The sequence below is a fragment of the Streptomyces albicerus genome (genome assembly GCF_008905045.1).
GTDB classification, from domain to species: domain Bacteria; phylum Actinomycetota; class Actinomycetes; order Streptomycetales; family Streptomycetaceae; genus Streptomyces; species Streptomyces albicerus.
Window position 1 is genome coordinate 1 of sequence record NZ_VWMY01000058.1, and the last position, 55,689, is coordinate 55,689.

Sequence of the window (55,689 nt, forward strand, 5' to 3'; positions counted from 1 at the left end):
TGGTGCAGGCCGGCGTAGGAGAGCTCCATCTCGGACTGGACGCCGGCCACCCTGACGGTGCGGCAACCAACGGCACGCTCGAGGAGGTATCTCAACAACTCGGTCTTCCCGATCCCTGCCTCACCACGCAGGACCAGGACCCCACTACGCCCAGCCCTGGCCCCTGCCAACAGCTCGTCGAGAACCTGGCACTCGCCCTGCCTCCCGAGGAGTCCGGCCCCCGAACCGCTCCTCGCCATGGCAGCTCCCCTGTCCGGACACTTCGACCGGTATGGTAATACGTCTCCTGATCACGGCGCCCGCGGATCGACCGAGGCAAGAGGGATCCACCGCAGGGCCGTACGAGGACAGTGCGCACTCACAGCCACGATCTTGACTACGAATGTCGGCATCGCCGACTGGGCCGGCGCCTTCGGGGATGCCACCGTCGCCGCCATGCTCGACCGGCTCCTGCACCGGGCCGCGGTCGTCGGCTGGATGTTGCCTCGCGGATGACGACTTCGACGACGCTGGTTTCCCGGCCGCTGCCGTTGATGCCGACAGGGTCGCCGTAGCAGAAGCCGGTGCAGGTGGGTGTTCTGGCCGGCTCGTGCTCGTGGGCTTCGCTCAAGACGTGTATGCCTCAGCAAAGTTACTCGATCCCTGCTCGTAGGCTTCGGGCGTGAACGACAACGATGTGACGCCCGGCGACGGTGCTTCCGGCCCGCCCCTGTGGGAGCGATTCGGCCCGGCGGAGCTGAAGCAGCTGGCCGAGTCACGCCCGGCGGAGCTGTACGAAGCGGCGGAGCAGTTGTGCCGCCGGGCGTCGGCTGAAGGACCCGAGGGACATGAGGGACACGAGGGACCCGAGGGACCCTCTGAACCCTTCGCGGCGCGGGCCGTCGGACGGATCGCCGAGGCGCTCGCCGACACGCGCTCCCGAGAGTGCGCGAGGTTCGCCGTGGACATCGTGGGGCGGCTGCTGCCGTTCGGGTCCGAGCGGCGGGAGGGAGGTGACCAAGGCGACCGGCTGCGGCGCTCGGTGGCCGCGCAGCTGGTCAAGACCCAGCAACCGCGTGATCTGGAAGCTCTGTTCGGGGAGCTGCCGGACGTGCTTGAGAACCCCGCGGTGGAGGTACGGGCCTGCATCCTCGGGGAGTTCGCCCTGATCGGCGCGGGGCGCGGTCGGCCCGCCCTGGACGCCTACGCGGAGAGACTGCGCGAGTTGGGGCACCCGTTGGCCCGGCTGCCCAGGACACGCCTGGACATCGAGCACCGGTTCGGGGTCCGGGTCCGGGGCCTGGGGTCGGTGAAAACCCCGGACCAGCTACGGTCGCGGTTCCCGGAGATTCCTCCCAACGACGGTGGTGCGGCCGCCGGGCGTACGGCCGTTGAGAGGCCCGATGCCAGGCGCGCGGGGACGGCCGCCGAGCCCTTCACCGTCAGCGGCTGGTCCCGTGAGCCCGAGGCGCGTTTCTTCACGCTGCCGAGCCCGCTCGCTCCGGACGACTTCAACATCTCGTTCATCAAGGAACTGCCCCTGGAGTGCCTGGAGGGCGAGGGCACGCGCCGGGGCGGTTCCGTCACCTGCCACACCACGTCCGACGACGCGCTCAACGAACTGTTCGCAGCCGCACACAACGGCGGCGTGAACGGGCAGGGCCAGGGTGGCGCGTACGCCCGACTGCACGCCTGGAACAGTCTGTACGCGCTGATGGGGCTGCCCGACGGCACCCCATTCCAGGAGGCAGTGCGGTGGGCCGCCGACCACCGGTGGCTGCGCTTCATGGCGTTCACGGACTGGTTCCACCACGACACGGCGGACGTGGCTTTCGCCGTACTCGATCCCGGCCGTACGCGGGTCGCGGTGCTGGCGGCGACCGATACGGATGCCGACGCCGATTTCTAGAGCCGCAGCAGACACCTCAGCCGGTTAACGGTCAACGTTCGCCCTGTGACGTGCCGTTCGGTTGCTGCCGTAGCAGGGCTGGGCGGCCACAATGATCACGTCTGAACGTCCCTCGTGCCCTCCCGTCGCACTTGTCCCGGACCGTTGCGCAGGAGCTCAGGCGGCCAGGAACGGCTTGATAGTGCGAACGAGTTCCTCAGGGTGATCGAACTGCGGTGTGTGCGTGCCCGGGGTCCGCAGCAGCTCAGTCCCGAGGTGGGCGGCGAGCCAGGTGGCGACCTCGTGGAAGAAATCCGGGGAGTCCTGGCTGATCAGGGCTCGGGTGGGTGCGGTGATGCCGGCGAGCGCCGCGTCGTCTGGGCGGTACGGCTCGAACTTCCCCATCTCGACGCCGAAGAGCGTCTCGCCGTTCGCGAGCATCCGCTGGCGTAGCCCCGGCTCCAGCTGCTCCCAGTTGACGTCGCCGGCGGCCCACCGCATGAAGCGTTCGACGGCCGCCTCGGGACCTCCGGCGGCCATGCCTGCTTCGACGACCGCCCCCACGGCGGCCTGGACCTCGCCCGCGTTCTTCACCACGGACAGCAGTGGGGGTTCGTGCAGTACCGCGCTGCGGACGACGGCGGGGTGGCTGACGAGCAAGTCCAGGGCGAAGATGGCCCCGTAGCTGTTGCCGTACACGGCAGCGGGAGCGAGCCCGAGCGCGGTGAGCAGGGCGGCCGCGTCGTCCGCCTGCTCGGCCACCGAGGTCGTTTGCCACCCGGCGGGACGCGGACTGCGCGAGTTGCCCCGTCGGTCGTAGCTGAGCACGGTGAACTCGTCGGCGAGCAAGCCCGCGACCCGGTCGAAGTTGCCGGCATCGCCGCCCGCACCGGCGATGAACAGCACCGACGGGCCGGTGCCGCGCAGGTCGTAGTAGATGTCCGTCCCGTTGACGGCGACCGACGGCATGGCCTCCTCCTTCACTCGGCCTTCACTCGGCGTGGGTCTTCCCGCCTTGCGCTCGGATACTTCCGGTCCGGCCACCCGTGCGCATCGGACGCGGCGCGCGGTGTCGCCTGCGGGTGGGCGTGTCGAGCGGCTGAACGGGGGCCGCCGCGTTGCGGCTCCGAGCGGGCGCAAGACCTACTGCCGCATCAGCAAACCTGTGGTGCGGTGACGTGGCGCCAACTTTTGGATTCCACTCCGCGGCGCGCGTCGTCGCGGCGACCGCCGTCTTGCCGCCAATCTGTGCTGGTGGCAGGGCGAGTGCGGGTTCGTGAGACCGATGATGATGGGGGCAGGCGGCTGCTGCGGATCATCCGCAGGGGCACCGGGTCGGTGGTGACCTGGCGGCGGGCGCGGATGGTGTTGCTGTCCGCGCAGGGCATGCCCGTGGGGAAGATCTCCGAGGTGACGTTCACCAGCGCGGACCGGGTCCGGGATGTGATCCACAACTTCCGTACACGCTGTTGAGAGTGCGTCACCTGAGCTGTCGACACATGCTCACGCGGCGGAGCCCCACGCCTCCATCAGTTGCGTGGGCCCATACGTCCCCGCCAGCCCGTCCACCGTGAACCCGGAGCGGGACACCGCGATGAGCGGAGTGTCCTCGTCGGCACCGGGGACGGCGAGGGCGTCCCGGGCCAGCGTGGTCAGGGCGCGACGGTCGAAGGAGGCGTGTTCGTGCCACTTGATCGAGCCGACGAAGGCGATCTCGCGGGCGGGTGAGCGGTCCGCACCGACCAGGTCCACCTCGGGATTGTTCGTACGGGGCCACCAGCCGCCCACTTCTCTCACCTGTGGCCACGTCTCGTCGGGGAGTAGGCGGGCCAGGGACTCCCGTACGACGGGTTCGATCGCTCGTCCGCGCCACGAGGTCCAGCCGCGTTCGACCGTCTCGGCCACCAGGCGCCCGCGTCCGCGCTCGATGTCGGCGATCCCCTTCTCCAGGAAGGCCAGCCAGAAGCGGAGGTAGGGATCGGCGACGCGATAGCGGCGGTCGCGGTCGCCCGGGCGGGTCGAGAGCGGAGTGTCGACGGCGACGAGTCGCTTGTCCGCGAGGGTGCGCAGGGCCGGGTTGAGTGAGCCCGGCGGGAGGGGGCGGTCGGCGGCGCCGGCTTTCGCGGCGATCGTCCCGAAGGTGCGTTCACCGCTGCCGATCACGGACAGCACGTGCCTGGCCTGGAGGGCCGTGGGGAACTCGGCGGCCAGGATCCGCTCGCCGGAGACGAGGAGCGGAGAGGTGGGGTCGTCGAGGGCGCGGGCGAGGAAGTCGGTGCGGCTCTCGCCCTCCCGCCACTCCTGGCAGACGAGCGGCAGGCCGCCGGTGATCAGGTGGGCGTCGAAGGCCTCCGCGGCCGGGAGTCCGGTCATCGCCATGACCTCGGCGGGGGAGAGGGGCGCCAGGACCATCTCGACCCCTCGCTGGTGGAAGGGGCGGCCATAGGCGGAAAGCTGTTCCATCATCGCCAGGTCGCTGCCGATGAGGATGAGCAGCACGGGTTTCCGGCTCAGCACTCGGTCCCACACCGTCTGCAGAGTGCCCTCCAGGACCGGGTCGCCTTCGATCATCCAGGGCAGCTCGTCCAGGACGACGACGCTGGGGGCGTCGTCGGGGAGTACCGCGGCGAGTTGGCGAAGGGCGGTGTCCCAGTCGGTCACGGTGGTGACGCCTGTGAGGAGGGCGGTATCGGGGAGTGTCGAGTGCCGGACCTCGGCCAGGAAGCGGGCCCGCTCCCGTTGGGGGTCCTCGCCCCGGGTGCCTTGGTGGACTACGTACGGCACCTGGGCGCGCTCGCAGAACAGGTCCACCAGGCGCGACTTCCCGACCCGGCGCCGGCCGCGGAGCAGCAGAGCCCTGCCGCGCTGGTCGCCCCGGCCGTCGCGAACCCATGAGAGGTGGCGGTCCAGGGCGGCCAGCTCTGAACTGCGGCCTACGAAGCCTGGCATCGGCCCACCCCGCCGCGCGGGATTGTCTGGCTCGTGCCGGTCCCTGTCTGGCTTGTGCGGGTGCCCGTCTGACTCGTGCTGGTCATACTCAAGTGAACCATAGTATGGAGAATGCGAGTAGCGGACCGAACGCTACATGTGACGAGCATGCGCGACGCAAGGAGGGCCGGCACCTACTGGTGCCGGCCCTCCTCATACGTTCAACTACGGCAGGTCAGGCCCGCCGCGTCGTCACAGCGGGCGGACGCGCGAGGCCTGCGGGCCCTTGGGGCCCTGGACGACCTCGAACTCAACGTGCTGGTTCTCCTCGAGGCTACGGAAGCCCGAGCTGTCGATCTCCGAGTAGTGCACGAAGACGTCCGGTCCGCCGTCGGCCTGGGCGATGAAGCCGAAGCCCTTCTCGGCGTTGAACCACTTCACGGTTCCCTGAGTCATTGCTGCTCCCTTACAGGGGCTGGGTGAGGGACTCGCACCGTGCGAGACCCCGGCCGGTTAACGACGCGGCTGCTCCAGCACAATCTGGAAGGCAAGCTTCGCGCCCGCAACATCGTTCTCTGCGAGCATGCGACTGACACAAACACACAAGTAAAACTGCGACCGTCTCGTACAACCTGGCCGCTGCCGGAATCATTCCCGCCCGGCCGATCCCATTTCCGATCCCTTTCCGATCCGGATCGTACGTCCGTCCGCTCAGCCCTTCCCGGCGGCCGAGACCGACACGGGCTCATGCGGCCCGCCGCCGGCCTCGTCGGCGTCCGCGGTCTCCGCCAGCAGATGCCGCAGCTTCTCGCCCTCGACGTCCACGTTGGGCATGATCCGGTCCAGCCACGCGGGCAGCGCCCAGGCCCGGCGGCCGAGCAGGGCCATGACCGCCGGCACGAGGGTCATGCGGACGACGAACGCGTCGAACAGGACGGCGGAGGCGAGGCCCAGACCGATCGACTTGATCAGTGCCACGTCGTCGAGCAGGAACCCGGCGAACACCGAGATCATGATGACCGCGGCCGCCGTGACCACTCGGGCCCCGTGCCGGAAGCCGGAGACCACCGCCTCGGTCGGCTCGGCACCGTGTACGTACTCCTCCCGCATCCGGGTCACCAGGAAGACCTCGGAGTCCATGGCGAGCCCGAACACGACACCGATCATGAAGATCGGCAGGACGCTCATGATCGGTGCGGTCTGGGAGACGCCGAAGACGTCCGCGAGCCAGCCCCACTGGAAGACCGCGACGACGACACCGAGCGTGGCGACGACGCTGAGCAGGAAGCCGAGGGCGGCCTTGAGTGGGACCAGGATCGATCGGAAGACCAGCAGCAGGAGGACCAGGGCCAGGCCGACGACCACCGCCAGGTAGGGGATGAGGGCGTCGCCGAGCTTGGCGGAGACGTCGATGTTGACCGCGGTGGTGCCGGTGACCATTAACTCGGCGCCGGTGTCGTCGTGCAGGGCCGCGCCGCGGTCGCGGATGGCGGAGACCAGGTCGACGGTGTCCTGGCTGCTGGGGGAGCTCTTCGGGACGGCGCTGATCAGGGCCACGTCTCCGGACCCGTTGAACACCGCCGGACGCACCGTGGCGACGTCGGGCATCTTGCCGAGCTGCGTGACCGCGTCCTCGGCGGCGGCCTTCGGAGCCTCGCTGTCACGGGCGTCGACGACCACGGTCAGCGGGCCGTTGTAGCCGTCGCCGAAACCCTGGGTGATGGTGTCGTAGGCGATGCGCTCGCTGCTGCCGGGACTGGCCATGCCGTCGTCGGGCAGGGCGATCTCCCAGCAGAGAAAGCATCGGGACGAAAAATGGGCCCTGCGCGACCCATTGCCTCAGGCTAGGAAGCGATCTCCGGCGACCCCAGGCACCGCGGAAGCGAAAACAACCCGGCCGCGTAGTACCGGGGTACTAATCGCCCTCGTCCTGAAGCACATGCGGGGCGGCTGGAAGCACACGTGGGGTTGCTGGGTGACCGGCGTCCGCCCGTGACACCACCCGGCGGCCCTCGGCCGAAAGCCCCTGTCGGCCCGTTGCGGCACGTCCTGGAAGGGGCCGCGGCCGCGCTGTGCCGCTCGGTGTGACGCTGGTCGGGGCTCTCGTGCTCTGGCAGGTGTTCTCCCGGCCGCTGCGGCAACGGCGGTTCGACGTCGGTGACCTGGGCGTCCGTGCACTCGGCGCGGCGGCGCCCGCCCTGCTCGTCTTCCTGGCCGTGGCCGGTTCGGCGCTCAAGATCACCGATGACGAGGCCGAACTGCTGGCCTTTTACGATTTCCCGGCCGAGCACTGGATCCCTCTGCGGACCACCAATCCCATCGAGTCGACCTTCGGCACCGTCCGGCTGCGAATCAAGGTCACCAAGGGCGCCGGCTCCCGCGCGGCAGCCTTGGCCATGGTGTTCAAGCTGGTCGAGTCCGCCCAGACCCGCTGGCGGGCCGTGAACGCGCCGCACCTGGTCGCCCTCGTGCGGGCCGGAGCTTCGAACGCGGTCGGCTCGTCGAACGCCCCGAGGCTCACGCGGCCTGAATCACCGCAACTGATCGACTGCTCTTGATTTACGCCTCGTCAGGTCGATGAGTTTGCCTGCTGTCTGAAGTCTTCCACTGTGACATTCCCGCCCCTGTGGGGCGAGAAGCGGAGCATCCCCATGCCATGGAGGAGAGATGGAGGCCACGATGAGCAATCCGATTCGGCTGTACATGTCGATGTCGCTCGACGGCTATATCGCCGGCCCGGACGATCGGCCAGGGCAGGAGCTCGGACGCGACGGTGGACGGCTCTTCAACTGGCTCGACGACCGGGAGTCCGACGGTCCGAGCGGACAGGTTTATCGCGAGGCGCTGGCGACCGGCGCGGTGATCTCCGGCCGTCGGACCTTCGAACTCGCCGGACGCTGGCAGGGCGACCATCACGACGGTGTGCCGATCTTCGTCCTCACCCACCATGTGGATGACGGGGACGTGCCACCCGGCCACGCGCGATTCGTCACCGACGTCGAGGACTGCGCCCGTCAGGCTCGCGCGGCCGCCGGGGACCGGCCGGTCATGGTCCATGGGGCGGGCGCGGCCCAAGCGCTCCTCCGGGCCGGGCACATCGACGAGATGGAGATCCACCTGGTTCAGGTCCTCCTCGGGGGCGGCCGACGACTCTTCGACCACCTCGGTGGTGATCACATCGAACTCGACCTCGTCCGACGGCTCGAGGACCGAGACGTCACGCACCTCCGCTACCGGGTACGCCGACCCGAGGAAACCGCATGAAGACGCTCTTCGTCGCCTACCGCGTCACCGACCTGGGCCGCTCACTCGATTTCTACACCGCCTTGGGCTACGTCGAGCTGGGCAGGGTCGACGGCGGCGAGGGGAGTCACCTCGTGATCCTCCAGTTCCCCGGCGAACCGGCGGCCTCGCTCGAACTGGTCCACCGTCCCGTCGACGGACGCGTCGACGTGGGCAGCGGTTTCGACCACCTCGCGATCCAAGTGGACGGACTGGCCGCCACCCTGGAGCGGCTGACCGACGCCGGCCTGGAGCCGGGAGCTGTCCAGTACCCGGGCGGCCCTCGCGGCCCGAAGACGTCGTGGCTCACCGACCCGGATGGCTACCGGATCGAGTTGGTGGAGTGGCCGTCTGGACACCCCGACGGCATCACCGCCGCGGACTTCTCCTGAGCGGTCCGGTGAGCGGAGTGAAGAAGCTTCGCTTCGGGGCGGGCGCGGCGCAGCGCGGCATCCCCACCCCATCCACCAGCTCCCGCACCCGCGCCACCGGCGGCGCCGGACTCGGCCTGGCCATCGTGGACTCCCTGGTCACCGCCCACGCCGGACGCGTCGAGATCCACTCCACGACGGGCCACGGCGCCACCTTCCAGGTACTGCTCCCGCACCCCACCGACCCGGGGACGCCGTGCGAGCCACCGGCCGACCCGGCACCTCGGGCACACCGAACAGGGAAACCAATTTACTTGAGTTAGGCAAGTAGATGCTAGGGTGTGCACATGCCCACACCACCGCCAGCCACAGCAGCTCCCGTCTCCGCGGACATGACCGAGATCGAGCGCGCTCTCACGCATTTCGCCTATCTGGCCAGCCGAGTCCGACAGCACGAGCGCCTCATGACTCTGGTCGGACTGCCGCTGGACCGTGCCGCCGTCGCGCTGCTGCGGCAGATCGCCGACTCCGAACCCATGCGCCCCGGCGAGCTGGGGCGGCTGCTGGGAGTCGAGGCGTCGCACATCACCCGGCAGGTACAGCACCTGGAGAAGGGCGGCTTCGTGACCCGCGTCCCGGACCCGGCCGACCGCCGCGCCCAGCGCATCCAGCTCACCCCGGCGGGCGAGGACGCGATCGAGCGGATACGCGTGGCGAGTTGCCGCGGCATGCAGGTGGCGCTGGCGGACTGGTCGCCGGAGGAACTGCGGCAACTCGCCGCGCTGTGCCACCGGATGGTCGACGACTTCGTCGTACATGCCGAGAAGGACTACGCCGAGCTCGACCGTTCCGAGGGGAACTGAGCCGAGGACAACCGCTCCTCGTCGACGGGCCGACGCGGTTCTGTGCGGCTCAGCCGAGGGGGATGTCCTTGTCCCGCAAGGCGTCCAGGGCGGGCGCGTACATACGGGCCTTGATGGTGCCGAGGGTGGGGCCGGCCTTGCTCGCCAGGGGCCGGGCGAGCTCCATCGCGGTCGGGCGCACGGAGTCCTCGTCCACGGCGCGGTCGACGAGGGCGGCGGCGAGGGCGTCGTTGCCTCCGAAGCGGCGGGCCGTGGTCATGGCCTCGTGCGCGGTCTGCGGGGTCAGCCGGGACTGGATCAGCGCGGACATGCCCGGCGTGAAGGGGATGTTGATGTCGGCCTCGGGAAGGCACCAGTAACCGCGGTCGGCGCGCATCACACGGAAGTCGTGGGCCAGCGAGAACATCGCCCCGGCCGCGAACGTGTGCCCCTGCAGCGCGGCCACGGTGACCACGGGCAGGGACAGCATCCGCGCGAGCAACTCGTGTACGGATATGACGTAGTCCTGGTACCGGTCGGCGTGGGCGAACAGCCAGTCCAGGTCGAGGCCGTTGGAGTAGAACTTGCCGGTCGCGGCGGTCACCAGGGCGCGTGGCCCCTCCGCCTTCTCCACCTCGTCAAGCGCGGCGTTGACGGCGGCGATCCAGTCGGGGTGGAAGCGGTTCTCGGAGTCCCCGAGATCGAGAACGAAGACATCGTCCTGGCGGTCGAGTGTCGGCATGGTGACTCCCTGGGGCTGGGCGGAAGTGGACTGGGTGAAAGTGGGCTGGGGGGAGGTGGGTTGGGGGGGGAGGTGGGCTGGTCGGTCGGCTGATCCGGGGTGGGCTTGCGCGGGATTGGGCCGGTCCGGGGTCGAGTTGGGCGATCAGGTCGGTCCAGGCTCGGGGTCGGGGCCGAGGTCTGCAGCCCTGTCGAGGCCGTGACCCGCACCCCCGTCGAGGCCGTGACCCGCACCCCCGTCGAGGTCCTGACCGGCAGCCGGACCAGAACCGCGACCGTGCCCGGGACGAGAACCGCGACCGTGCCCGGGACCAGAATCGCGACCGTGCCCGGCACCGAAGCCGTCAGCACGCCCGGGCCTGTCCCGCAGGGCGCGCACCAGTACGTCATGGACTTCGTCGGCCGTCGCGTCCAGGGGAGCGATGCTCCGCTCGGCCCGGCACATGATCACCGCGCCCTCGACCGCCGCGATGATGAAGGAAGCCAGCCGCTTTCCGCGTTCGTCGGGCAGGCCGTGTCTGACGAACAGGGCGGCGAGGGCCTCCCGCCAGCGGGCGAAGACCGCGGCCGCGGAGCGGGCCAGCTGCGGGGCGTCGTCGTTGGTCTCCACGGCAACCGCCACGATCGGGCAGCCAGACCGGAAGTCACTCTCGACGAGCCGGCCACGCCACAGCGCGAAGAAGGCGTCGACCGCCGCCAAGGGGTCGTCGGCCTCGGTGGCGGTCTCGATCAGCCCGGCGATGAAGTCACCGGCCAGCTCCACCGCCTCGTCGATCAACTGCGCCCGCCCGCCGGGGAAGTGGTGGTAGACCGAGCCGCGCGGAGCGCCGCTGTGCGCGAGTACGCGGTCGATGCTCGTGGCGCCGGCGCCGTACTCACGCAGCAGTGCGACGGCGCTGAGAATCATGCGGTCGCGGCTGTCGCTCTTGCGGGGGCTCACTCGTCCCTCACCAACATGCCGGGTGCCTCTTCCTGGTGTGGACGGGCAGGGCGCGCGGCGCCTTGACCATGAGGCCATGAGGCTACCTGTCGGTAACTTATGTCATCTGGCATAGAACATGCAACGGATTCGCGCGACCGCGACCGCGACCGCGGCCGAGGCCGAGACGATCCGCGCGCAGTGGCCGGTTTCGGTCTCCACCCTGTGGGAGCGCTTCCACGACAGTCATGACCATGCCATGCGACCGGCCCCGTCGCATGGTGTCGCTCCATCGCGCCATCCCCACGAGTCGTGATCGGAAGGGACAGACATGTCCGCCACTGGCAGCAACTCCGCGAGGAGACCGTCGCGTTCGGTGCTCGCGGTGCTCTTCGGAGCCCTGGTGTCGCTACTCGCGACGACGCTCCTGACCGCGCCCGGGGCCTCAGCCGGCACGGAGGCAATCACGCCCGGGGCATCGGCTCGCGCGGAGACACCCGCGCCCGGAGCCCCACCCCGCACGGCGGCGGAAGCCGCGCCCGGAGCCTCACCCGCCGCGGTCGCTCCCGCCGCGGCGCTCACCGAGGTCACCAACTTCGGCAGCAACCCCAGCAACCTGCAGATGTACCTCTACGTACCGGACAGCGTCACCGCGCACCCCGCGGTCGTGGTGGCCGTCCACTACTGCACGGGATCCGGGCCCGCGATGCACTCAGGGACCGAGTACGCGTTGCTGGCCGACCGTTACGGGTTCATCGTCGTCTACCCGTCGGTCACCCGCGCCAGCAAGTGCTTCGACGTCTCCTCGCCCCAGGCGCTGCGCCGCGGCGGCGGCAGCGACCCGGTCGGCATCAAGTCGATGGTCGACTGGGTCACCCGCACCTACTCCGCCGACACCGACAGGATCTTCGCCACCGGCATCTCCTCCGGCGCGATGATGACGAACGTCCTGCTGGGCGACTATCCCGACGTGTTCGCGGCGGGCGCCGCGTTCTCCGGCGTGCCGTTCGGCTGCTTCGCCACCACCGACGGTTCCGAGTGGAACAGCGCATGCTCCGGCGGCACCGTGACCCACACCCCGCAGGAATGGGGCGACCTGGTCCGCGCCGCCTACCCGGGTTACACCGGCCCCAGGCCGCGTATGCAGGTGTGGCACGGCACCGAGGACGACGTCCTGCGCTACCCCAACTTCGGGGAGCAGATCAAGCAGTGGACCAACGTGCTTGGTGTCAGCCAGACTCCGGCCGCCACCGACTCGCCCCAGTCCGGCTGGACCCGCACCCGTTACGGAGCCACCGGTGACCGGGCTCCCGTCGAGGCGATCAGCCTCCAGGGCGTCGGCCACAACCTCTACAGCTACGGCATGGCGGCCCGTGTGCTCACCTTCTTCGGCCTGGACAGCTCGGGTCCCGCGCCCCAACCCCAGCCGGGTGCCTGCAAGGTGACCGTCACCACCAACGCCTGGAGTACGGGCATGACCGGCTCCGTGACGATCACCAACACCGGCACCACCCGCATCGAGGGCTGGAAGCTGGGTTTCACCCTGCCGTCCGGGCAGACCATCACCAACGGCTGGGGCGCCACGTACGCCCCGGCGAGCGGCGCGGTGACCGCCACCAACGCCCCGTACAACGGCACGCTCGCGGCGAACGCGAGCGTCAGCATCGGGTATCAGGCGAATCACACGGGCGACAGTGCGGCTCCGGCTGCCTTCTCCCTCAACGGAACGCCCTGCGGCACTAGTTGATGGATCGTCACGTCCCTTCCTGGTGGCCGGAGGTGCGTCTCCGGCCACCAGGGTGCCCTGAACCGAACCCGCTCCGGAGGAGGCGCCGTGCCCGTGTCTGTGCCTGTGAAGTCATCGAGAAGAATCCCGCTCACCCACCTGATCACCACCATCGTCCTCACCCTGGCCCTCGTCGTCACCTCGTCCGCGGTGGTGGCCTTGGTCAAGGGCCCCGGATCCACGGACGGCGGCACCACCGGCCCCGCCGTCTCGTCCGCCCGGCACTGGGTCAACACCTGGACCGCGATGCCGCAGCTCACCGAGCCCGCCAACATGCCGCCCCCGCCGTTCACCGAAGAGAGTGCCGTCCTGGTCGACACGACCCTGCGGCAGACCGTGCGGGTCTCGACCGGCGGGAAGCGCATGCGGCTGCGTTTCTCCAACGCCTTCGGCGACACCGCGCTGCCGATCACCGCCGTGTCCGTGGCCCTCCCGCTCGACGGGCGGGCCGGCGTCAGCGCGATCGAGCCCGGCACACTGCGGCGGGTCACCTTCGGCGGACGCACGTTCGCGACGGTCCCCGCGGGGGCCCAACTTGTCTCGGATCCGCTGGACTTCGACGTCCGGCCGGGCTCCAACCTGACCGTGACCGCCTACCTCGCCGAGGGCCAGCCGTCCCTCGCGCTCACCTCGCACCCGGGATCACGCACGACCTCGTACCTCCAGAAGGCCGACCACACACAGGACCAGGACCTTCCGCAGGCGACCCCCGTCAACCACTGGTATCTGCTCAGCGACGTCGAGGTCTTCTCCGGTCCCGGCACGGCGGCGGTCGCCGTCCTGGGCGACTCGCTGACCGACGGCCGCGGCTCGACCACCAACGAGAACAACCGCTGGCCCGACCAGTTCCTGGACCGGCTGCGCGCCCGGCCCGCGACTGACGACGTGGCGGTCCTGAACCAGGCCGCCGGCGGCAACCGCGTCCTCAACGACGGCCTCGGCCCCAACGTCCTCGCCCGCCTCGACCGCGACATCCTGTCCCGCAGCGGGGTCTCGTGGCTGGTCGTCTTCGAGGGGGTCAACGACATCGGCACCGCCGAGGCCGCCCCGGCCGCCCAGCGGAGCATCACCGCCGAACTGATCGCCGCGTACGAGCAGATCGTCGTCCGTGCGCACGCGCAGGGCATCCGCGTGTACGGGGCCACGCTGACGCCGTTCGGCGGCAACACCATGTACGACGACCCCGCCGGGCACCGGGAGGCGTCCCGGCAGGCCGTCAACTCCTGGATCCGTACGAGCGGACGGTTCGACGCCGTCATCGACTTCGACCGTGCCGTCCGCGACCCGGCGGACCCGCGACGGCTGCGGCCCGCCCTGCACGACGGGGACTGGCTGCACCTCAACCCCGAGGGCTACCGGTCACTGGCCGCGGCCGTCCCGCTTCGGCTCTTCCGCGGTCCGGCAGGAGGGTGATCAGTTCGGCTCGGCGGTCTGGGCCTGGTCTGGGTCTGCGTCAACAGGCCCAGCCGCCACGGAAGTTGGCCGCAGTCGGCGCCGAGGCCGTGCCCATGGGCCGGACAAGTGACACGCTCCATGAGGAGACGTGTGCGGGCGCTTCCTTCGCGTTCAGTAGTCCTTACGTCGGGCCGAGTATGCGGTGCAGGCCCGGCTCGATGTCCGGGGCGTTGATCGAGCCGTAGCCGAAGACGAAGCCCGGGCGGGCGGAGCGGTTTGCGGCGACCTCCGCCAGGGTGTAGACGGCCACGCCGGATGACCGGGCGCGGCCCGCCAGCTCTGCGAGGACGTCGGGGTCGGCGAGATGGGCTCGGGTGAATGTGGTCACGTGCAGGCCCGCGGCGGACGGCACCAGCTCGGACAGGTCCGCGAAGTGGTCGGTGAGCGCGCGGGTGATGGCTTGGTGCCGGGTCGCGTACGTGTGCTGCATCCGGCGGATGTGCCGGGCGAGCAGCCCGTCGTCGACGAAGCGGGCGAGCGCCGCCTGTGTGGGGACCGCGGTGTGCCAGTCGGCGGTGTACTTGGCGGTGCGCAGCGCGGTGCGCAGCGGGGCGGGCGCCACCAGGAAGCCGACGCGCAGGGAGGGCAGCATCACCTTGGAGAACGACCCCACGTAGATGACGTGTCCGTCCCGGTCCAGACTCTGCAGCGTCTCGACCGGCCGCCCGCCGAACCGGAATTCGCTGTCGTAGTCGTCCTCGATCACCGCCGCGCCGTGCCGTCTCGCCCATCGCAGCAGCGCCGTTCTGCGCCGCAGGGACATCGGCATGCCGAGCGGGAACTGGTGGGCGGGGGTGACGTACACGGCGCGGGTGTCCGGCGGGATGGCGTCTACCATCAGGCCTTCCGCGTCCACCGGTATGGCCGTGACCTCGGCGCCCTGCGCCAGGAACGCCAGCCGGGCCGGTGGGTAGCCGGGCTCTTCGACGGCCACCCGGTCGCCCGGTTCGAGCAGCACCCGCCCGATGAGATCCAGGGCCTGCTGCGTGCCGGTGGTCACCAGCACATCGTCCGGGCCGGTCCGCACACCGCGGGAGAGTCCGATGTGCCGGGCGAGTGCGGCCCGCAGCCCGGCGTGGCCGGCCGGATCGCCGTACCCGACCGCCCCGGCCGCCGAAAGGCGCAGTTCCCGGGCGATCAGGGGACGCCAGGCGTCGTACGGGAAGAGCCGGGCGTCCGGCAGGCCGACCCGGAAGTCGTGGGCCGCCGTGGTCGGCCCCGTGGTCTCCGGACCTGCCCAGGGGGACAAGCCCGCCCACAGGGCGCGCGGGCGCAGTCCCGAGCCGGTGCTGTCGGTGGCAATCACGGCCCCGCGCGTGGGCAGGCCCGTCGTACGCACATAGGTCCCGGAACCGACCCTGCTGTCCGCGTAGCCCTCGGCGACGAGCCGTTCGTAGGCGACACCGACGGTGTTGCGGGCCACCGCCAGGCGGCGGGCCAACTCCCGGGTCGGGGGCAGCGGATCGCCGGGCCGTAGCAGCCGGTTGTGGATCGCGGTGCGCAGTTGGCGGTAGATCTGGCCGGACAGGTCGCGCTGCCCGTCAAGCCTGACGTGCACGTCCATCGCGGCTTTCCGTTTCCGGCTCGGCTGTTGTCGGCTTTCGGCCCGGCAATTGGCTCAATCATTTGGCAGTTTATTGGCTCTGGAGCTGAACCACTGTGTGACTTTACGCTCCGGCCATGGACATTCGACGACTGGACCGCCAGGCGCTGTTGCTGACCGGGGAGGTGGTCTCCCGGGTGAAGACCGACCACTTGAGGTTGGCGACGCCGTGCGCGGACTGGACCCTGTACGGCCTGCTTCGCCATCTGGTCAGCCAGAACGAGGGGTTCGCCGCCTCGGCTCGCGGCGCGGGTGAGCCGTGGTCCGTCTGGCGCGACGGCGACCTCGGCGATGACCCGGCCGGAGCGTATGAGGCGTCGGCCGGAGAGGTCACCGCGGCGTTCGCGGAAGACGAAGTGCTGGAGCGGCGGTTCGCGCTGCCGGAGGTGGGCGAGGGCTTCGCGGTCCCCGGACGGATAGCGGTCGGCTTCCACCTGCTCGACTACGTGGCGCACGCCTGGGACGTCGCGGTGACGATCGGCGCCCCGTGGGAGCCCGCCGCCGAACTCACCACCGCCGCGCTGCGCGTCGCCGCCCTGGTCCCGGACGAGGGCCGCGGGGCCGGTGCCGCGTTCCGCCGACGGATCGCCGTTTCCGACGACGCCCCGCCGGGCGACCGGTTGCTCGCCCTGCTCGGCCGCGACCCCTCCTGGATGCCGGGGCCATGCTGAGGAGCCGCTGGTGCCAGGGCCCGGCCGGGGACTTCCTTGGCGACCGCGCCGCGGCGAATGGCGTCGGCAGCGGCATGCGCGGTCGCCGGGGCGGCCCGCTGATCGTCAGCGTCACCGACTTCACCAGCGACGCATACCGAGACTTGCCCGGCATCGCGTGTCGCGGCTTCGCGCTGCGGCGCCGCTGGCCGCATCTCGACGGAGCGGTCGGCATGTGGCTATGGGTCCTGCCCTCGGCCCGGCGCTGCGGATCGGTCTCGGTGTGGACCGGACGGCGGGCCCTGGCGGAGTTCGTACGCCTGCCGGAGCATGTCGCGATCATGGACGAGTACCGCGAGCGAGGCACGATCAGGTCGGTGATCCGGGAGTACGAGAGCTTCGACGCGGCGCGGATCCGGCGGGACGCGGAGGCATGGCTGACGTCGGACGATCGCAGCCGTGCCGCGCGGGAGGCGCCGCGACAGGGCGGCTGAACAACGGCTGTTCGCCCGTAGTAGTGCTGATCCCGGCCGACCGCCGGCGCGGCGGTCAGGCAGGAGCGGGTGCTGGGCGGCTCAGCGGTGGTGCTTGTCGTCCTCCGACGGCGGTTCCACACGTTCAACCCGGTGGGCGACAGGCTGGAGTTCGCCGCGGACTCAAGCCGCCATCGGACGTCCCCCCGCAGGCAGCCTGCCCTACGATATGGGCACGTCTCGCTCCGGAGGGAAGTCATGGGCTACCAGGAACGGCGGGTCAAGCTGATCGCCGAGCGGGCCGCACCTCACCTGGAGCCCGGCGAGCAGATCCAGACGGGATTCATCGCGCAGACCGGTTCGTGGTTCACCGCGCGGGTGTGGACGTTCGTGGCCACTGATCGCGCAATCCTGATCGTGGGCCGCGACGGCGTACAGCGCCTCCCCCGCGACTTCCGTTTCGGCGAGCCGACCGGGATGTACCACAAGATCGTGCTCGACCGCACATACAAGGTGCACCGGCAGTACTACCAGGAGATCACCGCCGCCGACGAGGCACTGCGTGAACTCCAGGACCCGGGCAACTCGCCGGAGAGCGAGCAGCACTGAGAGGTTGTCTCACGTGGCAAGTTTCGCGAGCTTCTTGTAGCAGGTCAGGGCGGCGGCCATGGCCAGGCCTCGGCTCTGCCAGTCGTTGCGGACCACGTACGGGATCTTGAGACCACGAGCAGCCCATGGCAGGCTCACGCCGCATGATCGATGAATTCGCGAAGGACAACCTGCACGGGAGACTGCGGCGGGACCGCAAGGCGTTGCTCTGGAAACTCGACGGCCTGTCCGAATACGACGCCCGCCGACCTTTGACAGCGACCGGGACCAACCTCCTCGGCCTGGTCAAACACGTGGCCACCGTCGAGGCCAGGTACTTCGGCGAGGTCTTCGACCGCCCTTCCGCGGAACCGCTGCCCCGGTGGCAGGACTCCGACGGCAGCGATCTGTGGGCGACCGAGGACGAGACCCGCGATCAGATCATCGGGTTCTACCGGCGCACGTGGGAACACTCGGACGCGACGATCAACGAGCTTCCCCTCGACGCCCCCGGACACGTGCCGTGGTGGCCGGAGCCTTATCCCAACACGAACCTGTTCGCCGTCATGGTCCATGTCCTCAGCGAGTCCATCCGGCATGCCGGGCACGCCGATATCCTGCGCGAGGGCCTCGACGGCCGGACCGGGGTGCGCGCCGAACACGAGAAGCAGATCGACGAGGAAGCCCGTGCAGCCTACTGCGCGAAGATCGAGCAGGCCGCCAGGTCGGCCGCGCCGATCAAGGCTTAGAGGTTGTCTCACGTGACTTGATGTTCGTGCGGCAATCCGTCGCCGACGTTTCGGACGCTGCTCGGCAAGTCGGACGGAAACCTGGGCTGGGGCTGATGGGGCGTCAATGCCCCGCGCGACGGGAGCGACCAGTTGGCCGGAACCGCCCACCGAAGCACCGGAACCGGTCACCCGGCACCGGAACCAGTCACCCGACACCCTTACGGCAGCAGCGGTCGCAGGAACTGCCCGGTGTACGAGCCCGGTTGGGCCGCGACGTCCTCCGGGGTGCCCTGGGCCACGATCGTGCCGCCGCGCAGGCCGCCCTCGGGGCCCATGTCGACGATCCAGTCGGCGGTCTTGACGACGTCGAGGTTGTGCTCGATCACGACGACGGTGTTGCCCTGGTCGACGAGCCGATGGAGGACGGTCAGCAACTGCCGGACGTCGTCGGTGTGCAGACCGGTGGTGGGCTCGTCGAGGACGTACAACGTGCGCCCCTTCGAACGCCGTTGCAGTTCGGTGGCGAGTTTGACGCGCTGTGCCTCGCCGCCCGACAGCGTGGTGGCGGGCTGGCCGAGTTTCACGTACCCCAGCCCGACGTCGTGGAGGGTCCTGAGGTGGCGCGAGATGATCGCGTGCCCGTCCAGGAAGTCCAGACTTTCCTCGATCGTCATGGCGAGGACGTCGGCTATGGACCTGCCCTTGTAACTCACTTCGAGCGTCTCGCGGTTGTACTGCGCCCCGCCGCAGACCTCGCACGGCACATACACGTCCGGCAGGAAGTTCATCTCGACCTTGATCGTGCCGTCGCCGTAACAGTGCTCGCAGCGGCCGCCCTTGAGGTTGAAGGAGAACCGGCCCGGCTGGTAGCCGCGCACCTTGGCCTCCGGCGTCTGCGCGAACAGCTTGCGCAGATGATCGAAGACGCCCGTGTACGTGGCCGGGTTGGACCGCGGGCTGCGGCCGATGGGGGACTGGTCGACCTGGACGACCTTGTCGATCTCCTCGACGCCCGTGAGGGTGCGATGGCGGCCGGGCACCTTGTGGGCGCGGTAGATCCGTTTGGCCAGGGCGGTGTAGAGGATGTCGTTGACCAGCGTCGACTTGCCTGAGCCCGACACGCCGGTCACCGCGACGAACTGACCGAGCGGGAACGACACCGACACCTCCCGCAGGTTGTGCTCGGTGGCGTCGTGCACGGTGATCGCGCGGCCGACGGTTCGGGGGCGGCGCCGCTCGGGCACCGGGATGCGCCGACGGCCGGACAGATACGCGCCGGTCAGGGAGGTCGGGTGGTCCAGGAGCTCCCGCGTCGTGCCGGAGTGCACCACCTGTCCGCCGTGTTCGCCCGCTCCCGGGCCGATGTCCACCACCCAGTCGGCGACCTTGACGGTGTCCTCGTCGTGCTCGACGACGATCACGGTGTTGCCCCGGTCGCGCAGCCGCCGCAGGGTCTCGATCAGCCGCTGGTTGTCCCGCTGGTGCAGCCCGACGCTCGGCTCGTCCAGTACGTAGAGCACCCCGGCCAGACCGGCACCGATCTGCGTGGCCAGCCGGATCCGCTGCGCCTCCCCGCCCGACAGGCTCGCGGCGGGCCGGTTCAGCGACAGATAGTCCAGGCCCACGTCGAGCAGGAACCGCAGCCGCTCGCCGATCTCCACGAGGACCACCTCGGCGACCCGCTGCTCCCAGCCCGTCAGCTCCAACTCGCCCATGAACCGCGCGAGTTCGTCGATCGGCAGCGCGGTCAGTTCGGCGATACCGCGTCCGTCGACGGTGACGGCCAGCACGGCGGGCTTCAGCCGCGCCCCGTCGCAGCCCGGGCAGGGCACCTCGCGCATATAGCCGGCGAACCGCTCCCGGGAGGCGTCCTCCTGGGCGTACCGCCGCGTGACATGCGGGAGGACACCCTCGTACCGCGTGAGATGGGAGCGCTCGCGGCCGAACCGGTTCCGGTACGTGATGTGGAGCTGCTGAGGCGTCCCGTGCAGCACCACTTTCCGTACGGCGGCGGGCAGTTGGCGCCACGGGGTCGCCATGCTGAAGCCGACCTCGGCGGCCAGCGCTTCGAGCAGCCGGGTGAAGTACTCGGCGCCACTGGTGGAGGTCCACGGTGCGATGGCGCCCTGGGCCAGGGACTTCTCCCCGTCGGGGACGACGAGTTCGGGGTCGACCTCTGTCCGCGAGCCGAGGCCGGTGCACTCGGTGCAGGCGCCCCAGGGGGTGTTGAAGGAGAACAGGCGCGGCTCCAGATCCACAGGCCCTAGGTCGTGGGCGCGCGGACAGGCCATCTTCTCCGAGAACCGCAGCTCGCGCTCGGGATCGGCGGCGTCGAGGTCCACGAAGTCGACGCAGACGACACCGCCCGTGAGCCCGAGCGCCGTCTCCACGGACTCGGTCAGCCGCTGCCGGACACCGTCCTTCACCGCCAGCCGGTCCACGACGACGTCGACCGAGTGCTTCGTGCGCTTGTCCAGCACCGGCGGTTTCGTCAGCGCGTGCACCACGCCGTCGACCGGACCCGGCTGAAGCCGTCGGCCGTCAACTGCCGGAAGACCTCGGCGTGTTCGCCCTTCCGGTCACGGACGACCGGCGCCAGCACCTGGATCCGTACGCCCTCGCCCTTCGCCAGCAGCCGGTCCACGATCCGCTGCGGAGTCTGACGGCTGACCGGCTCACCGCACTCCGGGCAGTGAGGACGGCCCACCCGCGCGTACAGCAGACGCAGATGGTCGTAGACCTCCGTGATGGTGCCGACCGTGGAGCGTGGATTGCGGCCGGTGGTCTTCTGGTCGATGGCGATGGCCGGTGACAGGCCTTCGATGACGTCGACATCGGGCTTGTCGAGCTGCCCGAGAAACTGCCGCGCGTACGACGAGAGCGACTCGACATAACGCCGCTGGCCCTCGGCGAAAATCGTGTCGAATGCCAGGCTCGACTTTCCCGAACCGGATACGCCGGTGAAAACGATGAGGGAATCCCTGGGCAGCTCCACAGAGATGTCACGGAGATTGTGCTGACGGGCGCCTTTGACGACGAGTCGGTCTTTCACATGTCCGGACCCTAACGCGCCACGAGGCGTGGTGTTGCCGAATCGTTATCAACTATTTCCGTCCGGCGGGGTGGCCTGACGGCGCCGGCGGGGGCGGCCCCAGGTTGATTGACGGTTCAAGTCGAATGGCCTACGTTCTGGCTTGAAGGTTCAAGTTAAGCGCTGTGTGAAGTCCTGTACCGGCGCCCCTGTCCCGGCGCCGGTTCTTGCCCGACCCGGCCATTAATTCGCCCGCATTCCCTCGGAGTTGAGACATGACCGATCGCGCCGACCAGATCATCGACGCCCTGCGCAGCGGACACGACTACCTCACCACCGTCGTGCACGGCCTCGCCACCGCCGACCTCACCCGGCCCTCCGGGGCATCGGAGTGGGACGTGTCGCAGGTGCTCAGCCACCTCGGCAGCGGCGCGGAGATAGGCCTGGCCACCCTGGAGGGAGCGCTGAGCGGCAGCGGGCCGACGGACATGGACTTCAACAAATCGGTCTGGGAGCGCTGGGACGGGAGGTCCCCGGTCGAACGGGCCGAAGCGTTCGTCACCTCCAACGAGGCCTTGGTACGCGCCTACGGGGACCTCGACGCGCAGACGCGCAAGGAGCTGCGGATCGACCTCGGCTTCCTGCCCGCACCCGTGGACGTCGCCACCGCGGCCTGCATGCGGCTCAGCGAGTTCGCACACCACTCCTGGGACGTGCAGGTCGCCTTCGACCGCACGGTGACCCTGGCGCCGGCCGCGACCGAGCCGCTCCTCGACCAGGTCGGCATGCTCATCGGCTTCCTCGGCAAGGCCGACGCCCTGGGCGGCCGCCACGCCCGCGTCGCCGTCCGGACCACCTCGCCCGCGCGCTCCTTCGGGCTGGACCTGGGCGACACGGTCGCGCTCACCGACGAGCCTGCCGAGCCCGACGCCGTGCTGAGCGCGCCGGCGGAGTGGTGGCTGCGACTCGTCACCGGCCGCCACGCGGCCGAGCACACACCGAGCGGCGTGACCCTCACCGGCGACGGCCTGACCCTGGCCGACCTGCGCAAGGTGTTCCCCGGCTTCTGAGCCGCCAGGTATTCATGGCCAGGTGTTCAAGAAGGGCTGTGGCGTGGGGTCGGCCCCCGCGCCACAGCCCTTTCTCGCTCTGCCGCTCCGCTACTCGGTCTTCTCGGCGTGCTCCTCGGCGTCCGGGGGCACCGGCAGCAGGTCGTGCAGTTGGGTGTACCGCTGGGCGCAGGCCGTCCGTGAGATGGCCTCGGAGACGGCGTCGGCGAGCGGGCGTGAGGACTCGCTCAGCAGGCGCCGGGCCTTGTCCGTGAGTGTCACCTCGATGCCGCGCCGGTCGCCGCACGCCGAGTTCTTGGTGATCAGCCCCGCGTGCTGCAGGCAGGCGACCTGATAGGTCAGCCGCGTCTTCGGGCGGCCCAGCAGTTCCGCGATCCGTGTCATCCGCAGGCTGGAGCCGGGCTGGTCGGCCAGCAGGCACAGCACCAGGAACTCGTCGTGCGAGACCCCCATGGCGTCCTTGACGCGCGAGCGCAGCTGCTGCTCGATCGCTCCGGCCGCGGCCAGCAGCCGCATCCAGGCCCTCAGTTCGACCGGCAGCAGCCCGTCGTCGCCCGTCGGTACGCGTTCGGGCTGATCAGCGGGGGCGAAAGAGTCGGCCATGGTGTCACAGTCTACCGGTTGTCCATTTTTGGATAAGCGGCTAGCTTGGTGTCATCCAAATTTGGACGACTGGCTGGACGGTCAAGCCGACGGCCGCCGGTCGTCCGTTTCGTCCCCCGTTCGTCACCTGTACCTGTCAGGAGAAGTCCCATGACCGTCGCCGTAGAAACCGGCCTGTGGCAGCTCGACACCGTCCGTTCCACCGTCGCCATCAAGCACAAGACGATGTGGAACATGGTCACCGTGAAGGGCACCTTCGGCGGTGTCACCGGCGAGGGCGAGGTCCAGCCCGACGGCACCGCCCGCGGCACCATCACCCTGGACGCCGCCTCCCTGGACACCAAGAACGCCAAGCGCGACACGCACCTGCGCAGTGCCGACTTCTTCGACGCCGAGCGGCACCCCTCCCTGATCTTCGCCGTCCGCAACGCCGTGATCCGCCAGGACGACACCGTCGAGATCACCGGCCAGCTGACCGTCCGCGGCATCAGCCGCCCGCAGTCCGCCACCGCCCGCGTCACCGAGTCGAGCGCCGATGCGATCACGCTCACCGCGGACTTCACCGTGGACCGGGAGCAGTTCGGCATGGGCTGGAACCAGATGGGCATGATCCGCGGCCTGACCACGGTCACGTCGACGCTCCGCTTCACGCGTACGTCGGCGTAGTTGTAGGCGAAGGCGTAGGCGAAGCGCAGGCGTAGACGTATTCCGCGGCCTGCGGGGTTTTCGGGCGGCCGATCACTTGAACCGTCACGTTAAAGTGGCGGTCATGAAGACCCCGCAGGAGCCTCGCCGGCTGACCGACGGCGAGAGGGAGGCCTGGCACGCGCTGGCCGGTGTGCTGGTCAGGCTGCCGGGCGTGCTCGACGCGCAGTTGCAGCGCGATGCCGGGGTCAGCCATGTCGAGTACCAGGTGATGGCGATGCTGTCCGAGGCGCCGGAGCGCACGATGCGGATGAGCGTGGTCGCCGGCTACACGGGCACGTCGCTTTCACGCCTTTCGCACCTGGTCAAGCGGCTGGAGAAGAGCGACTGGGTGCGCCGTACGCCCGATCCGGCCGACGGCCGCTACACCCTCGCCATCCTGACGGACGCCGGCTGGGACAAGGTCGTCGCCACCGCTCCCGGGCACGCGGACGCCGTGAGCCGTTACGTCTTCGAACCGCTGACCATGGCCCAACAGCGGCAACTGCGCGACATCGGCCGCCGCATCTGGCGGACCGTCGCACCGGACGACCACTGCCTGCCGCCCGGCTGACTCTCCAAGGGGCTTGAGAATTTAGGGGCTCAGGGGCCTCACGGGCTTCACGGGTTCGATGAGCTTCACGGGGCTTCAAAGGGCGAGTCGCTTCGCGCCCGTCCCCGCCGTGGGGAGCAGGGCCATGACCTCCCAGCCGGCGCTTCCCGGGCGCGGGCCGGTGAGCAGTTCGCCGCCGAGGGCGGTGACGCGTTCGGTGAGGCCGACGATGCCGAAGCCGCCACCGCGCGCGGCGTGCGGCATCTGGGCGCCGCCGCGGCCGTCGTCGCGTACCAGCACGCGCAGCATGCCGTCCTCGTACGTCAGGCCGACGGTGACCTCGGTGGCGTCGGCCGCGTGACGGCGTACGTTCGTCAGGGCCTCCTGGACGACACGGTGCGCGGCGGACTGCACCTCGTGCGGCAGGCCCGCGGGCACGGACGGGTCGCGGTGCAGCACGGCCTTCGGTCCGACGAAGCCGCCGAAGCCCTCGACCAGGTCCGCGAGCGCCGACAGGTCGGCCGCCGGGTGCCGGTCCGCGGGCTCCGGTCCTGCCATCTCCCGCGGGCGCTCGCGCAGGATGCCGACCGTGCGGCGCATCGAGGCGAGCGCCTCGGTGGCGGCGTTCTCGATGCCCACCAGGACGGGGTCCAGGTTCTCGGGCTCGGTGACGGCCATCATGCGGGCCACCTGCGTCTGGACCAGGATGCCGGTGACGTGGTGGGCGACGAAGTCGTGCAGATCGGCCGCCATGGCGAGCCGCTCGGAGCGGCGGGTCTCGGTGACCGCGACCCCGCGCCGGTGGTCCAGGGAGCGCAGGTAGCCGCCGAGCCCGGCCATGATGCCGACCAGCAGCAGGAGTACCAGCGCGACCCCGAGCAGGCTGCCCGCGTCGTTGTTGTCGAGGGTGTTCTGGAGCGTGCGCAGCGGCAGGGCGATGGTGGCTGCGCCGTCCAGTACGGCGCACATGACCACCCAGCGCGGCGGGCAGCCGCGGACGGCGATCAGCAGCAGGCAGAGCATGATTGCGCTCTCACCGGGGCCGAACTGCTGCATCCGGCCGGTCGGGGCGGCCACGGCTGTGATCACCAGGGAAACGCTCGCGGGCACGGCCGTACGCAGCTGCGGGGTGAGCCAGGCCGGCTGACGGGCGGCGGGCCAGAGCACTGCCGTGAGAGCGAGCGGCAGGACCACGAACAACGGCCAGAGGGCGCTGTCGCCGGAGCCGGCGATCAGTACGTCCGCGAGTGCCAGCGCGACCAGGACGGCGACGCCCACCGCACGCAGGCAGCTCTGCCGGCGGGAGCGGGGCGCGGTGGGGTCGTCGATCGCATGCACGAGGTTCACGCCGACCACGGTACGGAGCAGCCGTCGGGCGGTGGATCGGCCGATCGGCCGACCGGGCGGTGCGCACGGCCCCGGGACAGTGGCCGTTCGGCCGAGGTGCGGGGTGCCGTCCGGCGGCGAGAGTCGAGGCACACCGAGAACCCCGACCTCAGGAGAAACACCATGCAGCGCAAGCACATGATCGTCATCGGTGTCACGGCCACCGCCCTCGTCGGCGGCAGCGCCGGCGTGACCTACGCGGTCAGCGGCACCCAGTCGACCACGGGTCTCGACCGCTACACCGCCGTGACGGTGGACGGCCACAAGGCCCTCAGCGCCGACATCGTCGAGGGCCGCATCGGGTCCAAGTACCAGCCGCTGCCCTGGGTCGGCCGCGACATCGGCCCCGTGTCCTGCCCGAGCGGGCTGAAGGCGGTGACCGGCGCCGGCATCACCTGCACCGCGAAGGCGGACGGCAAGTGGGTGGAGATCCCGGTGCGTGTCGTCAAGGCCGGTGACACGTCGATCACTTGGAAGTTCGAGCGCTGAGACAGGCACGGGCACGGAGCCGGGCATCGAGAAGCGCACTGGCGTACCTGGAAGCACCGAGACCGGCGTACCTGGAAGCACCGAGAGAAGCACCGAGAAGGGAACAGCACACGATCATGGGAACCGTCCTGTCCGGGCTCGGCCTGGTCAAGAAATACGCGACCGCCACGGCCCTCGCCGGGGTCGACGTCGAGGTCGGCGAGCGCGAGTCGCTGGCCATCATGGGCCCTTCCGGGTCCGGCAAGTCGACGCTCCTGCACACCCTCGCCGGGATCATCCGCCCGGACGGCGGGCAGGTCCTGCTGCGCGGCGAACGTATCGACAATTGGGGCGAGAACCGGCTCAGCGCACTGCGCCGGAAGCGCTTCGGCTTCGTCTTCCAGTTCGGCCAGCTGCTGCCCGAGCTGCCGGCCGAGGAGAACGTCGCCCTGCCGCTGATGCTGGAGGGCATACCCCGCAAGGAGGCGGTGGCCCGGGCCCGCCGCTGGTTCGCGCCGCTCGGCCTGGACGGACTGGAGCCGCGTCGCCCCGGGCAACTGTCCGGCGGACAGGCCCAGCGGGTGGCGATCGCCCGCGCGCTGGTGGTCGATCCGGACGTGGTCTTCGCCGACGAGCCGACCGGGGCGCTGGACCAGTCCACCGGCGAGGAAGTCATCCGGTTGCTCACCCTCGTCACCCGCGAGCAGGGCGCCTCGCTGGTCATGGTCACGCACGACGCGGACGTCGCCGCCCACTGCGACCGGATCCTCCAGGTCCGCGACGGGCTGGTGCACGGGCACAGCCAGTACACGGTGGTTCCCTGATTCGTGTCGGGTTCGCGATGGCCTGCCTTTCGAGGTGCGGCGACCTCCGCCCCGATAGGGGCGCGAGGAACTGCGCGACCAGCCCCCACCAACCCGCAGTCAACACCCAGCGCTCAAGCCTCATGCCCCAACCGCAGCTCCCGCTCAGTCCGCCCACCCCTGATCCGTACCTCCGGAGCCGGCTCGCCGGTACCCCGCTGCGGGTGCTGGACGGGGCCAGGGTCCGCGAGACTGTGGTCCCACTGGTCTTGCCCGCCGGGACCATGACGGCCCGACCGCGGAGCCGCCGGGTGCTGTGTACTGCGGTGCCGGTGAGGCGCACACACGGTGGCGCGTTCACTCGATGGGGTGAGAGGTGGGGAACGTGCTGTGGAGGGTCGTACGGGTGTGTACGTTCGGTGATCGTGAAGCTGGTGGTGCAGGTCAAGCTGCTGCCGACGCCTCTGCAGGCGGCAGCACTCGAGGCGACCCTGCACGCCTGCAACGAGGCCGCCGACTGGGTGAGCGAAGTGGCCTTCGCGCGCGCCGAGTTCAAGAACTTCGCCCTGCGCCAGCACACCTACGAGCAGATCAAGACCCAGTGGAACCTGGGGGCGCAGGCCGCCCAACACGTGATCAAGAAGACTTGCGACGCCTACGCCACGCTGAAGGCGAACCTGAGGGCGGGACGTCTGGGCCGCCCCGGCTCGCAGCGCTACCGGCGGGCCGCCGGGAAGCCGGTCGTCTTCCGTCCCTCCGGTGCCCAGCCCTATGACGACCGGATGCTGTCCTGGCAGATCGCCGACCGCACGGTGTCGATCTGGACCACCGGCGGCCGGATGAAGAGCGTGGCCTTCACCGCTTCGCCCGGGCAGCTGGCTACCCTGGCCCTGTACCGCAAGGGCGAGTCGGACCTGGTGGAGCGGGACGGCATGTGGTTCCTGCTTGCCACCTGCGAGATCCCCGAGGCCGAGCCGAACGCGGAGCCGGTCGACTTCCTCGGCGTCGACCTGGGGATCGTGAACATCGCCACCACCTCGGACGGCGAGATTCTGGCCGGGCGGGAACTCAACCGGATCCGGGTCCGCGAGCGGGGCCTGCGCACCAAGCTCCGGAAGAAGAACACCCCGTCCGCCAAACGCCGGTTGAAGAAGCGGCGGCGCAAGGAGGCCCGGCGGGCCAAGGACATCAACCACAAGATCGCGAAACATGTGGTGGCCGAGGCTGAACGCACCGGTCGTGGAGTCGCCCTGGAGAACCTGATGGGCATCCGCGAGCGGGTACGGCTTCGTAAGCCCCAACGGGCCACCCTCCACTCTTGGAGCTTTCACCAACTCGGGGAGTTCATCGCGTACAAGGCCCGCAAGGCCGGGGTGCCAGTGGTGTACGTCGATCCGGCGTACACCTCGCGCACCTGCGCCGAGTGCGGGCACATCGACAAGGCGAACCGGGTATCCCAGGCCCGCTTCGTGTGCCGGTCCTGCGGATTCGTTGATCACGCAGACCGGAACGGCTCCCGCAACATCCGCGCTCGTGCGTGGGCGTTGTGGCGACGCGGGGCCTCGTCAACGGCCCCTGCCCCACCCCCCGACCCCAAGGGTGGGACTGGACGCAAACGGCACGTCACCACCAGTGACGCCCGTTGTGCAAGCCCGGGATTTCGGCCCCGGTGTAGTTGATGCAAGATGCGTCCATGACCGACCGCGCCCCGATCCGTGTTCTGATCGCCGACGACCAGGACATGGTCCGTACGGGATTCCGCTTCTTCCTCGACGCTCAGCCGGACATCACCGTGGTGGCCGAGGCCTCCGACGGGGAGGAGGCCGTGACACTGGCCCGGCGGCTGCGGCCTGACGTCTGTCTGCTGGACATCCGGATGCCGAAGCTGGACGGGCTGGCAGCCACCCGTCTGCTGGCCGGACCGGACGTCGCGGACCCGATGCGGGTCGTCGTGGTCACCACCTTCGACCTCGACGAGTACGTCTACGGTGCCCTGAACGGCGGTGCCTGCGGCTTCCTGCTCAAGGACTCCGGGCCGACCCTGCTCGCCGAGGCCGTCCGCGCCGCGGCAGTCGGCGACTCGCTGGTGTCCCCGTCGGTCACTGTGCGCCTCCTCAAGCACGTCACCGCCGCCCAGACGCAGCCGCGGACGAAGGACGATCAGGCACAGGTACCCGCCGCGTCCGTGCCCTCGGAGCCCCAAGAGCCCCTGACCGACCGTGAGTTGGACGTCGTACGCCTGGTCGCCCTCGGTCACACCAACGCCGAGATCGCCGCGTCCCTGTTCGTCTCCCTCTCGACCGTGAAGACGCACCTCACCAGCGTCCAGCTCAAGCTCTCCGCCCGGAACCGTGTGGAGATCGCGGCGTGGGCCTGGCGGACGGGCCACGCCGACGGCCCGTCGTCCTGAGCGCGGTGCGGCGCGGGAGCCGGTTGCCCACGCCCACACCCCTGCCAATGTAAATGGGACCCATTTTCATGTAGCGTGTGCGTCGCCCAGCCGGACCAGGGGACCGACCCGCCGCGGAAGCGGAACAGCGGCCGTGACCCGACCAGGAGAGTGCCATGACCGCCCCCGAGGCCGCCCGCGACCGCCACCGTGACCACGAGCGCGAGAGCCACCGTGACCACGAGCGCGACCGTGACCACGAGCGCGGCCGCGAGCGCGACTTTCGGCTCCCGGTGACGGTGCTCTCCGGATTTCTCGGCGCCGGCAAGACCACCCTGCTCAACCACGTCCTCGGCAACCGCGAGGGCCTGCGCGTCGCGGTCATCGTGAACGACATGAGCGAGATCAACATCGACGCCGCGCTCGTGCGCGGCGGCGAGGCCGCCCTGTCGCGCACCGAGGAGCGGCTGGTCGAGATGACCAACGGCTGCATCTGCTGCACCCTGCGCGACGACCTGCTGGAGGAGATCGACCGGCTGGCCCGCGAAGGCCGTTTCGACCACCTGCTCATCGAGTCGAGCGGCATCTCGGAACCACTCCCCGTTGCCGCCACCTTCGCCTTCCCGCGCGACGACGGCGCCACGCTCGGCGACCTGGCGCGCCTCGACACCATGGTCACCGTGGTCGACGCCGTGAACTTCCTGCCGGAGCTGGCGGACGGGGACGAACTCGCCGAGCGGGGTCTCGCGCCGTTCGAGGACGACGAACGCACCGTGAGCGATCTGCTCGTGGACCAGGTCGAGTTCGCCGACGTCATCGTCCTCAACAAGCTCGACCTCGTCGACACGGAGACCGCCGACCGGCTGCGGGCCACGCTGACCCGCCTCAACCCGGTCGCCCGTGTCGTCCCGGCCACCCTCGGCCGCGTCGACCTGGGCGAGGTACTCGGCACGGGCCTGTTCGACCTGGAGCGGGCCCAGCAAGCGCCGGGCTGGGTCATGGAGCTCAACGGCGAACACGTGCCGGAGACCGAGGAGTACGGCATCTCCAGCACGGTCTTCCGATCCGAACTGCCCTTCCACCCCGGCCGGTTGTGGGACTTCGTCACCGAGGAACTCGACAGCGGGGCCTTCGGCCGGGTCCTGCGCTCGAAGGGCTTCTTCTGGCTGGCCAGCCGCCCGTACGTGACCGGTCTGTGGTCGCAGGCCGGTTCCGTGGCCCGCTTCGAACCGTCGGGCGCCCAGGACCCGGAGGCCGCCCAGGGCCAGGAACTGGTCTTCATCGGCGCCGGACTGCGCGCCGAGCCGCTGCGGGCGGCCCTGACGCGCTGCCTCATGACCGACGGCGAAAGACTCCCGCCCGCCGACCCGTTCCCCGCCTGGGACACCTCGGGCATCGACGACGCCTGCGAGCACGAGTGAATTCCGGTGCGGTACAGCGCCCTTAAGGGGCGCGGGGAACTGCGCGACCAGCCACGGACGGCCCGCAGGTATCGAACGGCCCTTCCGGCGGAGTGCTCAGGGCTGAGGGAGTCGTCCTGGACGCAGCGAGCGGTCCATCACGCGTGCCAAGTGAGAGGTGAAGACCTCGCGAGCTTCCGGCGTCAGGGCCCGGAGGGCCACCGCAGCCGTGATGATCACGTCGCACAGTTCCGACTGGACGTCGTCCCAGGTGTGCGACGTGCCCTTGCGCGGGTTCTGGCCGGTGGCGCCGATCACCGCCTCGGCGACCTCGCCGACCTCCTCCGAGAGCTTCAGCATCCGCAGGAGCAGGGCCTCCTGGGGAGGACGGGCGGGCTGGGCGCTCGCCAGCCAGTCCTGGAGGCGGCCGATGGACTCCCAGAGATCGTCGTCGCTCATGGCGATCAGCCTGTCATGAGGCGAGCAGCCCGCCATGAGCCCGGCCGCGTCAGGACCGGTGCCGAGGCCGGTGAGGACCGGTGCCTTTATCTCCGCCCTACGCGCCGTACGCGGCCACGCCCTCCTCGTCGAACAACTCCCCCTGCTCGCCCTCCTTTTCGCGCCGCACCCGCATGGTGCGCGCCCCCACCACCGCCAGCGTCGCGGCGGCCGTCCCCGCGAGGGCGACCGGCACCATCCAGCTACGGTCGACCGTGTGGCCGAGGGTGTGGTCGAGGGAGAGCCGGCCGGGGCCCGCCACGGCGAGACCCGCCGCCGCGAGACCCAGGGACGCGGCGTGCTCGTAGCCGCCGTTCTGGTTGAAGAAGCCGTTCGGCGCGTGCACCGCGGACGCGCCCGCCATCGCTCCCGCCGCGGCGGCGCCGGCCGCCGGGGTCGCGAGGCCCAGCGCGAGGAGCGTACCGCCGCCCGTCTCCGCCAGGCCCGCCGCGGCAGCGCTCGCCTTGCCGGGCGCGTATCCCACGGACTCCATGAACTGGCCGGTCCCGGAGAGCCCGCCCCCGCCGAACCAGCCGAAGAGCTTCTGCGCCCCGTGCGCGGCCAGCACCCCGCCCGTGCCGAGGCGGAGCAGCAGCAGTCCCAGATCACGTCGGTCGAAAGAGGCCACGGTTCTCGTCACTCCTCGAATATCACTGCCGACCATTCCCACTCGAACAGTCCCTTTTGTCTCGTACGCCGCCTGCCCACCGTCGCACCGAACAGTCACCCGGGCCCTGGCCCGCGCGGCCGTTCGGGTGGCGGGGCCGCCGGAGCGGTGTGAGTCTGTCGGACATGACGATTCAGGTAGCCAAGCTCAGCAACCCGGCCGTCCGGGACTTCGTCAGCGCCGTGAACGCTCACGACCGGGACGCCTTCCGGGCCGTACTCGCACCCGGCGCGACCATGTCCGACGACGGCTCGGACCGTGACCTCGACGACTGGACCGAGCGGGAGATCTTCGACTCCCACGGCCACATGGAGGTCGACAACGAGTCGGACGGCGGCCTCGCCCTCACCGCCCGCTACAGCAACGACGCCTGGGGCGAGATGCGGACGAGGTGGAGCTTCACCGTCGACGACGCCGGCAGGATCACCCGCTTCGAGACCGGCCAGGCGTAGCCGCGGCAACCGTCACAACCCACCGCCGGGGTCTTGCCTTCGTGTGCTCTCCAACTCCTAGCGTCCGTAGGCATGGAGAGCAGCGGAAGTCTGGGCGGTACGGGTAGTGACGGGCGCAGGACCCTGGGGCGCAGCGGTATCGAGGTGAGCGCCCTCGGTTTCGGCTGCTGGGCCATCGGCGGCGAGTGGCAGACCCCCGACGGGCAGCCCCTGGGCTGGGGCAAGGTCGACGACGACGAGTCCGTACGGGCGGTGCGCTGCGCCCTCGACCTGGGCGTGACGTTCTTCGACACGGCGGACGCGTACGGCACCGGGCACAGTGAGCGTGTCCTCGCGCGGGCGCTCGGCAAGCGGCGGGCCGACGTGGTGGTCGCCACCAAGTGGGGCAACGTCTTCGACGAGGAACGCCGGCTGCTCACGGGCACCGACGACTCTCCGGCCCACGCCCGCCGCGCGCTGACCGCCTCACTGCGGCGTCTGGCCACCGACCACATCGACCTGTACCAGCTGCACATCTCCGACGCCGACCCGGACCGCGCCGCCCAACTCCGTGACGCCTGCGAGGAGTTCGTACGCGAGGGGCTCGTCCGCGCGTACGCCTGGAGCACCGACGACCCGGAGCGGGCCGCCGTCTTCGCGCAAGGTCCGCACTGCGCGGCGGTGCAGCACCGCCTCAACGTCCTTCAGGACGCGCCCGAAATGCTGGCGCTCTGCGAGGAGTTGGGGCTCGCGAGCATCAACCGCAGCCCGCTGGCGATGGGGTTGCTGACCGGCAAGCGCGCGCCGGACCAGTCCCTCGAAGCGGGCGACATCCGCAGCAGGCCGCCCGCCTGGCTACCCGGTTTCGGCGACGGCGGCGGCGCCGACCCGGAGTGGCTCGCCCGCGTCGACGCCCTCCGGTCCGTCCTCACCAGCGACCGCCGTACGCTCGCCCAAGGCGCCCTCGCCTGGCTGTGGGCACGCAGCCCGCACACCGTCCCCATCCCGGGCTTCCGCTCGGTCGCACAGGCCGAGGAGAACGCCGGCGCCCTCGCCCAAGGACCGCTCACCGCAGAGCAGTTGACGGAGATCGACGGCATCCTGGGCCGGTGAGCGCGGCGTTATGGGGCAGCCGTTCCGTGGCTCCGGGCCGTTATCCCGCGGTCCCACGCGAGATCCCTCCCACCCGTCCGCCCGGAACGGCTGCCGCCTCCCCCCTCGGATGGGGCACGGAAGACCTGTGCTCCAAGTGTGAAGTTCTGGTGGAGGAGAGTCGAGCATAGGCATGTAACCGGCGGAGATGGAGCGGAGTGAGGTCGTCCGTTTGTGCAGATTGATGTGCGGATCGGCGTAAGTGCCTGTTTGAGTACCTCGAAAATGCGGGTGAGAGCAGCGACTTGACCGCCGGGCAGAAGTCGCCATTCCGTGAGGGCACGGCTGCGGACATGTCTGGGCGCGTGTTCGGGCAAAGTGCTCACTGGCCGAAGCGCCGGCAGACGGCGGGCCAGGCCGGCCCGAACACCGGCGGCAGCTGACCCCAGGAGCAGCCGGAGGCGGCTCCGAAGATGATCGCTGCAGGCACTCGCGGTCTCCGGCTCTACGTCGCCCACCGCCCTCCGGGCGTACGACCACCGTCTGCCGGCGCCCCCCGCCGCTGGGCCGGACGTCCTTGTGCGCAGTACCAGCCCAACAAGCTGCGTAAAAGGAGCAGCCCGCCGAGCAAGTCTGCGCCTGTTTGCACCGTGTGAGGCTGGCGCTCAGTTACTCGCATACATGATCAGTGGTGCACGCATCGGCCAGGTCGTGGGTGAGCTGGTGGACGAGTGCGTGAGTGTGATCGGCCGGATAGGTGTGGGCTCCTGGGAACAGGCGTGGAGTGACGGGTGTGGTGACTAGTTCGCTCCAGGCCGTCAGGCTGCTGGTGTCAGTGATCGGGTCGTGGGTGCCACCGTAGAGGGCCAGGGGAAGGTCGAGCGGGGCTTCCTCACGAGAATGGCGGTAGTGCATGAGGAGCAGCAGGTCGGCGAGAATCGGAGTACACAGGGCGGCCGCCATGGGCGTGTGGATCAGGTCTTCGGAGATCGGGCCGATGAGGTCGGTCAGGCCGGCCAGCCCCGCGGCAAGGCGGGCCGGCAGGGCTGCGGCGTACAGGCCCAAGTGCGGCGCGGGCAGCGCTGACAAGGCCAGCAGGTGAGGGGTGCGGTTCTTGCTGTGCCGCAGGGAGCATGTGGCCAGGTACGCCATGAGTGCTCCCACGCTGTGCCCGTACACGGCGAACGGCCGTGGGTCATGGCAGCGGTGGATGGCTTCCGCAATGTCGGCGGCGAGCCGTCGTGGATCGGTCTGTGACGGTTCGCCACTGCGCTGCCCGCGTCCGGGGAGCGAGAAGGAGCAGATGTCCAGCTCAGCCGGAGCGCAGCGGGTCCACGGCGCGTAGTACTCGGGGCCGCAGCCGGACGGCGGCAGGCAGTACACGCGCAGCCGGGCGCGGGTTCTCCCGGTCAGCTGGACAGTCGTCACCGAGCTGTGGTTTGCGTCGGCGGCGCTGATGCATACGGGGCGTGGTGACGCGGGCAGGGCAGGCACCGTCCTACTCATCATCGGGCTGTGCATCATTGTGGGGATGCATAGGGGCGTTGTCCGGGTTGCCGGTGGCCGTCAGGGCTGGGTGAAGATGAGGGTGGCGTTCTGGCTGCCGAATCCTGCGGAGGTGCTGGCGACGGCCTGCACGTGGGCACGGCGTGGTGTCTTAGCGACGACGTCCAGGTCGATATCGGGGTCACAGCGTTCGTGGTTGGCGGTGGGCGGGATGGTCTGGTGTTCGAGGCTCAGCACGCTGACGGCTGCCTCGATGGCTCCGGCAGCCCCGAGCGAGTGCCCGGTGATGCTCTTCACGGCGGTGACGGGTGGCGGCCGGCGGAACACCCGGTGCAGGGCGCCGGCTTCGGCCTGGTCGTTCAGACGGGTTGCTGTGCCGTGGGTGTTGACGTGGCTGATGTCCTCGGGATTGAGTTCGGCGTCGCAGAGGGCGGCGCTCAGGCAGCGTGCCAGGCCCTCACCCTCGGGGTGGGGGACGGTGGGGTGGTGGCCTTCGGCGTTGGCGGCATACCCGGTCAGAAACGCCTTGGCGCGGGCGGAGCGAGCCCGCGCGTGGAGGACGTTTTCCAGGACGAGGACGGCTGCGCCCTCGCCGAGGACGAACCCGTCCCGGTCCGCATCGAAGGGCCGGCAGGCGCCGGCCGGGTCGTGGTGCCGGGTGGACAGGGCGCCCATGCGGTGGAATGCGGCTGCCGCGAAGGGGCTGGTGCACGGGGATTCGCTGCCGCCGGCCAGAGCGATGTCGCAGGCTCCGGAGCGGACCAGGTCCCGGGCGACTCCGATGGCGGTGGTGCCGGAGGCGCATGCCGTGCTCACGATGAAACTTGGCCCCAGGGCCCCGAGATGCAAACTGACTTCTCCGGCTGCCATGTTCGGGGACGAACGGGCGATCGCAGTTGGCGACAGGGTGTGATAGGCGCGTTCCCGAAGTTTGCGGAAGGTGACCATGGCCGTGTCGTTGCTGCTGGCCCCCACTCCCAGCACGACGGCGACGCGGGTGCCGTCCCATGTGTCAGTGCACAGGGCGGAGTCGTGCACGGCCTCGCGGGCGGCCACCAGCGCCATTTGGGTGAAGCGGTCAAGCCGCCAGGCGGTGCGCCTGCCCAGCAGGTGGTCGGGGTCGAAATCCGGGACCCGGCATGAGAACGCGACGGGGGCTTCGGCTTCGGCCATGACGGGATCGACGGTGGCCGCCGACACCCCTGCACACAGGCCCGCCCATGTGGCGGCGGTTCCGATGCCCGCAGGGGTGACCAGGCCCATGCCGGTCACCGCTACATCGTGCTGGGCCATTACTTGGTACCCGCAGCCGCAGTGGGGGACTTGCAAGCCTGATCGAGGAAGTGCGCCGCCTGCTGGAGAGTGAGATCGGTACTCAAGGCGGTGGCGTCCTGGGACAGCTGAATTCCGGTGTCCTCTTCCAGGATGACGAGGAGTTCCACGAGGGTGATCGAGTCCACCTCGAGGTCCTTGAAGGTGCGGTCCGCTGTGATCAACGCTTCGGCGATGCCGAAGTAGTCCCTAAGACGATCACTGATCATTCGGTACGAGTCGGTCATCGACGTTTCCTTCACCGGATCTGTGGGGGGGGGAGGGAAGCGTGGCATGGGCCAGGGCGAGACAGCCTGACTGCGGGCGGCGGGTCACGGTGAAGTCGCCCGTTGGGACGATGAGCTGACGGTCATCGCTTCGTGGGCGTCGGTGCCGTCGGGGGCAGGGCTGTGCACCGGATGGCGTTGCAGGCGTGGCATCCACCAGTTGGCCCTGCCGGCGAGCTGCATCACCGCAGGGACGAGGATGCCGCGGACGATGGTGGCGTCCACCAGGACGGCGATCGCCAGGCCGATGCCGAGCATTTTCAGCATGCTGATCCCCGAGGTCGCCAGGGCTCCCATGGCGACGGCGACGATGAGAGCGGCCGCGCTGAACAGACGCCCGGTGCGCGCGATGCCCGTCACGATCGCCTGCTTGTTGTCGCCTGTGGCCAGGTATTCCTCCTTGATGCGGGTCATCAAGAACAGCTCGTAGTCCACGGAGGCACTGAAAGCCAGGGCCAGCACCAGAACTGGCATGGTGACTTCCAGGTATCCGGTGACAGCGACGTCACCCACGAGGAACCGGCTGTGTCCCTGCTGGAACACCCAGACGAGGGCGCCAAGGCTGGCCGTCAGGCTCAGCACCCCGACGACCACCGCCTTCAGCGGGACCAGGAGGGAACGGGTGCAGGCCAGCAGGACAGCGGCCGTCGCCAGAGCAGCCAGGGCGGCCGCCCACGGCAGACGGTTGCCCATGACGGCGGCCGTGTCGGCGGCCTGCGCAGTGCGGCCGGACACCAAGCGCGGACCGGGCGCCGGAACGGCTCGTACCCGCTGCAGCATCTGCCGGGCAGCGTCGCTTTGGGCAGGCGCCTGCCCGACGACCGTCACCCATGTCCCAGGCCCGGTTGCCCGTGCCCGGCTCTGACTTGTGCCACTGGCTTGCGTGCGATGACCGGCCTGGTAGGAGCCTGTGACCGCGGAAACGACCACAACGCCGGGAACCCGGGACAACCGGCGTGCGTAGGAGTCCAGGGACGCCGGGGCAGTGACGTCCGCCTCGGGCAGGACGACCGTCAGGGCGCGTTCGCTGTCCACGACGAAGGCCCGGCTGCTGGCCTCCGCGGCGGTGCGTGCCGAAGCGTCAGACGGCAGAACACGGGCATCGACCACTCCAAAGCGCGCTTGTGTGAACGGTACGGCCATCGCCAACAGCACCAGAACGCTCAGCCCGAGCAAGACGACCGGGCGCGCGACAGTCACTTGGGCAATCGCCTTCCACACGTGGCTCTCCTCGCTTCCCGAAGAGATTCCCTTGCGCACTGGACGCCACGAGAGCGCCTGGTTCGCGCTAGCCGTCCTGCTACCAATGAGCAGCAACAGCGCCGGCAGCGCGGTCACGCTGACAGCCGCGCCCAGCGCCACCACCACGATCCCGGCGATGGCCAAAGACCGCAGGAACGGCAAGGGCAGCACCAGGACCACGGCCAGCCCTGCAACGACCGTGGCGGCGCTGTAGACAGCGGCCCGACCCGCCGTGCGCATACTGCGCACCACGGCGTCCGGCACAGCGCAGCCGTCAGCCAACTCCTCGCGGAACCGGGTCACGACGAAGAGCGCATAATCCACAGCCAGCCCGAATCCGAGGGCCGCGGCGATGTTCAGGGAAAACACCGACATCGGCAGGAAGACGTTCACCAGACGCAGCACCGCGAACGCCACGGTGACCACGCAAGCAGCGATCGCTGTCGGCACCAGGGCCGCGGCGAGAGAGCCGAAGGCGAGCAGGAGAATCAGCACGGTGAGTGGCAGCACGATGAGTTCCGCTCGCAACAGGTCGTGCTGACTCTGTCGGGTCGCCTCCGCGTTCACCACCGCGGGACCCGTGAGATCAACGGCGAGCGTGCCGGAATGCTGTCTTAGCCCAGGACTCAGCCGCTCAGCCGTGCGCATGGCTGTGAAATCGTCACCGTCAAGATCCAAACGGATCAGGGCCGCCCGCCCGTCCACGGACCGCAGCTCCGGTCGCCCCCCGTCCCAGTAGGAGGCGGTATGCCGTACGCCCGGCTGCGTGTGCGCCCACGCCTCCAGGCGGCGCCCGGCGGCTACGGCGGCGGGGCTGTCAACGCCGTCCGCGGCCCCCGCATACACCGTCAAGTCGGATGTGCTGGCTCCGAACCGGTCAGCGAGGATCTTCTCCGCACGGGCTGCTTCCGTCCCGGTGGCGGTGTAGCCGCCGGAGGACAGCTCGCTGAAAGCCCCCGCTCCTAGCGCACCGGCCACCACCGCCACCAGCGCATATGTCATCAGCAGCGAGCGGGCGCGACGCATGCAGAACCCGGCCAGCGCGGCGATGAGGCCGTCACCGCCTCCCGCGGGATGCCCTGGCTTGTTCCTGGCCGCTCTCATGGGGATCGTCAAAACACCGTCGCTTCCTGTCCATGGAGCACAAACTCGGGCGCGCAGACAGCCGGGAGCCTGCCGCTGTCAGGCAGCGGAGCCGAAGCTGCCTCGATCAATCACCGGGTCGGTTGGAGGTGGATTGCATGCTCCTTAGCCGACAGCTGCTCTCTGACGCCCTCGAACGCTCGAGCCCGGGCGTTCGTGCGCTCAAGTTCCCGGGCGAGCCCGTCGCGAGCCTGCTCCCCAGCCGGCCCCAGGCCCTGCACCGTCCACACATCCAAAGAGCGCAACAGTGGGGCGAGAACGTCATCGTGATGCACTCGCAGGTCATAGACGCCGGCGAGGGCGACGTCCCATGCCATCCGCCGGAATCCCGGCATGCGGTGGCCCGGCATCTGAAACGCCGCGACGCAGTCGCGCAACGCCTGCACCACGGCATCGGCGTCAATGGTCAGTGCCGCGGCCAGCAGATCCCGGTAGAAGACCATGTGGAGGTTCTCGTCCTGAGCAATGCGTGTCAGCAGCCTTTCGCAGTTCTCCTCACCGCTGTGACGACCAGCGTTGCGGTGGGACACACGGGTAGCCAGTTCCTGGACAGTGACGTACACCAGGTTCTGCAGCAGCCCGTCATGCCCGGGCTCGTACCCGGTTGCCACCTGCGCCAGCCGGGCCCTTTCCAAGGCCACCGGATCGACCGCGCGCGTGGCGTGAAGATACGCGCGCAGAGCCGTGCTGTGCCGGTCCTCCTCCGCAGTCCACCTATTGATCCACTCTGCCCACGCCCCACTGCGGCTGATGCGGGTGGACAGCGCCCAGTGGTAGCCGGGCAAATTGTCCTCGGTCAGAAGGTTGAGGACCAGCGCCGAACGAGCTGATGGAGACAGAGATGACTGCCCGGCTTCCCACGGGTCACCCTCCAAGGGACCGTCAAAGTCACGGCCCTGGCTCCACGGGACGTACTGATGCGGGAACCACTCCTGGGACCAGGCCAGATGCCGCTCAAGCAAGGTGCCCACCAAAGGTTCCAGCTCCGCAAGCCAGTCAGAAGCTGAGAGACCGCCAGCGCGGGAAGACAAGGTCATGGCTCAGCAGTCTCTGACTCATACACGCCGTCGCGCGGCACCACGCAGGTCACATAGTCTTGAATAGCCCAAAAGGCTGTTACTCATGGCCTGACTCGAACAACGTCCCGAACGGTGTCACTCACCCGGGAGTTCGGCTACGCGGACGGCGGTCCTTGGCATGATCCTTCGCGCCTGCCGCAGCGCGAGTTTCACCAGATCCGAGGACCCGACCCTCACGTGGCTGGAGGCCCCTGTGCTGATCGGCGTGCCGTCCGACGTAGGTGAGAGTGTGCGGCGAAAGCTGCGGCGGCAGGGCACCGAGATGCTGCGCCGCAAGGCTCTTGAGCTGGGGGAGGCCCGGTGAGCGCTCTCGGAGAGCGAGGCGGGCCGGAGCCGCTGCTGAGGGCTCGGCCGGGCTTTTAGGGGCGCGGGGCTGTGTCGATATGCGGCTCCGCCGCGGGGCGCGACCAGCCACAACCAGCCCGCACCCTCCATACGACCCTTACGACCCTTCCGGCGGAGCTACCCCCGCCCCACAAACGGCATCGCGGTAGCGAGAACCGTCGCGAACTGCACATTCGCCTCCAACGGCAACTCCGCCATGTGCCGCACCGTACGAGCCACATCCGCGACATCCATCACAGGCTCGGGCGCCACTTCCCCGTTCGCCTGCAGCGCCCCTGTCTGCATGCGCTCGGTCATGTCCGTCGCCGCGTTCCCGATGTCGATCTGCCCGCAGGCGATCCGGTAGGGCCGTCCGTCCAGCGACAGCGACTTCGTGAGGCCGGTCAGTGCGTGCTTGGTCGCCGTGTACGGGGCCGAGAGCGGGCGGGGTGTGTGCGCCGAGATCGAGCCATTGTTGATGATCCGGCCGCCCTGCGGGTCCTGCTCCTTCATCTGCCGGTACGCCGCCTGCGCGCACAGGAACGCCCCGTTGAGGTTCGTGTCGACCACGTGACGCCAGGCGTCGTACGGCAGCTCCTCGAACGGTACGCCTCCGGGGCCGAACGTGCCCGCGTTGTTGAAGAGCAGGTCGAGCCGCCCGAAGCGGTCCCGTACAGCGGCGAAGAGTGCGGCCACGTCGTCGGGCCGTGAGACATCGGCGCGTACGCAGAGGGAGGCGCCGGCCTGCGCGGTCGGCTCCTTGGCGTGCGCCGCCTCCGCGAGCGACGCCGTCTCCTCCAGCCGCTCCGCGCGGCGGCCCGCGAGCGCCACCGACCAGCCGGTGCGCAGGAGTTCCACCGCCACGGCCCGGCCGATTCCCGAGCCCGCGCCTGTCACGATCGCGATCTTCGTTTGGTTGGCGTTCATGGCCCCGCAGCGTACGTGAGGGCAACTGGGATTCCGCCATATGGAACTCACTCGTCCGACATCTGACTGTTGTGTACGCGACAGCCCACCGTTGACCCTGGCCACTCCAATGCCTTGTACAACAACCGCCAGGGGAGGGCCAGATGACACCCGCAGGCCACAAGCAACCGTCGCAGCACGCCCCCGAACTCCGCGCCGCCGCCCGTCACCTCGGACGCCGCCGCTTCCTCACCGTCACCGGCGCGGCCGCCGCGCTCGCCTTCGCCACCAACCTGCCGACCGCGGGCGTGGCGGGTGCCGCCGAACTCGACGCGGCGAAGATCACCGAGAACCCCTTCACGCTCGGCGTCGCCTCCGGCGACCCGCTGCCCACGTCCGTGCTGCTGTGGACCCGGCTCGCGCCCACTCCGTACCAGGCAGACTCCGGGCTGCCGCAGGAACGCGTCACCGTGCGCTGGGAGTTGGCCCGCGACGAACGCTTCCGGCAGATCGTCAGACGCGGGGCGGCCATCGCCCACCCCGAGTTCCACCACTCCGTGCACGCCGAGGTCGGCCATCTCGAGTCCGACCGCGTCTTCTACTACCGCTTCCGGGTGGGCAGTTGGGTCAGTGAGACCGGCCGTACGCGCACCGCGCCCTCGTCCCGCTCGCGCGTCTCCGAACTGACGCTGGCCGCGGTCTCCTGCCAGGCGTACCACGACGGGTACTTCACCGCCTACGGCCATCTCGCCGAGGACGACGTCGACGTGGTCGTCCACCTCGGCGACTACCTGTACGAGTACGCGGTCAACTCCGTCGGCGGCGTCCGCAACTACACCGACCAGGTCCTGCCCGACGTGTTCAACCGCGAGACGATCACGCTGGAGGACTACCGACTGCGGTACGCCCTCTACAAGACCGACCCCGACCTGCGGGCCGTGCACGCCGCGCACCCCTTCGTCGTCACCTGGGACGACCACGAGACCGAGAACAACTACGCGGACGACATCCCCGAGAACGACGTACCGCCGGAGGAGTTCCTGCTGCGCCGCGCCGCCGCGTACCGCGCGTACTGGGAGAACCAGCCGCTGCGCCTCCCGCAGCGGCCCGAGGGCCCCGACATGCAGCTCTACCGCCGCCTGACCTGGGGCCGGCTCGCGCAGTTCGACATCCTCGACACCCGGCAGTACCGCACCAACCAGGCCAACGGCGACGGCTGGAAGACGCCCACGCCCGAATCCGAGGCCGAGTCGCAGACTCTGCCCGGGACCGAACAGGAGCGCTGGCTGATCGACGGCTGGAAGCAGTCGAACGCGCTGTGGAACGTCGTCCCGCAGCAGGTCGTCTTCGCCCGCCGCAACCACGCCACCGCCGGCAACACCACCCTCAGCATGGACTCCTGGGACGGCTACCCCGCCTCCCGCAGGCGGCTCCTCGCGGGCGCCGAGGCGGCCGGGGTGGACAATCTGATGGTGCTCACCGGCGATGTTCACGTGTCGTACGGCTTCGACATCAAGCGGGACTTCGCCGACCAGGGGTCGCGCACGCTGGGTACCGAGATCGTCGCCACGTCGATCAGCAGCGGTCGGGACGGGGCCGCGCGGCCCGCCAACTGGGCGGGCTATCTGGCCGCCAACCCGCACATGAAGCACTACAACGGGCAGCGCGGGTATACGACGGTCGCCCTTGGGCGTGACTCGGCGCGGGTGGACTTCAAGACGGTGGCTGCCGTGACGACGCCGGGGGCTGCGATCACGACCGCCGCGTCTTTTGTTACTGAGGTGGGGGATCAGGGGCTGAAGCCGGCGTAACGCTTCGCTGGGAAGGGTGGGGGACTGCGGGTGGTTCGTTGGCCGCGGGCCGTCTGTGGCTGGTCGCGCAGTTCCCCGCGCCCCTAAAGGGGCCCCGGCCCCTCAAGGTGCGCCTCAGCTGAGCTCTCCCGGATAGGTGACGCCGATGCTGTTCCGTACCGCGTCCAGCGTTCGCATCACCGCCAGGGTGCCGTCGAGAGGGACCAGCGGAGACTCGGTCTCGCCTGCCCGTAGGCAGCGCATGACCTCGATGGCCTCGTGTTTGAGGCTGGCTCGTGTCGCGTCGGCCGCGGTGAACTCCTCCGGGTCGCGGCCGTCGCGGTGCAGTACGAAGCGGTCGGCGTGGAAGAAGCCGTACGGGATGTCGATACGGCCCTCGGAACCGGTGACCGAGGCGGAGGTGGACGTGCCGCCGACGAGAGAGCAGTGCAACGAAGCGAGAGCGCCGCTCTCCCAGGAGAGCAGCATTCCCGTCTGGAGATCGACGCTCTCGTCGGAGAGCACCGCTCTCGCCATCACCTCCGAGGGCTCCCCGAGCAGCAGATGCGCGAACGACACCGGATAGACACCCAGATCGAGCAGCGCACCGCCGCCCTGCGCCGGATCCCGCAGCCGGTGGGTGGGCGGGAACGGCCCGGACAGCCCGAAGTCGGCCTGCACCGTGCGGACTTCACCGATGGCGCCCTCGTCGACCAGCGCCTTGAGGCGCCGGATCAGGGGGTTGCAGTACATCCACATGGCCTCCATCAGGAAGGCCCCGCGCTCCTTCGCGAGGCCGACCAGTTCCTCGGCCTCGCGCGCGTTCAGCGTGAACGCCTTCTCGCACAGCACGTTCCGCCCCGCCTCGAGGCACAGCCCAGCTGCCGCCCGGTGCGCCGAGTGCGGAGTCGCGACGTACACGACATCCACGTCCTCGTCCGCCGCGAGGGCATCCCAGCCGCCGTACGCCCGGGGTATCCCGAACCGCTCCGCGAACGTCTTCGCCGACGCCTCGGTGCGCGATGCCACCGCCACCACCTCGGCGTCCGGCAGATCGACCAGATCCGCCGTGAAGGCCGCGGCGATCCCGCCGGTCGCCAGCACACCCCACCGCACGCGTTCTTCCGCCATCCCCAACCCCTCGCTCCGTGAGCACGATGCCCCGACGATCGACGATCGACGATCGACGACTCGATGGTCTCGACCACCTGTACGAGCTGAGAGCATAGGTGCCGGAATCCACACACAGGGAGGGGCACATGCCCGAGCGTGGCCGCACCACGCGGGACCAGGACGGCCCGGAGGGGCACATACCGAACGCGGCGGTCACCGAAGCGGTCTCCGAGACGGTCACCGAGGCAGTCTCCGAAGAGGGCGCGACCGCCGCAGCGACCGCCGCCGGGACCACCGCCTCGTCGATACCGGTACCGCCGCCGGCCGCCCGCCGCTCCGTGGGGCTCCTGGTCACTCTCATCCTCGGCGGCCTCACCGCCGTACCGCCGCTGTCCATCGACATGTACCTCCCGGCGCTCCCGGAGGTCACCGACGCGCTGCACGCGTCCGCGGCCACCGTGCAGCTGACGCTCACCGCGTGCCTCACGGGCATGGCGCTCGGGCAGCTGGTCGTCGGGCCGATGAGCGACAAGTGGGGGCGCCGCCGGCCGCTGATCGCCGGGCTGCTCGTCTACATCGTCGCCACCGCCGTCTGCGCGTTCGCGCCCACCATCGAACTCCTCGTCGCCTTCCGGCTGCTCCAGGGCCTCGCGGGCGCGGCCGGAATCGTGATCGCGCGGGCCGTCGTACGCGACCTGTACGACGGCGTGGACATGGCGCGGTTCTTCTCCACGCTCATGCTGATCTCCGGAGTCGCGCCGATCATCGCGCCGCTCATCGGCGGGCAGGTGCTGCGGATCACCGACTGGCGGGGCGTCTTCTTCATCCTGACCGCCGTCGGGATCGTGCTGACCGCCGTCGTGTGGCGGCTGCTGCCCGAGACGCTCGCGCCCGAGCAGCGGCACGGCGGCGGCGTCGCGGAGGCCCTGCGCACGATGCGCGGACTGCTCGCGGACCGCGTCTTCACCGGTTACATGCTCGCGGGCGGCTTCGCCTTCGCGGCGCTCTTCGCGTACGTCTCCGCCTCGCCGTTCGTGATCCAGGAGATCTACGGCGCCTCCCCGCAGACGTACAGCATTCTCTTCGGCGTCAATTCGGTCGGGCTGGTGGCCGCCGGCCAGATCAACGGCAAGATCCTCGTCGGCCGGGTCAGCCTGGACAAGGTGCTCGCGGTCGGCCTCGGGACCATCACCGCCGCGTCGGCCGCGCTGCTCCTGATGTCCACGGGTGTCTTCGGCGAGGTGGGGCTCGTCCCGATCGCCGTAGGCCTGTTCGTGTTGATGTCCGCGATGGGCCTGTGCATGCCCAACACCAACGCGCTCGCCCTCATGCGCACCCGGCATGCGGCGGGCTCCGCCTCCGCCCTCCTCGGCACCTCCTCCTTCCTCATCGGTGCGATCGCATCACCCCTGGTCGGCATCGCCGGGGAGCACACGGCCGTCCCGATGGCCGTCGTCCAGTTGGCGTGTGCACTGGTGGCCGTCGGCTGCTTCGTGGCACTGTGCCGTCCCTGGCGGAGTCAGGCGGACGTGAAGGGAGCGGACAGCTGAGCGCACCGAGACTGCGGCCCGGCACACCGGAACGTGCCGGGCTCGACCCGGATGAACTGGCTCATCTGGTACGGGAGTTCCACCGGCTCACCGACGGGGACCGGCCCTGGGCCGCCGGTGCCGTACTGGTCGCCGGGCGCGGGCCCGTGATCGCCGTCGAGGAGGCGGCGGGGTGGGCGGTGCGGTACGCCGCGTACGACGAGGCGACGGGCACGGGCGTGCAGCTGCCGCGCCGGGACCGGGTGCCGATGACCGCGCACACCGCCTTCGACCTGGCATCCCTCACCAAGCTCTTCACGAGCGTGGCCGCGGTGCAGCAGCTGGAGCGCGGCACGCTCGGCATCGACGCACGGGTGGGCGCGTATCTGCCGGACTTCACCGCGGCAGCCGAGTACGGCATCACCGTGCGGCACCTGCTCACCCACACCTCCGGACTGCGGCCCGAACTCCCGCTGTACGACTGCCCGGACGACAGGGCGCGGCGCGCGCTGCTGCGGGCCGAGGAACCGGTGACGGCGCCCGGCGGCGCGTACGGCTACTCGGACCTCAACATGCTGCTCCTCCAGCACGTCCTGGAGAGGCTCACCCGGCGCCCGCTCGACGTCCTCGTCCGGGACGGCATCACGCGGCCGCTCGGTATGACGGCCACCGGCTTCGGACCCTGCCCGGACGCGGCGGCGACCGAGGACCAGCGACGCCCCTGGGCCAAGGCGGACCGGGGCATGCTGCGGGGCGAGGTCCACGACGAGAACGCGTGGGCCCTCGGCGGCGTCGCCGGCCACGCCGGCCTCTTCTCGACGGCGGGCGACCTGGCGGTCTTCTGCCGCACCCTGCTGGCGGGCGGCTCCTACGGCACGGCCCGGATCCTCGGCCCCGACTACGTCGAACTCCTCCTCTCCCCACCCGGCCTGGGTTTCGCCCTCGACCAGCCCTGGTTCATGGGCGACCTCGCCGGCCACGGCGCCGCGGGCCACACGGGCTTCACGGGCACGTCCCTGGTACTGGACCCGTCGACGGACACGTTCCTGGTGCTCCTGGCGAACACGGTCCACCCACGGCGCGGGCCCGCGGACAACGGCCCGCGCGCGGCGGCGGCGACGCGGCTGGCGCGGGCGGTGCGGGGCGTGAGCGGTGCGGGGGCATGAGAGCGGTGCGCTGGTCTGTGAGCGGTGATCCCGTCTTTGTGAGCGGTGATCTCGTCGGCGGGCGCCGCGCTGTTCGTGAGCACGGCTCTCTTCTGCGAGCGCCGCTCCCGAGGGAGAGCACCGCTCTCCCTCCCCACTCCGCCACCCCTCGTAGAATTCCCCCGTGACCGCCCCCGTTTCCCCAGCTGAGACCCTGCGTGCCGCCCTGGCGGGGCTGCTCGACGGGCTGCCGCCCAAAGCAGCCGCGCAGGCCGTCGAGCGGCTGATCGTGAACTACCGGGGGACCACCCCGACCGACGCCCCGATCCTGCGCGACCGCGCGGACGTGGCCGCGTACGCCGCGTACCGGATGCCCGCGACCTTCGAGGCGGTACGGGCCGCGCTGGACGCCTTCTCGGAGGTGGTGCCGGAGTGGACGCCGGGCAGCCATGTGGACGTGGGTGGCGGTACAGGTGCGGCGACCTGGGCCGTGAGCGCGACCTGGGGCGAGGAGCGGCCGGTGACCGTGCTCGACTGGGCCGAGCCCGCGCTCGTCCTCGGCCGGGAACTCGCCTCGCGCAACCCGCTGTTGAAGTCCGCCGAGTGGCGCCGCTCTCGTATCGGAGCGGCGCTCACCATCGAGAGCACCGATCTCGTCACGGTGTCGTATGTCCTCGGTGAGCTGACCGAGGACGCCCGTACCGCCGTCGTGGACGCCGCGGCGACCGCCGCCCAGGCCGTCGTGATCGTCGAACCCGGCACCCCGGACGGGTACGCCCGTGTCATCGAGGCCCGCGACCGGCTCATCGGTGCCGGATTCCACGTCGCCGCGCCCTGCCCGCACAGCGCCGCCTGTCCCATCGTGGCCGGCGAGGACTGGTGTCACTTCTCGGCCCGGGTCAGTCGTTCCTCGCTGCACCGGCAGGTCAAGGGTGGCTCGCTGGCGTACGAGGACGAGAAGTTCAGCTATGTCGCCGCCACGCGGTTCCCGGTGACTCCGGTGCCCTCGCGGGTCGTGCGGCGGCCGCAGATCCGTAAGGGGCAGGTGCTGCTCGACCTGTGCGAGGCCGACGAGTTGCTGCGCCGCTCGACCGTGACAAAGCGCCACGGCCTCCTCTACAAGGCGGCCCGCGACGCGGACTGGGGCGACGCGTGGCCGCCCCCGGACCACCCGTCGTGATCCGCATGGGCTTCTTTCGCCCCCGCCGGCTGGAAATCAGCCCCTCCGGCGTTTGAGGAGCGGGGTCTGGGGCGGAGCCCCAGAAGGATGGGACGGGTAGGGGCGGCGGGGGCGAGAACCATCGCCCAAGGCGCCCTCGGCGAGACGTAGCGTCTTGTCGGGCTGGTAGATTCGACGCATGGCACAGACGCCCGCCAAGCCCCCGCAGAGGCCCGCCCCCGACTCCACCCGCCGCAGCGAGAAGTCCCGCCGCGCGATCTACGACGCCGCCCTCGCCCTCGTCGGCGAGGTCGGCTACCCCAAGACCACGATCGAGGGCATCGCCGCCCGCGCCGGGGTCGGCAAACAGACGATCTACCGGTGGTGGTCGTCGAAGGCCGAGGTCCTGCTCGAGGCGTTCATCGACCTGAGCGCCCAGGCGGCGGAGGCCGCGGCCCGGCCCGAGGTCATCGGCGGGGCGGCGGAGTACGAGATCCCGGACACCGGCGATCTGGAGGCCGACCTCAAGGCGGTCCTGCGTGCCACCGTCGACGAACTGCTCGACCCCAAGTTCGAGGTCCCGTCCCGCGCACTGGCGGCGGAGGGCGTCGTCAACAAGCAGGTCGGCGTGGAGTTCGTCACCAAACTCCTCGAACCCCAGCTCCAGCTCTATGTGAAGCGCCTGCGCTCCGCCCAGGAACAGGGCGCCGTACGCCCCGACATCGACCCGCGCATCGCCCTGGAGCTCTTCGTCTCGCCGCTCGCCCAGCGCTGGCTCCAGTACACCGGCCCGATCACGTACGAGTACACGGACAAGCTCGTCGAGTACGCCCTCTACGGCCTCGCTCCACGCTGAACCCAGGCCCTCGCACTCACCCCCGCCCGCATCCTCGCGCGCGCCCGCGCCAACCGCCCCGGCGCGTCCGTGATGATCCCGTCGCAGCCGAGCGCGAGGGCACGGTCGCGCTGGGCCGGGGTCACGACCGTGTGCGCCCACACGCGCGGGATGCCGGACCTGACCGCCCGTACGAGATCGCGGTCGCGGGCCCTGTGGTCCACGTCCAGGACGTCCACGAACGACCGCCACCGCTCGGGCCGGTCCGTACGCATCTGCCGGGCCGAACGCCACAACTGCGAGAGCAGGCCCAGGCGATGGGCGCGCGACGCCACCGCCGGTCGGTTGGAGTTGACCAGCACCGAGTGGGTCAGACCGCGTGCCTTGATCATCGCGGCGAGAGTGCGCAGGCTCGACGGATCCTTGGCCTCCAGCATCAGCACCACCCGCCCGCCGAATCGGTCCAGCACCTCGGCGAGCGTCGGCGGCCGCTCCGAACGCCAGCTGCCCGGCAGTGCGGCCCTGGGGCGCAGCCGGACTCCCTGCCAGTCGCGCCGGTCGAGCGCGTGCACCGGACCGCCCGTGGAGGTGGTGCGGTTCAGGGTCGCGTCGTGCATGACCACCATGGTCCCGTCGCGCAGCATCCGGGTGTCCAGGTCGAGCACTTGGGCCGTACCGCGCTCGTACGCGGCTCTGAGGCCCGACATGCTGTTCTCGGGGACCTCCCGGGCGCCGCCGCGGTGCGCGGTGTAGACGACGCGGGGGAGCGCGGCCACCGTCAGCGCGTGGCCGGCGCTCCATTCGAGCGGAGTGAGCGTGCTGCCCTGTCCCGCGAGGGCCAGCGATGTGAGACCGGCGATACCCCTCAGCGCAGTCCGTGTGACCATGGCGACACCGTAGGCGGGCAAATCATGCCAAAGTATGCAATGACACTCGATCGATGGCCCGGGCGGGCATCGCCCCACCTACCCCGGATGTGGGCTCCGGCCCCCCAGGGCGCAGGATGGTGGGACCATAGGGCATGCTGTCCGCACAACAGCGAGGCGAGGGGATCGATGAGCGCAGAGATGGGCCGCCGCTCGAGCGGGCAGGGCAGGATCTCCCAGTGGCTGCGCGGTAGGCGACGTCATCCCTCGATGGCCGACGCCGGAGACGATTCCAGTCGCGAGGAACTGCTGCTTGCCGCCGCCGGAGCCGGGCTGCCGCTCGCGCCCGCCGCCCATCCCTCCGCCTACCGGTGTTCCTGTGATCGTGTCGGGTGTCCTACCCCCGCGCGGCACCCTCTCTCCTTTGCCTGGCAGACGCAGTCCACGACCGATCGGGCGCAGATCGAGCGGTGGGCCCGGCATCAGCCGTCGGCCAACTTCATCACCGCGACCGGCATGGTGCATGACGTGCTGGATGTTCCGCTGGAGGCGGGGCAGGAGGCGCTGGAGCGGTTGCTCGCGTCCGGTGTCGAGGTGGGGCCCGTGGCTCAGTCCGGGGGTGACCGGATGCTCTTCTTCACTGCCACGCGGGGGACGCCTGAGGACGAGGACGAGTGGTGGCCGTGCGAGTTGGACTGTCATCCGGAGACGATGGATGAGCATCCTGGGTTGCGGTGGCACTGTCGGGGGTCTTATGTGCTGGTGCCGCCTGCGCAGTTGCCCGGCGAGCTGACGGTGGAGTGGGTGCGGGGGCCTGAGCATCCCCTGCCGGATCCGTTGTCGATGCTTGAGGTGCTTACCGATGAGTGTGCTCGGTATGCGGGGGTAGAGCGGGATCATGTTGCGGCGTGGCCCCTTCGGGGCTGACGCCCCTGCCCCGCTGATTGCTTGTCTGCGGGTTGAGTTGGGCTGGTCGCGCAGTTCCCCGCGCCCCTAGAGGGGCGCTGCCGAACCCGCGTTCCTAAAAGGGTCCCTTACTCGCCCTTCGCCGCCGTCAACCCCTGGATCCTGCTCAAGAACTCCACCTGTTGGTTCGCCGCGCCCTTCGGTGGGTCCAGTACCGCCTGGTTGGAGATGGATTCCAGGGTGAGGGACTGCTTGGGTTCGCCTGTCATCAAGGCCTTGACGTCGGCGTTGGTGACGTTGATGGGGACGCCCTGGGCCGCTGTCTGCTTCTGGTAGTGGCGGGTGGTGAAGAAGACGAGGGCGCCGCCGTCCGTGGTGCGCAGGCCCACCGGGGCGTAGTCGCCTGAGGTGAGGGGCTCGTCGATGTACTGCTGGGCGAGGCCGGGGCGGCTCGCGTTCTCCGTCCGGTCGGAGCGCCACTTGGTGGTGTGGGTGCCGGGGGCGAAGATGTCGCCGCCGTCCTTGAGGTAGGTCGCGTAGTCCTGGGGCAGCCTGTTGGGCGAGACCGCCAGGTCGGCCGCGGTCGCCGTGACCGGTTCCGCCCAGCCGTCCTTGTCCTTCTTGAACTCCGGTACGTCCTCGGCGGGGATGATCGTCAGATACGAGACCTTCCAGACCGCGTCCGCGCTGCCCCGGGTGAACACGAGGAGCCAACGGTCCTGGCCCCGGCCCTTGTTGGCCTTCGAGTCGGAGACGAACCAGCGCGGCCAGCCCGCTTTCTCGGGGATCGTGAAGTCGGTGTCGGTGAGCTTCAGCGGCACGTAGTTCGGGTTGCCGCCCGGCTGGTTCTTGTCGCCGGCCTTCAGCTTCGCGCCGTCGATGTCGCCGAGGGCACCGGTGACCCGGTCCGCGTCCAGGGACGGGTCGTTGGCCCCGTTCGCCTCGTTGTACGCGGTCGTGAAGTCCTTCAGGGCACGGGCGGCCTCGGTCTTCGTGGCGCCGGGGAGGATCTCCCGTTCCCCGTGTACCACGACACACCCGCTCGCCGTCACCGACAGCACGGTCACCGACGCCGCTGTCAGCGCGCTCCGGCCAAGCCTGCGAGGCCTACGAGGGCCGCGATCCCTGCTCATCAGGTACCTTTCACCTTCCCCTTCCCGGAGGGGAACCCTACCGGGGCCGGGAAGCGCGCGGACGCCGGGATCACGTACCGCTCCCGGACTGTGATCCATCGCGCCCGCGCCGTGTTCCAGATGGTTCCAGTTCCAGATGGATGTCCGTCTCAGACCTCTTCCGCGACCGGCGCGGGCGTCTTCGACTTGTCCTTGCCGGGCCGCGAGGGAATCAGGAAGAAGATCAGGGTCGGCACCAAGTACGCGGTCCATACGACGACTTGGAGGACGGTCGGGTCGGGCTGGAAGTTGAAGATGCCCTTGAGGAGCGTGCCGTACCAGCTGGTCGGGTCGATGGTGTCGCTGATGTCGAAGGCCTTGTTCGTCAGGCCCGGCAGGAAGTCGGCCTCCTGCAGGTCGTGGAATCCGTACGCGAGGACGCCCGCGGCCACGACGACCAGCATGGCGCCGGTCCAGGTGAAGAACTTGGCGAGGTTGATGCGGACCGCGCCCCGGTAGAAGAGGTAGCCGAGCACGACCGCGGTCAGGATGCCCAACAGGACGCCGATCAGCGGGGCTTCGGTGCCGTCGCTGGACGCGCGCACGGACGCCCAGACGAACAGGGCCGTCTCCAGGCCCTCGCGTCCCACGGCCAGGAACGCCGTCGCGACCAGCGCGCCCGTACCCATCTGCAGTGCCGCGTCCAGCTTGCCGTGCAGTTCGGCCTTCAGATGGCGGGCCGTCCGCCGCATCCAGAAGACCATCCACGTGACCAGGCAGACCGCGAGGATCGACAGCGAACCGCCGAGCGCCTCCTGCGCCTCGAACGTCAGCTCCTGGGAGCCGAATTCGAGTGCGCAGCCGAAGGCGAGGGCGAGTCCCACCGCGACGCCGATGCCGATCCAGACGGGCTTCAGGGCGTCCCGGCGGTCCGTCTTCACCAGGTAGGCGATGAGGATGCAGACGACGAGGCTCGCCTCGAGACCCTCGCGCAGGCCGATCAGATAGTTCGCGAACACGGCCTACGCCTCCTTGGAGTCCTTGGCGAACAGCGCCCGGCCCCACCAGTCGTCCTTGTCGCGGACGCCCGGCGGGATCGCGAAGATCGCTGAACCCACGTGCTGGATGTACTCGTTGAGCGGGTCGATCGCGAGGCTGCGCTGCACCGGGATGAAGCCCTTGCGCACGTCCCGCTGGTAGGCGAGGAAGAACAGGCCCGCATCCAGGCGGCCGAGCCCGTCCGTGCCGTCCGTGAAGGAGTAGCCGCGGCGCAGGAGCGTCGCCCCGTCGTTGGAGTCGGGATGCGCGAGCCGCACGTGCGCGTCGGGCTTCATCGCCTTCAGGAACGGCTCGTCCCGCTCCTTCGCCTTGCCGACCGGCGCACCCTCGCCCTTGTCGCGGCCGAAGATGTCCTCCTGCTCCTGCAGCGGGGTCCGGTCCCAGGTCTCGACGTTCATACGGATCCGGCGTGCCACGAGATACGAGCCGCCGGCCATCCAGTCGGGACCGTCCTTCTCGCCCACCCACACGAACTTCTTCAGGCGATCGCTCTCCGTTCCCGCGATATTGCGGGTGCCGTCCTTGAAGCCCATCAGGTTGCGCGGGGTCTGCTCCTCCGGCGTCGTCGACGAGGTCTTGCCGAAGCCCAGCTGGGACCAGCGCATGACGACCTTGCCGAAGCCGATCCTGGCGAGGTTGCGGATGGCGTGCACCGCGACCTGCGGATCGTCCGCGCAGGCCTGAATGCACAGGTCGCCGCCGCTGCGGTTCCTGTCCAGGTTGTCGCCCGCGAACTTCGGCAGGTCCACCAGGGCCTCCGGCCGCCGGTCCGCGAGCCCGAACTTCTCGAACAGGGACGGCCCGAAGCCGATCGTGAGCGTGAGCCGCGACGGCTTGAGACCCAGCGCCTCACCGGTGTCGTCCGGCGGCGCCTCGGCCAGACCGCCGTACGCACCCTCACCCACCGCCCGCCCCGCGGTCACCCGCCGAGCGGCCTCCGTCCAGTCCTTGAGCATCTGGACGAACTCGGCGCGGTCCTCGGTCTTCACGTCGAAGGCGGCGAAGTGCAGCCGGTCCTGCACCGGGGTGGCGATGCCGGCCTGGTGCGTGCCGTGGAAGGCGACCGCGGCGCCCGACTCGGCCGCGGTCGGCTCGACGTCGTCGCCCGTACGGGCCATCACCACCGCGCCGCCGGCCGCGGCGGCACCCAGCGCGAGCCCGGCACCGCCCCAGCCGATCAGCGAACGCCTCGACGGGGCACGGGAGTTGTCGTCGGCCGGAGTGCCGGCGGTGTCGCTGGTTCCGGGCTCGGTGTTTTCGGTCTCGGTCGTGTCCGTCATGGCTGATGACCCTCGCTGGCTTCTACTTCACGACGGCGGCGGCGAGCTTGGACAGCGGCTCCGCGAGCGCGTTCACCGCGTCCGAGAGCTCCTTGCGCTCGGCCTTGCCGACCTTGTCGTACGAGGTGAACTCGTAGGAGTTCTTGTCCTCGCGGTACTTGTCGAGCAGCGTGTTCAGCGCCGCGAACTGGGTGTCGAGCTCCTTGGTCAGTGCCGCGTCGTTCTCCGAGGCGACCGGCTTCAGCAGCTCGTACGACTTCTCGGCGCCCTCGACGTTCGCCTTGAAGTCGACCAGGTCGGTGTGTGAGTAGCGCTCCTCCTCGCCGGTGACCTTGCCGGTGGCGACCTCGTCGAGGAGCTCCTTGGCGCCGTTGCCCATCGAGGTCGGGGTGATCTCGGCCTTGCCGACCCGCTTCTGCCAGTCGGTGAGGTCCGCGATCAGCTGGTCGGCGAGCTCGGAGTCGCGGTCGGTGAGCTTCTTGTCCTTCCAGAGCGAGCGCTCCAGGCGGTGCCAGCCGGTCCAGTCCTTCTCCAGGTCCTGGCCCTCCTCCAGACCGTCCTCGCGGAGGTCGACCTTGGGGTCGATGTCTCCGAAGGACTCGGCGACCGGCTCGGTCCGCTCCCAGCCGATGCGCGAGTCGGCGTACGCCTTCTTCGCGGCCTCGATGTCGCCGTCCTTGACCGCCTGCGCGAAGACCTTCGCCTTGGGCAGCGTCTCGTCGGCCTGCGTCTGCGCGTAGGCGCGGTAGTCGGCGACGGCCGCGTCCAGCCGCGGGTCGCGCTTGGCGACCTTGCCGCCGCCGGTGGCCGTGACGTCCTGGCGGATGCCCTTGCCCTTCATGCCCGGCTTGCAGGCGATCCGGTACGCGCCCGCCTCCACCTCGGCGGTGACCTTCTGGCTGGTGCCGGGGCCTATGTTCTCGCGCTCGGTGACGATCCGGTCGTCGGGGAAGAGCAGGTAGACCTCGGTGACCTTGGAGCCCTTGTTCTCCACGTCGATCTGGACGTGCCCGGCCGGGAACTCCTTCTTCGACACCTCGCACTTGGTGTCCGTGGCGGTCACCTCGATGACGTGGTCGCCGCCCGAGGCGTCGCTCTTCTCGGTGCAGCCCGTGACAGCGGCCAGCGCCGCCGCGGTCGCGGCGGCGGTGACGACGGAGAGTCGGACGGCTCGCATACAGGCTCCAAGAGATTCACGAGAGAGGCGGAGATTTCTGGTGAGGCGGGCCTAACTTATCTGAGGCTTACCTGACCGATACCCGCCCGTCCAGTGATTCGGCTCTCATGGACGCTGTATGGGCACGGCCTGATCACGGCGGCTCAATCCACCCCCCACGAACCGGTCAAAGACGGGTCAAGAACCTCGCACCGGGGCCACCAGAACGGCCCCGGTGCGTGGATGCGGGAACACCTCGACCGGCTGCCGGTAGACGTCCGAAAGCAGTCGGTCGGTGAAGATCTCCGCCGGCGGCCCGTCGGCCACCGCACGCCCGGCGGACAGGATCACCACCCGGTGCGCGTACGCCGCCGCGAGCCCCAGATCGTGCAGCACCACGACCACCGCGTCCCCGGCGCGCGCCCGCTCCCGGCAGACCCGCAGCACCAATTCCTGGTGCCGCAGGTCCAGGGCGGCGGTCGGCTCGTCGAGCAGCAGCAGGCGGGTGCGCTGGGCGAGCACCCGGGCGAGCGCGACCCGGGCCCGCTCGCCGCCGCTGAGCGCCGAGAAGGGCCGCGCCGCGAAGTCCGTGACCTCGGTCGCCGCCATGGCCTCGGCCACCGCCGCATC

The 55,689-nt window shown here is 70.0% G+C and carries 54 protein-coding genes and 5 pseudogenes (1 of these 59 only partly in view); 31 read left to right on the plus strand and 28 right to left on the minus strand.

The window, feature by feature from the left end:
• Positions 1-239 (minus strand): ATP-binding protein (locus GAS53_RS40105; protein ID WP_151482687.1); only part of this gene is annotated, 239 nt, incomplete at its 3' end.
• 133 nt (positions 240-372) lie between these two features.
• Here GAS53_RS40105 and GAS53_RS57015 point away from each other — a divergent pair.
• Both GAS53_RS57015 and GAS53_RS40115 read left to right on the plus strand, forming a co-directional pair.
• Entirely contained in the window at positions 373-495 is a 123-nt protein-coding gene (locus tag GAS53_RS57015) for an ATP-binding protein (RefSeq protein WP_318723341.1), read from the plus strand.
• 166 nt (positions 496-661) lie between these two features.
• Positions 662-1,888, plus strand: coding sequence for a DUF6183 family protein (locus tag GAS53_RS40115; protein ID WP_225859392.1), 1,227 nt, complete (start codon positions 662-664; stop codon positions 1,886-1,888).
• Between the two features lie 156 nt (positions 1,889-2,044).
• On the opposite strand, the gene GAS53_RS40120 is transcribed toward GAS53_RS40115, so the two are convergent.
• Entirely contained in the window at positions 2,045-2,836 is a 792-nt protein-coding gene (locus GAS53_RS40120) for an alpha/beta fold hydrolase (RefSeq protein ID WP_151482689.1), read from the minus strand.
• Between the two features lie 285 nt (positions 2,837-3,121).
• Between GAS53_RS40120 and GAS53_RS40125 the strand changes: the two are divergent.
• Positions 3,122-3,325: pseudogene (locus GAS53_RS40125) on the plus strand (helix-turn-helix domain-containing protein); the annotation flags it as partial.
• A gap of 45 nt (positions 3,326-3,370) precedes the next feature.
• Here GAS53_RS40125 and GAS53_RS40130 read toward each other — a convergent pair.
• The 3 genes and pseudogenes from GAS53_RS40130 to GAS53_RS40140 form a co-directional block, all read right to left on the minus strand.
• Positions 3,371-4,816 (minus strand): ATP-binding protein, encoded by a 1,446-nt coding sequence (locus GAS53_RS40130; protein WP_151482690.1) that lies wholly within the window; start codon positions 4,814-4,816, stop codon positions 3,371-3,373.
• Between the two features lie 231 nt (positions 4,817-5,047).
• Positions 5,048-5,251, minus strand: a complete 204-nt coding sequence (locus GAS53_RS40135; RefSeq protein WP_151482691.1) for a cold-shock protein — start codon at positions 5,249-5,251, stop codon at positions 5,048-5,050.
• Positions 5,252-5,506: 255 nt separating this feature from the next.
• Positions 5,507-6,583 (minus strand): annotated as a pseudogene (locus tag GAS53_RS40140) (MMPL family transporter); the annotation flags it as partial.
• A 446-nt stretch (positions 6,584-7,029) separates the two neighbouring features.
• On the opposite strand from GAS53_RS40140, the pseudogene GAS53_RS40145 reads away from it, so the two are divergent.
• From GAS53_RS40145 to GAS53_RS40165, 5 genes and pseudogenes are all read left to right on the plus strand, one after another.
• Positions 7,030-7,353, plus strand: a pseudogene (locus GAS53_RS40145) (transposase); the annotation flags it as partial.
• A gap of 121 nt (positions 7,354-7,474) precedes the next feature.
• On the plus strand, positions 7,475-8,059 hold the full coding sequence (locus GAS53_RS40150) for a dihydrofolate reductase family protein (protein WP_151482692.1): 585 nt from the start codon (positions 7,475-7,477) through the stop codon (positions 8,057-8,059).
• On the plus strand, positions 8,056-8,469 hold the full coding sequence (locus GAS53_RS40155) for a VOC family protein (protein WP_151482693.1): 414 nt from the start codon (positions 8,056-8,058) through the stop codon (positions 8,467-8,469). Before GAS53_RS40150 ends, GAS53_RS40155 begins: the two co-directional genes overlap by 4 nt.
• Positions 8,470-8,486: 17 nt before the next feature.
• Positions 8,487-8,771 (plus strand): ATP-binding protein, encoded by a 285-nt coding sequence (locus tag GAS53_RS57020; protein ID WP_404829398.1) that lies wholly within the window; start codon positions 8,487-8,489, stop codon positions 8,769-8,771.
• 24 nt (positions 8,772-8,795) lie between these two features.
• A complete protein-coding gene (locus GAS53_RS40165) occupies positions 8,796-9,311 on the plus strand; it encodes a MarR family winged helix-turn-helix transcriptional regulator (RefSeq protein ID WP_151482694.1) in 516 nt (171 codons plus the stop codon).
• Positions 9,312-9,360: 49 nt separating this feature from the next.
• On the opposite strand, the gene GAS53_RS40170 is transcribed toward GAS53_RS40165, so the two are convergent.
• Both GAS53_RS40170 and GAS53_RS40175 read right to left on the minus strand, forming a co-directional pair.
• Complete coding sequence (locus tag GAS53_RS40170; protein WP_151482695.1) at positions 9,361-10,032, minus strand: enoyl-CoA hydratase-related protein; 672 nt, start codon at positions 10,030-10,032, stop codon at positions 9,361-9,363.
• 144 nt (positions 10,033-10,176) lie between these two features.
• The gene (locus GAS53_RS40175; protein WP_225859394.1) at positions 10,177-10,971 is read right to left on the minus strand and encodes a TetR/AcrR family transcriptional regulator; all 795 of its coding nucleotides are present in this window, start codon (positions 10,969-10,971) and stop codon (positions 10,177-10,179) included.
• Positions 10,972-11,281: 310 nt separating this feature from the next.
• On the opposite strand from GAS53_RS40175, the gene GAS53_RS40180 reads away from it, so the two are divergent.
• Together GAS53_RS40180 and GAS53_RS40185 are read left to right on the plus strand one after the other, a co-directional pair.
• On the plus strand, positions 11,282-12,697 hold the full coding sequence (locus tag GAS53_RS40180; protein ID WP_151482696.1) for an extracellular catalytic domain type 1 short-chain-length polyhydroxyalkanoate depolymerase: 1,416 nt from the start codon (positions 11,282-11,284) through the stop codon (positions 12,695-12,697).
• A gap of 138 nt (positions 12,698-12,835) precedes the next feature.
• The gene (locus GAS53_RS40185) at positions 12,836-14,149 is read left to right on the plus strand and encodes an SGNH/GDSL hydrolase family protein (RefSeq protein ID WP_192583491.1); all 1,314 of its coding nucleotides are present in this window, start codon (positions 12,836-12,838) and stop codon (positions 14,147-14,149) included.
• 163 nt (positions 14,150-14,312) lie between these two features.
• Here GAS53_RS40185 and pdxR read toward each other — a convergent pair whose 3' ends face one another.
• The gene (gene pdxR / locus GAS53_RS40190) at positions 14,313-15,755 is read right to left on the minus strand and encodes a MocR-like pyridoxine biosynthesis transcription factor PdxR (RefSeq protein ID WP_151482697.1); all 1,443 of its coding nucleotides are present in this window, start codon (positions 15,753-15,755) and stop codon (positions 14,313-14,315) included.
• Positions 15,756-15,871: 116 nt separating this feature from the next.
• Between pdxR and GAS53_RS40195 the strand changes: the two genes are divergently transcribed.
• The 3 genes from GAS53_RS40195 (at position 15,872) to GAS53_RS40205 (ending at position 17,526) form a co-directional block, all read left to right on the plus strand.
• Positions 15,872-16,465, plus strand: coding sequence for a TIGR03086 family metal-binding protein (locus tag GAS53_RS40195; protein ID WP_151482698.1), 594 nt, complete (start codon positions 15,872-15,874; stop codon positions 16,463-16,465).
• Positions 16,459-16,938 (plus strand): hypothetical protein, encoded by a 480-nt coding sequence (locus tag GAS53_RS40200; protein ID WP_151482699.1) that lies wholly within the window; start codon positions 16,459-16,461, stop codon positions 16,936-16,938. Before GAS53_RS40195 ends, GAS53_RS40200 begins: the two co-directional genes overlap by 7 nt.
• A 237-nt stretch (positions 16,939-17,175) precedes the next feature.
• Positions 17,176-17,526 carry a hypothetical protein gene (locus GAS53_RS40205; RefSeq protein ID WP_151482700.1) on the plus strand — a complete coding sequence of 117 codons (351 nt, stop codon included), beginning with the start codon at positions 17,176-17,178 and terminating at the stop codon, positions 17,524-17,526.
• A 9-nt stretch (positions 17,527-17,535) separates the two neighbouring features.
• Here the strand turns inward: GAS53_RS40205 and GAS53_RS57810 are convergent, their stop codons facing one another.
• Positions 17,536-17,664, minus strand: a complete 129-nt coding sequence (locus GAS53_RS57810) for a hypothetical protein (protein ID WP_257548903.1) — start codon at positions 17,662-17,664, stop codon at positions 17,536-17,538.
• A gap of 5 nt (positions 17,665-17,669) precedes the next feature.
• Here GAS53_RS57810 and GAS53_RS40210 point away from each other — a divergent pair, with 5 nt between their 5' ends.
• Positions 17,670-18,254, plus strand: coding sequence for a DinB family protein (locus tag GAS53_RS40210; RefSeq protein WP_151482701.1), 585 nt, complete (start codon positions 17,670-17,672; stop codon positions 18,252-18,254).
• Between the two features lie 200 nt (positions 18,255-18,454).
• Here the strand turns inward: GAS53_RS40210 and uvrA are convergent.
• A pseudogene (gene uvrA, locus GAS53_RS40215) lies at positions 18,455-21,288 on the minus strand (excinuclease ABC subunit UvrA).
• 254 nt (positions 21,289-21,542) lie between these two features.
• On the opposite strand from uvrA, the gene GAS53_RS40220 reads away from it, so the two are divergent.
• Complete coding sequence (locus tag GAS53_RS40220; protein ID WP_151482702.1) at positions 21,543-22,337, plus strand: maleylpyruvate isomerase family mycothiol-dependent enzyme; 795 nt, start codon at positions 21,543-21,545, stop codon at positions 22,335-22,337.
• 90 nt (positions 22,338-22,427) lie between these two features.
• On the opposite strand, the gene GAS53_RS40225 is transcribed toward GAS53_RS40220, so the two are convergent.
• Positions 22,428-22,940 carry a MarR family winged helix-turn-helix transcriptional regulator gene (locus GAS53_RS40225; RefSeq protein WP_151482703.1) on the minus strand — a complete coding sequence of 171 codons (513 nt, stop codon included), beginning with the start codon at positions 22,938-22,940 and terminating at the stop codon, positions 22,428-22,430.
• Positions 22,941-23,090: 150 nt separating this feature from the next.
• Here GAS53_RS40225 and GAS53_RS40230 point away from each other — a divergent pair, with 150 nt between their 5' ends.
• Together GAS53_RS40230 and GAS53_RS40235 are read left to right on the plus strand one after the other, a co-directional pair.
• A complete protein-coding gene (locus tag GAS53_RS40230) occupies positions 23,091-23,606 on the plus strand; it encodes a YceI family protein (RefSeq protein WP_151482704.1) in 516 nt (171 codons plus the stop codon).
• A 103-nt stretch (positions 23,607-23,709) separates the two neighbouring features.
• Entirely contained in the window at positions 23,710-24,198 is a 489-nt protein-coding gene (locus GAS53_RS40235; RefSeq protein ID WP_192583485.1) for a MarR family winged helix-turn-helix transcriptional regulator, read from the plus strand.
• A gap of 75 nt (positions 24,199-24,273) precedes the next feature.
• Here GAS53_RS40235 and GAS53_RS40240 read toward each other — a convergent pair whose 3' ends face one another.
• Positions 24,274-25,533, minus strand: a complete 1,260-nt coding sequence (locus GAS53_RS40240; RefSeq protein ID WP_151482706.1) for a sensor histidine kinase — start codon at positions 25,531-25,533, stop codon at positions 24,274-24,276.
• A gap of 153 nt (positions 25,534-25,686) precedes the next feature.
• Between GAS53_RS40240 and GAS53_RS40245 the strand changes: the two genes are divergently transcribed.
• The 5 genes from GAS53_RS40245 (at position 25,687) to GAS53_RS40265 (ending at position 30,644) form a co-directional block, all read left to right on the plus strand.
• A complete protein-coding gene (locus tag GAS53_RS40245; RefSeq protein ID WP_151482707.1) occupies positions 25,687-26,052 on the plus strand; it encodes a DUF4333 domain-containing protein in 366 nt (121 codons plus the stop codon).
• Between the two features lie 116 nt (positions 26,053-26,168).
• Positions 26,169-26,855 (plus strand): ABC transporter ATP-binding protein, encoded by a 687-nt coding sequence (locus GAS53_RS40250; RefSeq protein ID WP_151482708.1) that lies wholly within the window; start codon positions 26,169-26,171, stop codon positions 26,853-26,855.
• A 404-nt stretch (positions 26,856-27,259) separates the two neighbouring features.
• The gene (locus GAS53_RS40255; RefSeq protein WP_151482709.1) at positions 27,260-28,513 is read left to right on the plus strand and encodes an RNA-guided endonuclease InsQ/TnpB family protein; all 1,254 of its coding nucleotides are present in this window, start codon (positions 27,260-27,262) and stop codon (positions 28,511-28,513) included.
• 14 nt (positions 28,514-28,527) lie between these two features.
• Entirely contained in the window at positions 28,528-29,244 is a 717-nt protein-coding gene (locus tag GAS53_RS40260) for a response regulator (protein ID WP_151482710.1), read from the plus strand.
• Between the two features lie 155 nt (positions 29,245-29,399).
• The gene (locus tag GAS53_RS40265; protein ID WP_151482711.1) at positions 29,400-30,644 is read left to right on the plus strand and encodes a GTP-binding protein; all 1,245 of its coding nucleotides are present in this window, start codon (positions 29,400-29,402) and stop codon (positions 30,642-30,644) included.
• Between the two features lie 96 nt (positions 30,645-30,740).
• Here GAS53_RS40265 and GAS53_RS40270 read toward each other — a convergent pair whose 3' ends face one another.
• The gene (locus GAS53_RS40270) at positions 30,741-31,082 is read right to left on the minus strand and encodes a MazG-like family protein (RefSeq protein WP_151482712.1); all 342 of its coding nucleotides are present in this window, start codon (positions 31,080-31,082) and stop codon (positions 30,741-30,743) included.
• A 97-nt stretch (positions 31,083-31,179) separates the two neighbouring features.
• The gene (locus GAS53_RS40275; protein WP_151482713.1) at positions 31,180-31,749 is read right to left on the minus strand and encodes a DoxX family membrane protein; all 570 of its coding nucleotides are present in this window, start codon (positions 31,747-31,749) and stop codon (positions 31,180-31,182) included.
• Between the two features lie 164 nt (positions 31,750-31,913).
• Here GAS53_RS40275 and GAS53_RS40280 point away from each other — a divergent pair, with 164 nt between their 5' ends.
• On the plus strand, positions 31,914-32,240 hold the full coding sequence (locus GAS53_RS40280; RefSeq protein ID WP_151482714.1) for a nuclear transport factor 2 family protein: 327 nt from the start codon (positions 31,914-31,916) through the stop codon (positions 32,238-32,240).
• A 72-nt stretch (positions 32,241-32,312) separates the two neighbouring features.
• Complete coding sequence (locus GAS53_RS40285) at positions 32,313-33,332, plus strand: aldo/keto reductase (RefSeq protein ID WP_151482715.1); 1,020 nt, start codon at positions 32,313-32,315, stop codon at positions 33,330-33,332.
• 370 nt (positions 33,333-33,702) lie between these two features.
• On the opposite strand, the pseudogene GAS53_RS55550 reads toward GAS53_RS40285, so the two are convergent.
• The 6 genes and pseudogenes from GAS53_RS55550 to GAS53_RS40315 all read right to left on the minus strand — a co-directional run.
• Positions 33,703-33,845 (minus strand): annotated as a pseudogene (locus GAS53_RS55550) (transposase); the annotation flags it as partial.
• A gap of 135 nt (positions 33,846-33,980) precedes the next feature.
• A complete protein-coding gene (locus GAS53_RS40295; protein ID WP_192583486.1) occupies positions 33,981-34,739 on the minus strand; it encodes a thioesterase II family protein in 759 nt (252 codons plus the stop codon).
• 138 nt (positions 34,740-34,877) lie between these two features.
• On the minus strand, positions 34,878-36,110 hold the full coding sequence (locus GAS53_RS40300; protein WP_151482718.1) for a beta-ketoacyl-[acyl-carrier-protein] synthase family protein: 1,233 nt from the start codon (positions 36,108-36,110) through the stop codon (positions 34,878-34,880).
• Positions 36,110-36,376: an acyl carrier protein gene (locus tag GAS53_RS40305; RefSeq protein WP_192583487.1), complete on the minus strand. Its 267-nt coding sequence runs from the start codon at positions 36,374-36,376 to the stop codon at positions 36,110-36,112. Before GAS53_RS40305 ends, GAS53_RS40300 begins: the two co-directional genes overlap by 1 nt.
• An 84-nt stretch (positions 36,377-36,460) precedes the next feature.
• Positions 36,461-38,773, minus strand: coding sequence for an MMPL family transporter (locus GAS53_RS40310; RefSeq protein WP_151482720.1), 2,313 nt, complete (start codon positions 38,771-38,773; stop codon positions 36,461-36,463).
• A gap of 98 nt (positions 38,774-38,871) precedes the next feature.
• Positions 38,872-39,837: an acyl-ACP desaturase gene (locus tag GAS53_RS40315; RefSeq protein ID WP_151482721.1), complete on the minus strand. Its 966-nt coding sequence runs from the start codon at positions 39,835-39,837 to the stop codon at positions 38,872-38,874.
• Positions 39,838-39,997: 160 nt separating this feature from the next.
• Here GAS53_RS40315 and GAS53_RS40320 point away from each other — a divergent pair, with 160 nt between their 5' ends.
• The gene (locus GAS53_RS40320; protein ID WP_151482722.1) at positions 39,998-40,183 is read left to right on the plus strand and encodes a hypothetical protein; all 186 of its coding nucleotides are present in this window, start codon (positions 39,998-40,000) and stop codon (positions 40,181-40,183) included.
• A gap of 158 nt (positions 40,184-40,341) precedes the next feature.
• On the opposite strand, the gene GAS53_RS40330 is transcribed toward GAS53_RS40320, so the two are convergent.
• Positions 40,342-41,130 carry an SDR family oxidoreductase gene (locus GAS53_RS40330; RefSeq protein ID WP_151482723.1) on the minus strand — a complete coding sequence of 263 codons (789 nt, stop codon included), beginning with the start codon at positions 41,128-41,130 and terminating at the stop codon, positions 40,342-40,344.
• A 143-nt stretch (positions 41,131-41,273) separates the two neighbouring features.
• Here GAS53_RS40330 and GAS53_RS40335 point away from each other — a divergent pair, with 143 nt between their 5' ends.
• Positions 41,274-42,920: an alkaline phosphatase D family protein gene (locus GAS53_RS40335; protein WP_151482724.1), complete on the plus strand. Its 1,647-nt coding sequence runs from the start codon at positions 41,274-41,276 to the stop codon at positions 42,918-42,920.
• A gap of 114 nt (positions 42,921-43,034) precedes the next feature.
• Here GAS53_RS40335 and GAS53_RS40340 read toward each other — a convergent pair whose 3' ends face one another.
• A complete protein-coding gene (locus tag GAS53_RS40340; protein ID WP_151482725.1) occupies positions 43,035-44,030 on the minus strand; it encodes a Gfo/Idh/MocA family protein in 996 nt (331 codons plus the stop codon).
• Positions 44,031-44,158: 128 nt separating this feature from the next.
• Here GAS53_RS40340 and GAS53_RS40345 point away from each other — a divergent pair, with 128 nt between their 5' ends.
• The 4 genes from GAS53_RS40345 (at position 44,159) to GAS53_RS40360 (ending at position 48,701) form a co-directional block, all read left to right on the plus strand.
• A complete protein-coding gene (locus GAS53_RS40345; RefSeq protein WP_151482726.1) occupies positions 44,159-45,562 on the plus strand; it encodes a multidrug effflux MFS transporter in 1,404 nt (467 codons plus the stop codon).
• A complete protein-coding gene (locus GAS53_RS40350) occupies positions 45,514-46,707 on the plus strand; it encodes a serine hydrolase domain-containing protein (RefSeq protein WP_151482727.1) in 1,194 nt (397 codons plus the stop codon). Before GAS53_RS40345 ends, GAS53_RS40350 begins: the two co-directional genes overlap by 49 nt.
• A gap of 163 nt (positions 46,708-46,870) precedes the next feature.
• Complete coding sequence (locus tag GAS53_RS40355; protein ID WP_151482728.1) at positions 46,871-47,866, plus strand: small ribosomal subunit Rsm22 family protein; 996 nt, start codon at positions 46,871-46,873, stop codon at positions 47,864-47,866.
• A gap of 178 nt (positions 47,867-48,044) precedes the next feature.
• The gene (locus GAS53_RS40360; protein ID WP_151482729.1) at positions 48,045-48,701 is read left to right on the plus strand and encodes a TetR/AcrR family transcriptional regulator; all 657 of its coding nucleotides are present in this window, start codon (positions 48,045-48,047) and stop codon (positions 48,699-48,701) included.
• Here the strand turns inward: GAS53_RS40360 and GAS53_RS40365 are convergent.
• Positions 48,680-49,567, minus strand: a complete 888-nt coding sequence (locus tag GAS53_RS40365) for a glycerophosphodiester phosphodiesterase (RefSeq protein WP_151482730.1) — start codon at positions 49,565-49,567, stop codon at positions 48,680-48,682. The two genes, GAS53_RS40360 and GAS53_RS40365, sit on opposite strands and share 22 nt — an antisense overlap.
• A gap of 168 nt (positions 49,568-49,735) precedes the next feature.
• Between GAS53_RS40365 and GAS53_RS40370 the strand changes: the two genes are divergently transcribed.
• On the plus strand, positions 49,736-50,473 hold the full coding sequence (locus tag GAS53_RS40370) for a bifunctional DNA primase/polymerase (protein WP_151482731.1): 738 nt from the start codon (positions 49,736-49,738) through the stop codon (positions 50,471-50,473).
• 107 nt (positions 50,474-50,580) lie between these two features.
• Here the strand turns inward: GAS53_RS40370 and GAS53_RS40375 are convergent, their stop codons facing one another.
• The 5 genes from GAS53_RS40375 to GAS53_RS40395 form a co-directional block, all read right to left on the minus strand.
• The gene (locus GAS53_RS40375) at positions 50,581-51,585 is read right to left on the minus strand and encodes a hypothetical protein (protein WP_151482732.1); all 1,005 of its coding nucleotides are present in this window, start codon (positions 51,583-51,585) and stop codon (positions 50,581-50,583) included.
• Between the two features lie 149 nt (positions 51,586-51,734).
• Positions 51,735-52,583 (minus strand): iron uptake transporter permease EfeU, encoded by an 849-nt coding sequence (gene efeU, locus GAS53_RS40380; protein ID WP_151482733.1) that lies wholly within the window; start codon positions 52,581-52,583, stop codon positions 51,735-51,737.
• A 3-nt stretch (positions 52,584-52,586) separates the two neighbouring features.
• Entirely contained in the window at positions 52,587-53,903 is a 1,317-nt protein-coding gene (gene efeB / locus GAS53_RS40385) for an iron uptake transporter deferrochelatase/peroxidase subunit (RefSeq protein ID WP_151482734.1), read from the minus strand.
• A 22-nt stretch (positions 53,904-53,925) separates the two neighbouring features.
• On the minus strand, positions 53,926-55,080 hold the full coding sequence (gene efeO, locus GAS53_RS40390) for an iron uptake system protein EfeO (RefSeq protein WP_151482735.1): 1,155 nt from the start codon (positions 55,078-55,080) through the stop codon (positions 53,926-53,928).
• Between the two features lie 177 nt (positions 55,081-55,257).
• On the minus strand, positions 55,258-55,689 hold the 3' portion of the coding sequence (locus GAS53_RS40395) for a heme ABC transporter ATP-binding protein (RefSeq protein ID WP_151482736.1). It continues 408 nt past the right edge of the window; only the last 432 of its 840 coding nucleotides appear in the window; its start codon lies off the right edge, out of view — the gene reads right to left on this strand; it ends in the stop codon at positions 55,258-55,260.

Coding starts and splice junctions, on each gene's coding strand:
- GAS53_RS40120 (WP_151482689.1), bottom strand. CDS start 2,836: ATGCCGTCGGTCGCCGTCAACGGGACGGACATCTACTACGACCTGCGC.
- GAS53_RS40130 (WP_151482690.1), bottom strand. CDS start 4,816: ATGCCAGGCTTCGTAGGCCGCAGTTCAGAGCTGGCCGCCCTGGACCGC.
- GAS53_RS40135 (WP_151482691.1), bottom strand. CDS start 5,251: ATGACTCAGGGAACCGTGAAGTGGTTCAACGCCGAGAAGGGCTTCGGC.
- GAS53_RS40150 (WP_151482692.1), top strand. CDS start 7,475: ATGAGCAATCCGATTCGGCTGTACATGTCGATGTCGCTCGACGGCTAT.
- GAS53_RS40155 (WP_151482693.1), top strand. CDS start 8,056: ATGAAGACGCTCTTCGTCGCCTACCGCGTCACCGACCTGGGCCGCTCA.
- GAS53_RS40165 (WP_151482694.1), top strand. CDS start 8,796: ATGCCCACACCACCGCCAGCCACAGCAGCTCCCGTCTCCGCGGACATG.
- GAS53_RS40170 (WP_151482695.1), bottom strand. CDS start 10,032: ATGCCGACACTCGACCGCCAGGACGATGTCTTCGTTCTCGATCTCGGG.
- GAS53_RS40180 (WP_151482696.1), top strand. CDS start 11,282: ATGTCCGCCACTGGCAGCAACTCCGCGAGGAGACCGTCGCGTTCGGTG.
- pdxR (WP_151482697.1), bottom strand. CDS start 15,755: ATGGACGTGCACGTCAGGCTTGACGGGCAGCGCGACCTGTCCGGCCAG.
- GAS53_RS40195 (WP_151482698.1), top strand. CDS start 15,872: ATGGACATTCGACGACTGGACCGCCAGGCGCTGTTGCTGACCGGGGAG.
- GAS53_RS40200 (WP_151482699.1), top strand. CDS start 16,459: ATGCTGAGGAGCCGCTGGTGCCAGGGCCCGGCCGGGGACTTCCTTGGC.
- GAS53_RS40205 (WP_151482700.1), top strand. CDS start 17,176: ATGGGCTACCAGGAACGGCGGGTCAAGCTGATCGCCGAGCGGGCCGCA.
- GAS53_RS40210 (WP_151482701.1), top strand. CDS start 17,670: ATGATCGATGAATTCGCGAAGGACAACCTGCACGGGAGACTGCGGCGG.
- GAS53_RS40220 (WP_151482702.1), top strand. CDS start 21,543: ATGACCGATCGCGCCGACCAGATCATCGACGCCCTGCGCAGCGGACAC.
- GAS53_RS40225 (WP_151482703.1), bottom strand. CDS start 22,940: ATGGCCGACTCTTTCGCCCCCGCTGATCAGCCCGAACGCGTACCGACG.
- GAS53_RS40230 (WP_151482704.1), top strand. CDS start 23,091: ATGACCGTCGCCGTAGAAACCGGCCTGTGGCAGCTCGACACCGTCCGT.
- GAS53_RS40235 (WP_192583485.1), top strand. CDS start 23,710: ATGAAGACCCCGCAGGAGCCTCGCCGGCTGACCGACGGCGAGAGGGAG.
- GAS53_RS40245 (WP_151482707.1), top strand. CDS start 25,687: ATGCAGCGCAAGCACATGATCGTCATCGGTGTCACGGCCACCGCCCTC.
- GAS53_RS40250 (WP_151482708.1), top strand. CDS start 26,169: ATGGGAACCGTCCTGTCCGGGCTCGGCCTGGTCAAGAAATACGCGACC.
- GAS53_RS40260 (WP_151482710.1), top strand. CDS start 28,528: ATGACCGACCGCGCCCCGATCCGTGTTCTGATCGCCGACGACCAGGAC.
- GAS53_RS40265 (WP_151482711.1), top strand. CDS start 29,400: ATGACCGCCCCCGAGGCCGCCCGCGACCGCCACCGTGACCACGAGCGC.
- GAS53_RS40270 (WP_151482712.1), bottom strand. CDS start 31,082: ATGAGCGACGACGATCTCTGGGAGTCCATCGGCCGCCTCCAGGACTGG.
- GAS53_RS40280 (WP_151482714.1), top strand. CDS start 31,914: ATGACGATTCAGGTAGCCAAGCTCAGCAACCCGGCCGTCCGGGACTTC.
- GAS53_RS40285 (WP_151482715.1), top strand. CDS start 32,313: ATGGAGAGCAGCGGAAGTCTGGGCGGTACGGGTAGTGACGGGCGCAGG.
- GAS53_RS40300 (WP_151482718.1), bottom strand. CDS start 36,110: ATGGCCCAGCACGATGTAGCGGTGACCGGCATGGGCCTGGTCACCCCT.
- GAS53_RS40305 (WP_192583487.1), bottom strand. CDS start 36,376: ATGACCGACTCGTACCGAATGATCAGTGATCGTCTTAGGGACTACTTC.
- GAS53_RS40315 (WP_151482721.1), bottom strand. CDS start 39,837: ATGACCTTGTCTTCCCGCGCTGGCGGTCTCTCAGCTTCTGACTGGCTT.
- GAS53_RS40320 (WP_151482722.1), top strand. CDS start 39,998: ATGATCCTTCGCGCCTGCCGCAGCGCGAGTTTCACCAGATCCGAGGAC.
- GAS53_RS40330 (WP_151482723.1), bottom strand. CDS start 41,130: ATGAACGCCAACCAAACGAAGATCGCGATCGTGACAGGCGCGGGCTCG.
- GAS53_RS40335 (WP_151482724.1), top strand. CDS start 41,274: ATGACACCCGCAGGCCACAAGCAACCGTCGCAGCACGCCCCCGAACTC.
- GAS53_RS40340 (WP_151482725.1), bottom strand. CDS start 44,030: ATGGCGGAAGAACGCGTGCGGTGGGGTGTGCTGGCGACCGGCGGGATC.
- GAS53_RS40345 (WP_151482726.1), top strand. CDS start 44,159: ATGCCCGAGCGTGGCCGCACCACGCGGGACCAGGACGGCCCGGAGGGG.
- GAS53_RS40360 (WP_151482729.1), top strand. CDS start 48,045: ATGGCACAGACGCCCGCCAAGCCCCCGCAGAGGCCCGCCCCCGACTCC.
- GAS53_RS40365 (WP_151482730.1), bottom strand. CDS start 49,567: ATGGTCACACGGACTGCGCTGAGGGGTATCGCCGGTCTCACATCGCTG.
- GAS53_RS40370 (WP_151482731.1), top strand. CDS start 49,736: ATGAGCGCAGAGATGGGCCGCCGCTCGAGCGGGCAGGGCAGGATCTCC.
- GAS53_RS40375 (WP_151482732.1), bottom strand. CDS start 51,585: ATGAGCAGGGATCGCGGCCCTCGTAGGCCTCGCAGGCTTGGCCGGAGC.
- efeB (WP_151482734.1), bottom strand. CDS start 53,903: ATGACGGACACGACCGAGACCGAAAACACCGAGCCCGGAACCAGCGAC.
- efeO (WP_151482735.1), bottom strand. CDS start 55,080: ATGCGAGCCGTCCGACTCTCCGTCGTCACCGCCGCCGCGACCGCGGCG.